The sequence below is a fragment of the Billgrantia lactosivorans genome (assembly GCF_003254665.1).
GTDB lineage: Bacteria > Pseudomonadota > Gammaproteobacteria > Pseudomonadales > Halomonadaceae > Halomonas > Halomonas lactosivorans.
Map to the genome: position 1 here is coordinate 1 of NZ_QHGY01000004.1, position 55,981 is coordinate 55,981.

At 67.4% G+C, this 55,981-nt stretch carries 52 protein-coding genes (1 of these 52 cut by a window edge); 17 read left to right on the top strand and 35 right to left on the bottom strand.

The features are described from left to right. Positions 1 to 446 precede the first annotated feature (446 nt). From prpD to DIS04_RS10540, 6 genes are all read right to left on the bottom strand, one after another. Entirely contained in the window at positions 447 to 1,931 is a 1,485-nt protein-coding gene (gene prpD, locus DIS04_RS10515) for a 2-methylcitrate dehydratase (RefSeq protein ID WP_111413733.1), read from the bottom strand. Between the two features lie 94 nt (positions 1,932 to 2,025). Further along, the gene (gene prpF, locus DIS04_RS10520) at positions 2,026 to 3,204 is read right to left on the bottom strand and encodes a 2-methylaconitate cis-trans isomerase PrpF (RefSeq protein ID WP_111413734.1); all 1,179 of its coding nucleotides are present in this window, start codon (positions 3,202 to 3,204) and stop codon (positions 2,026 to 2,028) included. Positions 3,205 to 3,271: 67 nt separating this feature from the next. After that, entirely contained in the window at positions 3,272 to 5,881 is a 2,610-nt protein-coding gene (gene acnD / locus DIS04_RS10525; protein WP_111413735.1) for a Fe/S-dependent 2-methylisocitrate dehydratase AcnD, read from the bottom strand. A gap of 77 nt (positions 5,882 to 5,958) precedes the next feature. Further along, a complete protein-coding gene (gene prpC / locus DIS04_RS10530; RefSeq protein WP_111413736.1) occupies positions 5,959 to 7,086 on the bottom strand; it encodes a bifunctional 2-methylcitrate synthase/citrate synthase in 1,128 nt (375 codons plus the stop codon). A gap of 47 nt (positions 7,087 to 7,133) precedes the next feature. Then, positions 7,134 to 8,039: a methylisocitrate lyase gene (gene prpB, locus DIS04_RS10535; RefSeq protein ID WP_111413737.1), complete on the bottom strand. Its 906-nt coding sequence runs from the start codon at positions 8,037 to 8,039 to the stop codon at positions 7,134 to 7,136. A gap of 33 nt (positions 8,040 to 8,072) precedes the next feature. Further along, positions 8,073 to 8,783, bottom strand: a complete 711-nt coding sequence (locus DIS04_RS10540; protein ID WP_111413738.1) for a GntR family transcriptional regulator — start codon at positions 8,781 to 8,783, stop codon at positions 8,073 to 8,075. Positions 8,784 to 9,018: 235 nt separating this feature from the next. On the opposite strand from DIS04_RS10540, the gene pabB reads away from it, so the two are divergent. Together pabB and DIS04_RS10550 are read left to right on the top strand one after the other, a co-directional pair. Continuing rightward, a complete protein-coding gene (pabB, locus tag DIS04_RS10545; protein ID WP_111413739.1) occupies positions 9,019 to 10,398 on the top strand; it encodes an aminodeoxychorismate synthase component I in 1,380 nt (459 codons plus the stop codon). Between the two features lie 115 nt (positions 10,399 to 10,513). Then, the gene (locus DIS04_RS10550; RefSeq protein WP_111413740.1) at positions 10,514 to 11,131 is read left to right on the top strand and encodes a phosphoadenosine phosphosulfate reductase domain-containing protein; all 618 of its coding nucleotides are present in this window, start codon (positions 10,514 to 10,516) and stop codon (positions 11,129 to 11,131) included. Positions 11,132 to 11,177: 46 nt separating this feature from the next. Here DIS04_RS10550 and cysB read toward each other — a convergent pair whose 3' ends face one another. Then, complete coding sequence (cysB, locus tag DIS04_RS10555; RefSeq protein ID WP_111413741.1) at positions 11,178 to 12,149, bottom strand: HTH-type transcriptional regulator CysB; 972 nt, start codon at positions 12,147 to 12,149, stop codon at positions 11,178 to 11,180. Positions 12,150 to 12,412: 263 nt separating this feature from the next. Between cysB and trxA the strand changes: the two genes are divergently transcribed. Beyond that, complete coding sequence (gene trxA / locus DIS04_RS10560; protein WP_111413742.1) at positions 12,413 to 12,736, top strand: thioredoxin; 324 nt, start codon at positions 12,413 to 12,415, stop codon at positions 12,734 to 12,736. A gap of 14 nt (positions 12,737 to 12,750) precedes the next feature. On the opposite strand, the gene DIS04_RS10565 is transcribed toward trxA, so the two are convergent. Further along, the gene (locus tag DIS04_RS10565; RefSeq protein ID WP_111413743.1) at positions 12,751 to 13,911 is read right to left on the bottom strand and encodes an AI-2E family transporter; all 1,161 of its coding nucleotides are present in this window, start codon (positions 13,909 to 13,911) and stop codon (positions 12,751 to 12,753) included. A gap of 179 nt (positions 13,912 to 14,090) precedes the next feature. Here DIS04_RS10565 and DIS04_RS10570 point away from each other — a divergent pair, with 179 nt between their 5' ends. Further along, on the top strand, positions 14,091 to 14,858 hold the full coding sequence (locus DIS04_RS10570; RefSeq protein ID WP_111413744.1) for an SIMPL domain-containing protein: 768 nt from the start codon (positions 14,091 to 14,093) through the stop codon (positions 14,856 to 14,858). Here DIS04_RS10570 and serS read toward each other — a convergent pair. Further along, complete coding sequence (gene serS, locus DIS04_RS10575) at positions 14,836 to 16,125, bottom strand: serine--tRNA ligase (protein WP_111413745.1); 1,290 nt, start codon at positions 16,123 to 16,125, stop codon at positions 14,836 to 14,838. The two genes, DIS04_RS10570 and serS, sit on opposite strands and share 23 nt — an antisense overlap. Before the next feature lie 190 nt (positions 16,126 to 16,315). On the opposite strand from serS, the gene ydiJ reads away from it, so the two are divergent. The 4 genes from ydiJ to DIS04_RS10595 all read left to right on the top strand — a co-directional run bounded on the left by ydiJ (position 16,316) and on the right by DIS04_RS10595 (position 21,969). Next, positions 16,316 to 19,552, top strand: a complete 3,237-nt coding sequence (ydiJ, locus tag DIS04_RS10580) for a D-2-hydroxyglutarate dehydrogenase YdiJ (RefSeq protein WP_111413746.1) — start codon at positions 16,316 to 16,318, stop codon at positions 19,550 to 19,552. A gap of 66 nt (positions 19,553 to 19,618) precedes the next feature. Further along, the gene (locus DIS04_RS10585) at positions 19,619 to 19,819 is read left to right on the top strand and encodes a DUF2905 domain-containing protein (protein WP_111413747.1); all 201 of its coding nucleotides are present in this window, start codon (positions 19,619 to 19,621) and stop codon (positions 19,817 to 19,819) included. A 274-nt stretch (positions 19,820 to 20,093) separates the two neighbouring features. Next, positions 20,094 to 21,341 (top strand): PQQ-dependent sugar dehydrogenase, encoded by a 1,248-nt coding sequence (locus DIS04_RS10590; RefSeq protein ID WP_179951254.1) that lies wholly within the window; start codon positions 20,094 to 20,096, stop codon positions 21,339 to 21,341. Between the two features lie 4 nt (positions 21,342 to 21,345). Next, positions 21,346 to 21,969 (top strand): c-type cytochrome, encoded by a 624-nt coding sequence (locus DIS04_RS10595; RefSeq protein ID WP_111413748.1) that lies wholly within the window; start codon positions 21,346 to 21,348, stop codon positions 21,967 to 21,969. Positions 21,970 to 22,047: 78 nt separating this feature from the next. Here the strand turns inward: DIS04_RS10595 and trpC are convergent, their stop codons facing one another. From trpC to DIS04_RS10610, 3 genes are read right to left on the bottom strand one after another with little or no spacing between them, the layout of a single operon-like run. Beyond that, complete coding sequence (gene trpC / locus DIS04_RS10600; protein ID WP_111413749.1) at positions 22,048 to 22,854, bottom strand: indole-3-glycerol phosphate synthase TrpC; 807 nt, start codon at positions 22,852 to 22,854, stop codon at positions 22,048 to 22,050. A 42-nt stretch (positions 22,855 to 22,896) separates the two neighbouring features. Then, positions 22,897 to 23,916, bottom strand: coding sequence for an anthranilate phosphoribosyltransferase (gene trpD, locus DIS04_RS10605; protein ID WP_111413750.1), 1,020 nt, complete (start codon positions 23,914 to 23,916; stop codon positions 22,897 to 22,899). A 26-nt stretch (positions 23,917 to 23,942) separates the two neighbouring features. Next, positions 23,943 to 24,527: an anthranilate synthase component II gene (locus DIS04_RS10610; protein WP_111413751.1), complete on the bottom strand. Its 585-nt coding sequence runs from the start codon at positions 24,525 to 24,527 to the stop codon at positions 23,943 to 23,945. Between the two features lie 344 nt (positions 24,528 to 24,871). Between DIS04_RS10610 and DIS04_RS10615 the strand changes: the two genes are divergently transcribed. After that, positions 24,872 to 25,831, top strand: a complete 960-nt coding sequence (locus DIS04_RS10615; RefSeq protein ID WP_111413752.1) for a metal ABC transporter solute-binding protein, Zn/Mn family — start codon at positions 24,872 to 24,874, stop codon at positions 25,829 to 25,831. 72 nt (positions 25,832 to 25,903) lie between these two features. Here the strand turns inward: DIS04_RS10615 and trpE are convergent, their stop codons facing one another. The 6 genes from trpE to DIS04_RS10645 all read right to left on the bottom strand — a co-directional run bounded on the left by trpE (position 25,904) and on the right by DIS04_RS10645 (position 31,393). After that, on the bottom strand, positions 25,904 to 27,388 hold the full coding sequence (trpE, locus tag DIS04_RS10620) for an anthranilate synthase component I (protein WP_111414038.1): 1,485 nt from the start codon (positions 27,386 to 27,388) through the stop codon (positions 25,904 to 25,906). A gap of 240 nt (positions 27,389 to 27,628) precedes the next feature. After that, positions 27,629 to 28,294, bottom strand: coding sequence for a phosphoglycolate phosphatase (locus DIS04_RS10625; RefSeq protein ID WP_111413753.1), 666 nt, complete (start codon positions 28,292 to 28,294; stop codon positions 27,629 to 27,631). A gap of 180 nt (positions 28,295 to 28,474) precedes the next feature. Then, on the bottom strand, positions 28,475 to 29,758 hold the full coding sequence (locus DIS04_RS10630; protein WP_111413754.1) for a PQQ-dependent sugar dehydrogenase: 1,284 nt from the start codon (positions 29,756 to 29,758) through the stop codon (positions 28,475 to 28,477). A 171-nt stretch (positions 29,759 to 29,929) separates the two neighbouring features. After that, on the bottom strand, positions 29,930 to 30,202 hold the full coding sequence (locus tag DIS04_RS10635; protein ID WP_111413755.1) for a GIY-YIG nuclease family protein: 273 nt from the start codon (positions 30,200 to 30,202) through the stop codon (positions 29,930 to 29,932). Next, positions 30,199 to 30,900 (bottom strand): ribulose-phosphate 3-epimerase, encoded by a 702-nt coding sequence (gene rpe, locus DIS04_RS10640; RefSeq protein ID WP_111413756.1) that lies wholly within the window; start codon positions 30,898 to 30,900, stop codon positions 30,199 to 30,201. Before rpe ends, DIS04_RS10635 begins: the two co-directional genes overlap by 4 nt. A 34-nt stretch (positions 30,901 to 30,934) precedes the next feature. Beyond that, a complete protein-coding gene (locus DIS04_RS10645; protein WP_111413757.1) occupies positions 30,935 to 31,393 on the bottom strand; it encodes a GNAT family N-acetyltransferase in 459 nt (152 codons plus the stop codon). A 167-nt stretch (positions 31,394 to 31,560) separates the two neighbouring features. Between DIS04_RS10645 and DIS04_RS10650 the strand changes: the two genes are divergently transcribed. Continuing rightward, positions 31,561 to 32,151 (top strand): YajG family lipoprotein, encoded by a 591-nt coding sequence (locus tag DIS04_RS10650; RefSeq protein WP_111413758.1) that lies wholly within the window; start codon positions 31,561 to 31,563, stop codon positions 32,149 to 32,151. Between the two features lie 55 nt (positions 32,152 to 32,206). Here DIS04_RS10650 and DIS04_RS10655 read toward each other — a convergent pair whose 3' ends face one another. The 3 genes from DIS04_RS10655 to DIS04_RS10665 all read right to left on the bottom strand — a co-directional run bounded on the left by DIS04_RS10655 (position 32,207) and on the right by DIS04_RS10665 (position 33,974). After that, positions 32,207 to 32,848, bottom strand: a complete 642-nt coding sequence (locus DIS04_RS10655) for a class I SAM-dependent methyltransferase (protein ID WP_111413759.1) — start codon at positions 32,846 to 32,848, stop codon at positions 32,207 to 32,209. A gap of 12 nt (positions 32,849 to 32,860) precedes the next feature. Continuing rightward, positions 32,861 to 33,487, bottom strand: a complete 627-nt coding sequence (locus DIS04_RS10660) for a TIGR04211 family SH3 domain-containing protein (RefSeq protein ID WP_111413760.1) — start codon at positions 33,485 to 33,487, stop codon at positions 32,861 to 32,863. A gap of 157 nt (positions 33,488 to 33,644) precedes the next feature. Beyond that, a complete protein-coding gene (locus DIS04_RS10665; protein ID WP_111413761.1) occupies positions 33,645 to 33,974 on the bottom strand; it encodes a DUF1820 family protein in 330 nt (109 codons plus the stop codon). Positions 33,975 to 34,198: 224 nt separating this feature from the next. On the opposite strand from DIS04_RS10665, the gene miaB reads away from it, so the two are divergent. The 5 genes from miaB to lnt all read left to right on the top strand — a co-directional run bounded on the left by miaB (position 34,199) and on the right by lnt (position 39,634). Next, positions 34,199 to 35,542 (top strand): tRNA (N6-isopentenyl adenosine(37)-C2)-methylthiotransferase MiaB, encoded by a 1,344-nt coding sequence (gene miaB / locus DIS04_RS10670; RefSeq protein ID WP_111413762.1) that lies wholly within the window; start codon positions 34,199 to 34,201, stop codon positions 35,540 to 35,542. A gap of 126 nt (positions 35,543 to 35,668) precedes the next feature. After that, complete coding sequence (locus DIS04_RS10675) at positions 35,669 to 36,745, top strand: PhoH family protein (protein WP_111413763.1); 1,077 nt, start codon at positions 35,669 to 35,671, stop codon at positions 36,743 to 36,745. Continuing rightward, on the top strand, positions 36,742 to 37,260 hold the full coding sequence (gene ybeY / locus DIS04_RS10680) for an rRNA maturation RNase YbeY (RefSeq protein ID WP_111413764.1): 519 nt from the start codon (positions 36,742 to 36,744) through the stop codon (positions 37,258 to 37,260). Before DIS04_RS10675 ends, ybeY begins: the two co-directional genes overlap by 4 nt. Then, positions 37,257 to 38,132: an HlyC/CorC family transporter gene (locus tag DIS04_RS10685; RefSeq protein WP_111413765.1), complete on the top strand. Its 876-nt coding sequence runs from the start codon at positions 37,257 to 37,259 to the stop codon at positions 38,130 to 38,132. The genes ybeY and DIS04_RS10685 overlap by 4 nt, the downstream gene beginning before the upstream one ends. 26 nt (positions 38,133 to 38,158) lie before the next feature. Then, positions 38,159 to 39,634: an apolipoprotein N-acyltransferase gene (lnt, locus tag DIS04_RS10690; protein WP_111413766.1), complete on the top strand. Its 1,476-nt coding sequence runs from the start codon at positions 38,159 to 38,161 to the stop codon at positions 39,632 to 39,634. 90 nt (positions 39,635 to 39,724) lie between these two features. Here the strand turns inward: lnt and phaC are convergent, their stop codons facing one another. The 5 genes from phaC to prmB form a co-directional block, all read right to left on the bottom strand. Continuing rightward, on the bottom strand, positions 39,725 to 41,563 hold the full coding sequence (gene phaC / locus DIS04_RS10695) for a class I poly(R)-hydroxyalkanoic acid synthase (protein ID WP_111413767.1): 1,839 nt from the start codon (positions 41,561 to 41,563) through the stop codon (positions 39,725 to 39,727). 123 nt (positions 41,564 to 41,686) lie between these two features. Next, entirely contained in the window at positions 41,687 to 42,142 is a 456-nt protein-coding gene (locus DIS04_RS10700) for a phasin family protein (RefSeq protein ID WP_111413768.1), read from the bottom strand. A 217-nt stretch (positions 42,143 to 42,359) separates the two neighbouring features. After that, entirely contained in the window at positions 42,360 to 42,746 is a 387-nt protein-coding gene (locus DIS04_RS10705; protein WP_111413769.1) for a DUF6489 family protein, read from the bottom strand. 70 nt (positions 42,747 to 42,816) lie between these two features. Then, positions 42,817 to 43,902 (bottom strand): chorismate synthase, encoded by a 1,086-nt coding sequence (gene aroC / locus DIS04_RS10710; RefSeq protein WP_111413770.1) that lies wholly within the window; start codon positions 43,900 to 43,902, stop codon positions 42,817 to 42,819. Positions 43,903 to 43,932: 30 nt separating this feature from the next. Next, positions 43,933 to 44,886 carry a 50S ribosomal protein L3 N(5)-glutamine methyltransferase gene (prmB, locus tag DIS04_RS10715; RefSeq protein ID WP_111413771.1) on the bottom strand — a complete coding sequence of 318 codons (954 nt, stop codon included), beginning with the start codon at positions 44,884 to 44,886 and terminating at the stop codon, positions 43,933 to 43,935. A 116-nt stretch (positions 44,887 to 45,002) separates the two neighbouring features. On the opposite strand from prmB, the gene DIS04_RS10720 reads away from it, so the two are divergent. Continuing rightward, on the top strand, positions 45,003 to 45,581 hold the full coding sequence (locus DIS04_RS10720; protein WP_111413772.1) for a Smr/MutS family protein: 579 nt from the start codon (positions 45,003 to 45,005) through the stop codon (positions 45,579 to 45,581). Here DIS04_RS10720 and DIS04_RS10725 read toward each other — a convergent pair. From DIS04_RS10725 to DIS04_RS10735, 3 genes are read right to left on the bottom strand one after another with little or no spacing between them, the layout of a single operon-like run. Then, positions 45,578 to 46,636 carry a patatin-like phospholipase family protein gene (locus tag DIS04_RS10725; protein ID WP_111413773.1) on the bottom strand — a complete coding sequence of 353 codons (1,059 nt, stop codon included), beginning with the start codon at positions 46,634 to 46,636 and terminating at the stop codon, positions 45,578 to 45,580. The genes DIS04_RS10720 and DIS04_RS10725 overlap by 4 nt on opposite strands. A 16-nt stretch (positions 46,637 to 46,652) precedes the next feature. Beyond that, positions 46,653 to 47,522 (bottom strand): alpha/beta hydrolase, encoded by an 870-nt coding sequence (locus tag DIS04_RS10730; protein ID WP_111413774.1) that lies wholly within the window; start codon positions 47,520 to 47,522, stop codon positions 46,653 to 46,655. Then, the gene (locus DIS04_RS10735; protein ID WP_111413775.1) at positions 47,519 to 48,334 is read right to left on the bottom strand and encodes an alpha/beta fold hydrolase; all 816 of its coding nucleotides are present in this window, start codon (positions 48,332 to 48,334) and stop codon (positions 47,519 to 47,521) included. Before DIS04_RS10735 ends, DIS04_RS10730 begins: the two co-directional genes overlap by 4 nt. Positions 48,335 to 48,555: 221 nt before the next feature. On the opposite strand from DIS04_RS10735, the gene DIS04_RS10740 reads away from it, so the two are divergent. Then, entirely contained in the window at positions 48,556 to 49,503 is a 948-nt protein-coding gene (locus DIS04_RS10740; protein WP_111413776.1) for an AEC family transporter, read from the top strand. Here the strand turns inward: DIS04_RS10740 and DIS04_RS10745 are convergent. From DIS04_RS10745 to htpG, 6 genes are all read right to left on the bottom strand, one after another. Next, on the bottom strand, positions 49,500 to 49,805 hold the full coding sequence (locus tag DIS04_RS10745; protein ID WP_111413777.1) for an antibiotic biosynthesis monooxygenase family protein: 306 nt from the start codon (positions 49,803 to 49,805) through the stop codon (positions 49,500 to 49,502). The genes DIS04_RS10740 and DIS04_RS10745 overlap by 4 nt on opposite strands. Positions 49,806 to 49,818: 13 nt before the next feature. Further along, complete coding sequence (gene sixA, locus DIS04_RS10750; RefSeq protein WP_111413778.1) at positions 49,819 to 50,295, bottom strand: phosphohistidine phosphatase SixA; 477 nt, start codon at positions 50,293 to 50,295, stop codon at positions 49,819 to 49,821. Further along, entirely contained in the window at positions 50,292 to 51,365 is a 1,074-nt protein-coding gene (locus DIS04_RS10755) for an NAD(P)H-dependent glycerol-3-phosphate dehydrogenase (protein ID WP_111413779.1), read from the bottom strand. The genes sixA and DIS04_RS10755 overlap by 4 nt, the downstream gene beginning before the upstream one ends. Positions 51,366 to 51,481: 116 nt before the next feature. Further along, entirely contained in the window at positions 51,482 to 52,924 is a 1,443-nt protein-coding gene (locus DIS04_RS10760; protein WP_111413780.1) for an NAD(P)(+) transhydrogenase (Re/Si-specific) subunit beta, read from the bottom strand. 16 nt (positions 52,925 to 52,940) lie between these two features. Next, complete coding sequence (locus DIS04_RS10765) at positions 52,941 to 54,512, bottom strand: Re/Si-specific NAD(P)(+) transhydrogenase subunit alpha (RefSeq protein WP_111413781.1); 1,572 nt, start codon at positions 54,510 to 54,512, stop codon at positions 52,941 to 52,943. A gap of 247 nt (positions 54,513 to 54,759) precedes the next feature. After that, positions 54,760 to 55,981: the 3' portion of a molecular chaperone HtpG gene (gene htpG, locus DIS04_RS10770; protein WP_111413782.1), read on the bottom strand. Its footprint extends 683 nt past the window's final position; 1,222 of the gene's 1,905 nt are visible here — the last part of the coding sequence; its start codon lies off the right edge, out of view; the stop codon is at positions 54,760 to 54,762.

Here is a 55,981-nt window from a genome sequence, read left to right on the forward strand (position 1 = left end):
CTCGCTTGCTGTCGTGGCCGTCGATCCCGTGACCGAGCGGCCTCGCCAGCGCCCTGCGAGGAAGGAGTATTCTACCGATTCGACCGAGCCTGTCAACCCGCTTCGCGTCCGTCACCGGCAGGTGACCCTGGCCGCGAAGCCCCGCGTCGCGGGTGGCCGTGAGAGCCCTCAGCGGGACCCTCGCAAGTGGGGCGCATTCTAGCGAATCCGCCGCGGACGTCAAGTGAGAATCTTGCGAAGCGAATCGAAAAATTCAAACCGAGACAGCCACTTACCACTCTTCTCACCGCTGGCCACGTTGCCCGTCGCCGGCAGCGGATGCGTACTTTAAGGGGTACCGACAAATGACGCAACCCACCGCGTCAAAAAAATATAGTCCAAGTTTCAGGCAACGGCCATGACGGTCGTCAATTTTCTCCCAGGCACAACGCAGGCGTCAGGAGAGATCAAATGACGAACTGATCAACGAATCGATGTACCGGCATGGCTTCCAGCTGCGCCTGGTCCTTGCACAGGGAGAAGATTCGCTCGCAGCGTCCGCTCGGGAACCGTGTCGCCAGATTCCGGCGAAATTTCTCCTCGAGAATGGGGATGCCCTCGTCGCGACGTCGGCGGTGGCCAAGCGGATACTCCACTTCGATGCACTCCGTGGCGCTGCCGTCGCTGAAGAACACCTGGATCGCGTTGGCGATCGAGCGCTTGTCGGCGGCAAGATACTCCTGGGTGTAGCGGGGCTCCTCTCTCACCTCCATCTTCCCGCGCAGCCTATCGATAAGCGGGTGCTGGCGATGGAAGTCATCCTCGTAGTGCTCGGCGGTCAGGTCACCGAAGATCAGCGGCACGGCCACCATGTACTGCAGGCAGTGGTCGCGGTCGGCCGGATTGGCCAGCTCGCCCTCCTTGGAGATGATGCGGATCGCCGATTCATGGGTGCTGATGACGATGCGTTCGACCTCCTCGAGGCGGTCCTTGACCTGGGGATGCAGGCGCACCGCTGCCTCGCAGGCAGTCTGCGCATGGAACTCTGCCGGGAAGGCGATCTTGAACAGGATGTTTTCCATCACGTAGGTGCCGAACTCGCGCTGGAAGCGAAGCTTCCTCTCCTCTTCCGGCTTGATCGCCTGATCCTTGTTGGTCTTCGAGAAGAGCACGTCGTAGAAGCCCCACTGCGGCGCACTGAGCACGCCGGGGATGCCCATCTCGCCACGCAGGGCGATATCGGCCAGACGCACGCCACGAGACGTGGCATCTCCCGCGGCCCAGCTCTTGCGCGAGCCGGCATTGGGCGCATGGCGGTAGGTACGCAGACTCTGACCGTCGGCCCAGGCGTGCGAGAGCGCCGACAGCAATTGCTCCCGACTCGCCCCCATCAGGTGGGCGGCTACCGCCGTGGATGCCACCTTGACCAGTACCACATGATCCAGGCCAACCCGGTTGAAGGAGTTTTCCAGCGCCAGCACGCCCTGAATCTCGTGCGCCTTGATCATGGCCTCGAGCACGTCGCGCAGGGTCAGCGGTGCCTCGCCCTGGGCGACTCGCTTTTGCGAGAGGTAATCCGCCACGGCGAGAATGGCACCCAGGTTGTCGGAGGGATGCCCCCACTCGGCGGCAAGCCAGGTGTCGTTGTAGTCGAGCCAGCGCACGATGCAACCGATGTCCCAGGCGGCCTTGACCGGGTCGAGGCGAAAAGAGGTGCCGGGCACACGCGCGCCATGGGGCACCACCGTACCCTCGACGAGCGGGCCCAGGTGCTTGGTGCATTCGGGGAAGCGCAGCGCCAACAGGCCGCAGCCCAGGGTATCGATGAGGCAGTGGCGTGCGGTATCCAGCGCCTCGTCGCTCTCGATCCGATAGCCGAGAACGTAGTCGGCGATCATCTGCAGTTCAGGGTCGTAATCGGGACGGACGTTGCGTTCGACGGTGGTGCTCATGCTCCCTCCTGTCGCAGGCTCGATGTCGTCTCCTCTTACTATAGAAAACGCCCCAAGCCTGGCGACCCGGGGCGAAACCTGGCACGGCGAATGCCTAAAACGAATCGCCGGGCACACGCACCCACCCTTCCATCAACACCCGGGCGCTGCGGCTCATGACCGCCTTGGTTGCCGTCCACTGCCCTGCCGTCTGCGAGGCTTCCGCGCCGACTCGCAGCGTGCCCGAGGGGTGCCCGAAGTGCACCGAGTTACGCTCGCCACCGCCCGCCGCCAGGTTGACCAGGGTGCCGGGTACCGCCGCCGCCGTGGCAATGGCCACTGCCGCCGTGCCCATCATGGCATGGTGCAGCTTGCCCATGGAGAGCGCGCGCACGACAAGGTCGATATCGCCTGCCTTGATCGCCTTGCCACTGGAGGCAACATAGTCGGCTGGCGGCGCGACAAAGGCGACCTTGGGCGTGTGCTGGCGTTCGGCCGCCTCGCTGACCTCCTTGATCAGCCCCATGCGCACCGCGGCGTGGGCGCGAATCGACTCGAACATCGCCAGCGCCCGGGTATCGCCGTTGATCGCCTCCTGCAGCTCGGTGCCGCTATAGCCGATCGCCCCGGCGTTGACGAAGACGGTCGGGATGCCGGCATTGATCATGGTGGCTTCGAGGGTTCCCACTCCCGGGACCTCGAGTTCGTCGACCAGGTTGCCGGTGGGGAACATGGCGCCTTCGCCGTCGGCCGGGTCCATGAACTCGACCGCCACCTCGGCGGCCGGGAAGGTCACGCCATCGAGTTCAAAGTCGCCGGTCTCCTGCACCTCGCCGCCCGCGATCGGAACACGCGAGACGATGGTCTTGCCGATGTTGGCCTGCCAGATCCGCACCGTGGCGATGCCGTTCTCGGGGATGCGCGAGGGATCCACCAGACCGTTGCCGATGGCGTAGGGCCCGACGGCGGCGGAGAGATTGCCGCAGTTGCCGCTCCAGTCGACGAAGGGCTTGTCGATGGAGACCTGGCCGAACAGGTAGTCGACGTCGTGATCCGGGCTTTCGCTTTTCGACAGGATCACCGTCTTGCTGGTGCTGGAGGTGGCCCCGCCCATGCCGTCGATCTGCTTCTGGTAGGGATCGGGGCTGCCGATCACCCGCAGCAGCAGCGCATCGCGGGCGGGCCCGGGGGTCCGGGCCACCTCGGGCAGGTCGTCCAGGCGGAAGAAGACGCCCTTGCTGGTGCCGCCACGCATGTAGGTGGCGGGAATCTTGATTTGAGGAACGTTAGCCATGGCACTCGCTTCCTGAAATGACGGAATGCCCCGGCGATGACGCCGGGGCATTCACGCAACGTGTGGATCAGGCCACCGCCTCGGACTCGAGGAAGTCCTGGGCGAAGCGCTGCAACACCCCGCCGGCGGAGTAGACGGAAACCTCCTCGGCGGTATCGAGGCGACACAGCACCGGCACACGCTCGCTGTCGCCGCCGGCACGATGGATCACCAGGGTCAGGGTCGCTCCCGGCGCCGGCTTGCCTTCGACGTCGTAGGTCTCGGTGCCGTCGAGCTTGAGCGTGTGGCGCGTGGTGCCCGCCTGGAACTGAAGCGGCATCACGCCCATGCCCACCAGGTTGGTGCGGTGAATGCGCTCGAAGCCCTCGGCGACGATCGCCTCCACCCCAGCCAGCGCCACGCCCTTGGCCGCCCAGTCACGCGAGCTGCCCTGGCCGTAGTCGGCCCCGGCGATGACGATCAGCGGCTGGCCGCGCTCCATGTAGGTCTCGATGGCTTCCCACATGCGGGTGACCTTGCCTTCCGGCTCGATGCGCGCCAGCGACCCCTGGATCACCTCGCCCTTGTCGTCGCGCACCATCTCGTTGAACAGCTTGGGATTGGCCAGGGTCGCCCGCTGCGCGGTCAGGTGGTCGCCGCGGTGGGTGGCATAGGAGTTGAAGTCCTCCTCCGGCAGGCCCATCTTGGCCAGGTACTCGCCCGCCGCGCTGTCCAGCAGGATGGCATTGGAGGGCGAGAGGTGGTCGGTGGTGATGTTGTCAGGAAGAATCGCCAGCGGCCGCATGCCCTTCAGGCCGCGCTCGCGCGCCATGTTGCCCTCCCAGTAGGGCGGACGGCGGATGTAGGTACTTTGCGGACGCCAGTCGTAGAGCGGGCTCTTGGCCTGCTCCACCTCGTCGAGGTTGAACATCGGGATGTAGACCTGCTTGAACTGCTCGGGCCTGACGAACTCGCCGACGATGGCATCGATCTCCTCGTCGCTGGGCCACAGCTCCTTGAGGGTGACGGGGTTGCCGGCCTTGTCGTAGCCCAGCGCGTCCTTCTCGATGTCGAAGCGCACGGTGCCGGCGATGGCGTAGGCCACCACCAGCGGCGGCGAGGCCAGGAAGGCCTGCTTGGCGTAGGGGTGGATGCGCCCGTCGAAATTGCGGTTGCCGGAGAGCACTGCGGTGGCATAGAGGTCGCGGTCGATGATCTCCTGCTGGATCTCCGGGCGCAGCGCGCCGGACATGCCGTTGCAGGTGGTGCAGGCGTAGGCGACGATGCCGAAGCCGAGCTTCTCGAGTTCGGGCAGCAGCCCGGCCTCTTCCAGGTAGAGCCGCGCGACCTTGGACCCCGGGGCGAAGGAGGACTTCACCCAGGGCTTGCGCACGAGACCCAGTTCGTTGGCCTTCTTGGCCAGCAGCCCCGCCGCCACCACGTTGCGCGGGTTGGAGGTATTGGTACAGCTGGTGATGGCGGCGATGATCACCGCGCCGTCGGGCATCCTGCCGGCCCTCTCCTCGGCCAGGGCCTGCTCCAGGTTCACGGCGATGCCGCGCTCGGCCAGCGCCGAGGTCGGCAGGCGACGATGCGGGTTGGAGGGCCCGGCCAGGTTGCGCTCGACGCTGGAGAGGTCGAAGGTGAGCACGCGCTCGTACTCGGCATTCTTCAGGCTGTCGGCCCACAGCCCCACCGTCTTGGCGTAGTTCTCGACCAACGCCACCTGCTCCGGCTCACGGCCGGTGATGGTCAGGTAGTCGAGGGTCTGCTGGTCGATGTAGAACATCGCCGCGGTGGCGCCGTACTCCGGGGTCATGTTGGAGATGGTGGCGCGGTCGCCGATGGTGAGGCTCTCGGCGCCTTCGCCGAAGAACTCCAGGTAGGCGCCCACCACCCGCTCCTGGCGCAGGAACTCGGTAATGGCCAGCACGATGTCGGTGGCGGTGATGCCGGGACGGCGCTTGCCGGTCAGCTCGACGCCGACGATGTCGGGCAGGCGCATCATCGATGGGCGCCCAAGCATCACGGTCTCGGCCTCGAGCCCGCCCACGCCGATGGCGATCACGCCCAGGCAGTCGATGTGCGGGGTGTGGCTGTCGGTACCGACGCAGGTGTCGGGATAGGCCACACCGTCGCGGGCCTGGATCACCGGCGACATCTTCTCCAGGTTGATCTGGTGCATGATGCCGTTGCCGGCAGGGATCACGTCGACGTTCTCGAACGCAGTGCGGGTCCAGTCGATGAAATGGAAACGATCCTCGTTGCGGCGATCCTCGATGGCCCGATTCTTGGCGAAGGCATCGGGGTCGTCGCCGCCGCACTCCACGGCCAGGGAGTGATCGACGATCAACTGGGTCGGCACCACCGGGTTGACCTTCGACGGGTCGCCGCCCTTCTCGGCGATGGCGTCACGCAGGCCGGCCAGGTCGACCAGTGCCGTCTGCCCGAGGATGTCGTGACACACCACCCGCGCCGGGTACCACGGGAAATCCAGGTCGCGCCTGCGCTCGATCAGCTGTGTGAGTGCAGCGGTGAGCCCCTCGGGCTCGCAGCGGCGCACCAGCTGCTCGGCCAGGACGCGGGACGTATAAGGAAGGGTGTCGTAGGCACCGGGCTGGATCGCCTCGACGGCCTCACGCACGTCGAAGTAGTCCAGCTCGGTGCCGGGAAGCGGTTTGCGGTATGGAGTATTCATCAGTCGACGGTCTTCGCGTGGTGTTGGGTCAGGCGAGAGAGAAAGGCGGCCCGCGGGCCGCCTGCTACGGACAAGGGTCAGTCTCGCTCCTCGATCGGCACCCACTCGCTCTTCTCCGGGCCGATGTAGTCGGCGCTGGGGCGAATGATGCGGTTGTTGGCGCGCTGCTCGAAGACATGGGCACACCAGCCGGTGACGCGCGAACAGACGAAGATCGGCGTGAACAGCTTGGTGGGGATGTCCATGAAGTGATAGGCGCTGGCGTGGAAGAAGTCGGCATTGCAGAACAGCTTCTTCTCGCGCCACATCACCGCCTCGACACGCTCCGAGACCGGATAGAGCACGGTGTCGCCGACGTCCTCGGCGAGCTTCTTCGACCACTGCTTGATGATGGCGTTGCGCGGGTCGGACTCGCGATAGATCGCGTGGCCGAAGCCCATGATCTTCTCCTTGCGCTCGAGCATGCCGAGAATCTCGCGCTCGGCCTCTTCCGGCGACGTCCAGTTCTCGATCATGGCCATGGCCGCTTCGTTGGCGCCGCCATGCAGCGGGCCGCGCAGCGAACCGATGGCACCGGTGACGCAGGAGTGCATGTCGGAAAGCGTCGATGCACACACCCGGGCGGTAAAGGTCGAGGCGTTGAACTCGTGCTCGGCGTAGAGAATCAGCGAGACGTTCATCACCCTGGCGTGCAGCTCGGAGGGCGCCTCGCCGCGCAGCAGGTGGAGGAAGTGAGCGCCCACCGACTCGTCGTCGGTCTCGGTCTCGATGCGCACGCCGTCGTGGCTGTAGCGATACCAGTAGCAGATGATCGACGGCAGCGCCGCCAGCAGGCGGTCGGAGACGTCTTGCTGCTGCTCGAAGTTCTCCTCGGTCTCGAGGTTGCCGAGCATCGAGGCACCGGTACGCATCACGTCCATCGGGTGCGCGTCCTTGGGGATCTGTTCGAGCACGGCCTTGAGCGCCGCCGGCAGGCCACGCAGTCCCTTGAGCTTGGTGATGTAGGCATCAAGCTCGGCCTGGTTGGGCAGCTTGCCCTTGAGCAACAGGTAGGCGACCTCCTCGAACTTGGCCTTCTCGGCCAGCTCTGCGATGTCGAAGCCGCGATAGGTCAGGCCGGCGCCGCTCTTGCCCACGGTGCAAAGGGCCGTGGTTCCTGCACTCTGGCCTCGCAGGCCTGTGCTGCTGACGGTTTTCTCAGCCATGTCGAGTCTCCTTGATCTGTGTTTTCTTGTCGTCGTAACGGGCCAGCTCAGGCGTCTGATCCCTTCTCGGCAAACTGGTTTTCCGCAAACAGGGCATCGAGCTTCTGCTCGAACGCGTGGTAGTTGAGGAAGTCATAAAGCTCATCGCGGGTCTGCATCAGCTCGACCACGTCGCGCTGATGGCCCTGCTCGTGGATGCTCCGGTAGACCTTCAGTGCCGCCGCGTTCATGGCGCGGAAGGCCGACAGCGGATAGAGCACCAGGCGGCACCCCACCTCGGAGAGCTCCTGCTGGCTGAACAGCGGCGTGGCGCCGAACTCGGTGATGTTGGCGAGGATCGGCGCGTCAACACGCTCGCAGAAGGCGCGGTAGTCATCGAGGGTATGCACCGCCTCGGCGAAGATGGCGTCGGCGCCCGCCTCGATGCAGGCGCTGGCGCGCTCGATGGCCGCGTCGAGTCCCTCCTTCTGGAAGGCATCGGTGCGTGCGATCAGATAGAAGTCCGGGTCGATGCGTGCGTCGGCAGCGGCCTTGATACGGTCGACCATCTCCTGCCTGGAAACGATCTCCTTGTTGGGGCGGTGACCGCAGCGCTTCTGTGCCACCTGATCCTCCAGGTGCACGGCGGCCACGCCGGCGCGCTGCATCTCCTTGACGGTGCGCGCGATATTGAACGCACCGCCCCAGCCGGTATCGATGTCCACCAGCAACGGCAGGTCGGTAGCGCCGCAGATGCGATGGGCATCCTGGACCACGTCGTTCATGGTGGTCATGCCCAGGTCGGGCAGGCCGAACGAGGCGTTGGCCACGCCGCCGCCGGAGAGATAGATGGCCTGGTGACCGACCCGCTCGGCCATCATCGCGGTGTAGGCATTGATGGTGCCGACGATGGGCAACGGCCGATTGGCCTCGAGGGCGGCACGAAAGCGAGCGCCGGGCGTCAGTTGTGTCATGTGTAGGCTCCTGTGTGATCGTTCCAGCCGGCCTCAGGCAGTGGCCTCGGCCTGCTCCTTGAGGATTTCGGCATAGCGGTCGGCCACGTTGGCCCGTGAGGCGCTGACGTGACGACGCATCAGCAGTTCGGCCAGCTCGGCGTCGCCCGCCTCGATGGCGTCGACGATACGGTGGTGCTCGACGAAGGCGCGCTGGGGCCGGGCACCACTGGCACTGAACTGGGTGCGGTAGAGGCGCACCAGGTAGTAGAGGTCGTCGCACAGCATGGTCATCAGCATGCGGTTGTGGCTGCCCTGGACGATGCGATAGTGGAAGTCCAGGTCGCCCTCGCGCTGGTAGTAGGCCTCGCCGCTCTTGAGGTCGGCCTGGCGCTCGTGTACCGCCAGCACCTCGCGCAGCCCGGCGATCTCCTCACGCGACATGTGCTCGGCGGCCAAGCGGGCGGCCATGCTCTCCAGCGCCTCGCGCACGTCGAACAGCTCCAGCAGCTCCTTCATCGACAGCTTGACCACCCGTGCGCCTACGTGGGGCACGCGTTCGATCAGTCGATGAGCCTCGAGACGACGCATCGCCTCGCGCAGCGGGCCGCGTGAGATGCCGTAGGTCTTCGACAGGCCCGGCTCGGTGATCTTGCTTCCCGGCGCCAGCTCGCCGCGTACGATGGCATCCTGCAGCTGGTGGAAGACTCGTTCTGCCAGGGTGCGGACTTCCGGAGAGGTGTGTTCTGCAGCGACTGAGTTCATGGCAATTGTCGACAATTAGAGGATGAAGTGACTTTAGACATTGCCTCACCTCCGGTCAACCTCCCTGTAGACACGACATGCTACGCCTTTGGTTGTAACCCCAAGGGCAAGCACCGTTGACGATGTCGACAATCTAGCCAGCGTTGACGGTGGAATCGTTAACCGGGCAACGATCCTCACGACAAGAGACGCCCCAGCCCCCTAGAATGATGGCCTGTTTCGGAAGGCCCCCCTGATGACTGAAAGACTGTTGATCAGCTCGCTCCCCTATCGGGACGACCCGCTCGCCTATTTCACCCCCCTGCGCCACCGCCCAGGGGCCGTCCTGCTCGACAGCGGCAAGCCTGCCGCGCCGGGCGGGCGCTACGACATCATCAGTTGCGACCCCGTCTCGGTGCTGACGGTCGATGGGCAGGGCATCATTCGGGTGGACGATGTGGTGAGCGAGGAGCGCAACCCCTTCAGGGCGCAGCAGGCCCTGCTCGATAGCCTGTCGCTCGAGTTACCGGACAGTCACCTGCCCTTCCTCGGCGGCCTGATCGGCTACTGGGGCTATGACCTCGGCCGCTCCCTCGAACCGGTGGGGGAGTCCTCGAGCCAGGTCGTCTCCCTGCCCGCCAGTCGCATCGGCCTTTACGACTGGGCGCTGATCCAGGACCATCGGCAGCAGGAGTGCTGGCTGGTGGCGACCCGCGGCAGGCACGAGCAGGTGATGGCATGGCTGGGTCAAACCGCCGCTCCCGGCGGCGACTTTCAGCTGCTGTCCTCCTTCGAAGGCGAGCTGGATCGCGAGGGCTATGCGCGACGCTTCGCCGCCGTTCAGGCCTATATTCGCGCCGGCGACTGCTACCAGATCAACCTGGCGCAACGCTTCAGCGCCCCTTTCGACGGTGATCTGTGGCGCGCCTACCTGCGCCTGCGCCGGGCAACGCCAACGCCCTTCGCCGGCTACATGGCCTGGCATGGCGCTCGCGGCGAACAGGCCATCCTTTCGCTCTCCCCGGAGCGCTTCCTCCGCTGCCGTGCCGACGGGCAGGTCGAGACGCGGCCGATCAAGGGCACCCGCCCGCGCGGCACCTCGCCCGAGGAGGACCGCAAGCTGGCCGCGGAGCTGACCTCCAGCCTGAAGGACCGCGCCGAGAACGTGATGATCGTCGATCTGTTGCGCAACGACCTGGGGCGAGTGTGTCGTCCGGGAAGCGTGCGGGTACCCCAACTGTGCGGCCTGGAGAGCTACGCCAACGTGCACCATCTGGTCAGCGTGATATGCGGCGAACTGGCGGAGGGCAAGCGCCCGCTGGACCTCCTCGCCGCCGCCTTTCCCGGGGGATCGATCACCGGCGCCCCCAAGGTACGGGCGATGCAGATCATCGACGAGCTGGAGCCCAGCCGGCGCAGTGTCTATTGCGGCAGCCTGGGTTTCGTCGACGTGCGCGGCAACATGGATACCTCGATCGCCATTCGCACCGCGGTCGCCGACGGGGGGCGCATCCACCTGTGGGGCGGCGGCGGGCTGGTGGCCGACTCCGAGGTCGAGGCGGAGTACACGGAGACCCTGGACAAGATCCGGCATCTGATGCAAGCGCTGACCGGCTTAAATCACCGCATGGAATAAGAAGCCGAATTTACCCAACCTATAGCTATATACATCCAATGAAACGATATTGGGGCCCGATCCGCCGCCTTTGTTAGGGTAGGGCCAAATGGCCATCATTGACTTGGGAGCCCCCATGGCAGATCTCGACGCTATCCATCAGGAACTCGGCAACGACCCGGACGCACTCATTCGCTGGGCCCTGGAACAGGGCCAGCGCCCCATCATCACCACCAACTTCCGCCCCTTCGAGGCCGTGATCCTGCACATGGTGACGCGACACCTTCCCACCATACCCGTGGTGTGGATGGATCACGGTTACAATACCGATGCGACGTATCGGCTGGCCGATGCGCTGGTCGAGCGCCTCGACCTCAACCTGATCACCTACCTGCCGAAGCGGACCCGGGCCCATCGCGAGGCAGTGGAGGGCGCCATGCCGAGCATCGACGACCCGCGTCACGCAGCCTTCACTCGCGAAGTGAAGCTGGAACCGTTCGAGCGGGCGCTGCGCGAAATGGCGCCAGACGTCTGGTTCACGGCACTGCGCGCCGAAGACACGCCCGAGCGTGCCCGCATGTCGCCTCTCAGCCGCAATGCCGATGGCCTGCTCAAGGTCGCGCCGCTGCTGAGCTGGAACGCCAAGGACATGTACCAGTACCTGCAACGCCACGACCTGCCCAACGAATTCGATTACTTCGATCCCACCAAGGTGGAAGAGAAGCGCGAATGCGGGCTGCATCTGCAGCACTGAGCCCCTTCGCTGGCGGGCCGCACCTCGGCCCGCCAGCGTATCCGCCCTAGCGCACCGGCAACTGGATATCCTGAAACAGCCCGGCCTCGTGACGCGGCCCGGCGGCCAGCGCCGCATCGACGAGGTCCCGCTCGAGATGGCCGGCGAAGCCCTTGACGAAGTCGTACATGTAGCCGCGCATGAAGGTGCCGCGGCGGATACCGATCTTGGTCACCGAACTCTCGAAGAGATGGCCCGCCTCGAGGGCCACCAGGTCGTCGTCGAGCTCGGGGTCGTAGGCCATGTGTGCCACGATGCCGACCCCCAGGCCCAGCCTGACATAGGTCTTGATCACGTCGGCATCGGCGGCGGTGAGCACCACGTTGGGCGTCAGCCCCTTGGCGCGAAAGGCGTCGTCGAGCTGCGAGCGACCGGTGAAGCCGAAGACGTAGGTCACGATCGGCTGCTCGGCGAGTCGCTGGAGCGTCAGTTCGCCCCCATCGGCCAGGGGGTGGTCACGCGGGACCAGCACGCAGCGGTTCCAGCGATAGCAGGGCAGCAGCACCAGGTCGGTGAAGAGTTCCAGCGATTCGGTGCAGATGGCGAAATCGGCCATGCCGTCGCTGACCATCTGGGCGATCTGCTTGGGCGTGCCCTGCTGCATGTGCAGGGCGACATCGGGATACTTGCGGGTGAATTCGCCGATCACCGGCGGCAAGGCATAGCGAGCCTGGGTATGGGTCGTGGCGATGGAGAGGCTTCCCCGGCGCTCGTCGCTGTGCTCCTGGGCCACCTGCTTGATGTTGTCGGTGAGCCGCAGCACCTGTCCGGCCAGCTCGACGATCGCCTCCCCCGCCGGTGTGACCCGGGTCAGATGCTTGCCGCTGCGGGCGAAGATCTCCACTCCCAGCTCGTCTTCCAGAAGACGGATCTGCTTGGAGATACCGGGCTGCGAAGTGAACAGGCTCTGTGCCGTTGCCGACACGTTGAGGTTATGCCGGGTCACCTCCCAGACGTAGCGCAGCTGCTGTAGTTTCATGTTCGTCTCGCTCCCTTACGCCCGGCATGACCGATATATTGGTGATTAGACGTCTCTGCCTAATCACCAAATAGCATAACGTCAAACAGGGTTTCCGACCATGGAAGCAATGCGATCCACATCCACCCTCTGGGTCCACGGGTCGGCTTGGGCACTGTCTGCCATTTGCCAGACACCCGGCCGGCGGCTAACATCTGCCGACCGGACATGCCTATGCATGTCACCGATCCGCTCGATGCAGCGCAACGTAACTGGAGATTCACATGGCCAATAACGTCGATGTCACCAATGCCAACTTCGAGCAGGAAGTCCTCAAGGCAGAGCAACCCGTGCTGCTGAAGTTCTGGGCCCCCTGGTGCGGCCCTTGCAAGGTCATGGCCCCGGTGATCGACGAGGTTGCCGAAGAGCGTGCCGACAGCCTCAAGGTGGTCAGCATCAATGTCGACGATGCTCCCGAGATCGCTGCCGAGCAGGGCGTGCGGGGCGTGCCCACCGTCATGCTGTTCAAGTCGGGTTCCAAGGTCGCTTCGCTGGTGGGCGCACAGTCCAAGTCACAACTGGTGCAGTTCATCGATCAGAACGCCTGAACGCGGCCAAGTCGTCAACGTTCGTCCCGCCCCGGCTTCGGCCGGGGCGTTTGCGTTTCCGGCGACGACAGGCCCGGCTCGACTTCGATCCGAAACGACGTTCTCTCGTCGATCACGTCACTGACGAACGGGCGCTTTCCCGGCCCCAGCAGGTAGGCGATCCAGCGCGTCTGGGGATGGCTGTCCAGGGCGATCTTCAGGGTCATGGTCAGCACCACCGAGAGCAACATGCCGACCACGCCCAGCAGCCAGCCCCAGACCACCAGCGAGAGAAAGGCGACGAAGGCGGATAGCCCCAGCGCTCGGCCCATCAGGCGTGGCTCGACCAGGTTGCCGAGCACGAAGTTGATGGCCAGGTAGGCCATGGCCAGGCCGAAGGCCGGCAACAGCCCGCCGTCCTGGGCCACCAGCAGCAGCAGTACCGGCGGCACGGCCGCGATGGCCGAGCCGATGTTGGGGATGTAATTGAGCGCGAAGGCCAGCACGCCCCACAGCAGGGGGAAGCCTACCCCGGCAAGGAGGCAGGCCAGCCACGCCATGACACCGGTGAGCAGGCTGACGAACGTCTTGACCGCGAGATAGCGCTTGAGCGTCTGGCTGAATTCCTGGAAGCGCTGCAGGCTGGCTTCCGGATTGTCGAGCGCGCGGGCCACCTTGCGCCGGAAGCTGAGCGTCTCGAACAGCATGAAGATCACCAGCAGCGCCACGACCACGCTCTGCATCAGCAGGTTGCCAAGCCCCCCCAGCAGGGCCGTGAGCCAGCCGCTCTCGTCTTCGGGCTCGACCAGGCCGGCCAGCGTATCGGGGTCGATGGCCAGGCCCATGGCGGCCAGGCTGTCGAGCAGGTTGAGGTAGTGTTCGTAGAGCCGACCCTCGATGCCGGGCAGCGCTTCGATGAAGGTGCCGAAGGCATTGACCGCGAGCAGCCCCACCAGGGAAAGAAAGCCACCGATCACCAGCAGGGTCACCACTACCGCCAGGCGCAGGCCCAGGCCCAGGCGGTGGAGCCAGTTCACCGGCGACGTGCAGATCACGGCGATGAACAACCCCAGCAGGATCGGGATGATCAGGTCGGCGCCGGCACGTATGCCCGCAATGATCACCACCAGCGCCGCCAGGGCCAGCGTCAAGGTGAGCGGGCGTCCGTATCGCACGTTGTCGTCGCGGTGAAGCATGCCATCTATCCCTGGCCGGCGTGTCCTGCTTATCATGACCCTTACCGGGCGTGGGCACAAACCTGCCCGTCTCGGTGATGGCGGGACCAGCCGCGCCCGGCCTTACCGGACCGGCCCCGCTGCCCAGCCCTGCGCGATCCCGCGCGACTTCACCCGTTTGCCGCAAGGAGGCTGACTCGATGCCCTCGATCCGTTTGCGTTGCCTGATGCTGGGCGGTCTGCTGACCGCTCTCCCCCTGCTGGGGGCCGCGGCACAGGCCGAGGAGACCCGCGCCCGCCTGGAGGTTCAGGCCGAATCCCAGCTCGACGTGGTGCCGGACCGCGCCACGCTCAATGCACGGCTGTGGGAGCGCACGCCCGCCGTGGCACGCCACGACGGCGAAACCGATGCCGACGCCTTGCGCCAGGCCCGCGATCGCCTGGAGGAACGCGCCGCCGACCTGATCCGTGCCCTCGAGGCGGCGGGCGTGGAGCGCGACGACATCAGCGCCGGCTCGCTGAGCGTTCAGCCGGAATACGTGCCGGCCCCGCGACGCAGCGATGGTGACGACGACGACATGCTGATGCGCACACGCCTGGATCGCCCCTTCGAGGTCAGGGTCGACGACCTGGAGCGACTGCCGCGCCTGCTCGACGCCCTGACCGCGGCGGGCGTCAACGCCATGGATGGCATCAGCTACGACCTGGCCGACCGCGACGCCGCCACCGACGAGGCGCTGGTACAAGCGCTGGAGAAGGCTCGCCACAAGGCCGACCTGATGGCACGCACCATGGGCGTTTCACTCGGCGCCGTGGCCAGCATCAGCGAGACGCGCGCGCCGATCTACGCACCGCGAATGATGGCGATGAGCGCCGACGCCCGCGAGAGCGCCGGCCAGGCCGAGTACCGCCCCGGCACCATCGTCATCGAGGCGGGCGTCAGCGTCAGCTGGGAGATCGAGAATTGAGGGTGTCGACCCCGCCCAGGTAGGGGCGCAGCGCCTCGGGCACGGTGATGGAGCCATCGGCGTTCTGGTGGTTCTCCATCACCGCGATGAGGCAACGCCCCACCGCCAGGCCCGAGCCGTTGAGGGTGTGCAGCAGCTGCGGCTTCTTCTGCTCGGGATGACGGAAGCGTGCCTGCATGCGCCGCGCCTGGAAGTCCTCGCAGTTCGAGACCGAGGAGATCTCGCGATAGGTCTGCTGGCTCGGCAGCCACACTTCAAGGTCGTAGGTCTTGGCCGCGCCGAAGCCCATGTCGCCGGTACACAGCGTCACCACCCGATAGGGCAGCTCGAGCGCCTGCAGGATCGCCTCGGCGTGGCCGCGCATCTCCTCCAGTGCCGCATAGCTCGTCTCCGGCTCGACCAGTTGCACCATCTCGACCTTGTCGAACTGGTGCTGGCGAATCATGCCGCGGGTGTCGCGGCCGTGGGAGCCCGCCTCGCTGCGGAAGCACGGCGTATGGGCCGTGAGCTTGAGCGGCAGATCCTTGTGATCGAGGATCTCGTCGCGGGCGAAGTTGGTCAGCGGCACTTCGGCGGTGGGGATGAGGTGGAAGTTGCGCTCGTCGTCCAGGCGAAACAGATCCTCGCCGAACTTGGGCAGTTGCCCGGTACCGTACAGCGTGGCCTCGTTGACCAGATAAGGGACGTAGCACTCCTCGTAGCCATGCTCGAGGGTCTGCTTGTCGAGCATGAACTGCGCCAGCGCACGGTGCAGGCGAGCGATCTGGCCGCGCATCACGGCGAAGCGCGAACCGGTCAGCTTGGCGGCGAGCTCGAAGTCCAGCTCGCCCTTGAGCCCGCCGAGATCGACGTGATCGCGTACCTCGAAGTCGAATTCCCGCGGCGTGCCCCAGCGGTGCAGCTCGACGTTGTCCTCCTCGCTCTCGCCCACCGGTACGCTGTCGTGGGGCAGGTTGGGAATGCCGCTGGCCAGCGACTCCCACTCCTCCTGAACTTCGGCCAGCTGGCGCTTGGCGGCATCGAGGCGCTCGCCCAGGTCGCTCACCTCGTCGAGCAGCGGCTGGATGTCCTCGCCGCCGGCCTTGGCCTTGCCGATCGCCTTGGAGCGGGTGTTGCGCTCGTTCTGCAGCGCCTCGGTCTCGGTCTGCAGGTCGCGACGTCGGGACTCCAGCACCTCGAGGCGCTCGCTGTCGAGGGCGAAACCCCGCTTGGCCAATCGTTGGGCGACCGCATCGAGGTCGCTGCGCAGCAGTTTGGGATCGAGCATGGCGTCAAGCCCCTGAGTGAAAGCGAAACGGATAAGACGGAAAACGGCCGAACATTGTAGGCAAAAGGCCGCCAGGGTGCCACGCCGGCGGGAGCCATGGATGCGCGCCACCGCCCTCTCGCGGTAAAGTAGCGGCATTCCCAGCCGACTCGCCCGACGGGCGGCATCCAACGACCGAATACGACTAGCCATGATCGCAAGACTGGACACCGCCGACGCTCCCGTCATCGAGGGCCTGGGCGCGCATTACCTGCGTTTTCTCGAGGCGCTCAGGGCCGCCGGGTTCGAGGGCGAGATCGCCCCGGACTACGCCGACCGCACGGTGCTGGCCACCGACAACTCGATCTATCAGCGCCTGCCCCAGGCCGCGCTGTTCCCGCGCCATGTCGAGGATCTCGAACGTATCGCCCGCCTCGCCGGCGAGTCGTCGCATCGCCGGGTGGTGCTCACGCCCCGCGGTGGCGGCACCGGCACCAACGGCCAGTCACTTACCGACGGCCTGGTGGTGGACGTGTCGCGGCACATGAACCGGATACTGGAGATCGACGTCGAGCGGCGCCGGGTAAGGGTCCAGGCCGGCGTGGTCAAGGATCAGCTCAACGCGGCATTGAAGCCCCATGGGCTGTTCTTCGCCCCGGATCTCTCCACCTCCAATCGCGCCACCCTCGGCGGCATGATCTCCACCGACGCCAGCGGCCAGGGCAGTTGCGAGTATGGCAAGACCCGCGACCACGTGCTCGAGCTCGATACCGTGCTGCTCGGCGGCGAGCGGCTGGTCAGCCGCCCGGTGGACGACGCCGAGCTGGAGACGCTGTGCCACCACCGCGGCGTGATCGGCGCCGCCTACCGCACCGCCCGCGAGATCGTCGACACCCAGCGTGAGCAGATCGCGGCCAAGTTCCCGCCACTCAACCGCTGCCTGACCGGCTACGACCTGGCCCACCTTCGCGATGAGCAGGGCCACCTCGATCTCAACAGCCTGCTGTGCGGCGCCGAGGGCTCGCTGGGCTTCCTCAACGAGGCCGTGCTCAACGTGCTGCCGATCCCCCGGCACTCGACCCTGGTCAACGTGCGCTACGCCGGCTTCATGGACGCCCTGCGCGACGCCAAGGCACTGATGGCGTCCGCCGCCAGCCCCACCTCCATCGAGACGGTGGACGACAAGGTGCTGCTGCTGGCCATGGAGGACTTCGTCTGGGACAGCGTGGCGGCCTTCTTCCCCAGCGACGCGACCTTGGGCACGACCGAGGGTGAAACCGGCACTGCCGGGAACGATACCGCCACCGCCGAGCGGCCGGCGCTGGCCATACGCGGTATCAACCTGATCGAGTTCAACGACGACGACCCCGAGCGGCTCGCCGAGCGCGTCGCCGCCTTCTGCCGCCATCTGCAAGCGGATGAGAGCGTGCCGCGCCTCGGCTACACCCTGGCCGAGGGACGCGCCCAGATCCAGCAGGTCTACGGCATGCGCAAGCGCGCCGTGGGGCTGCTGGGCAATGCCAGGGTCGACGCCAAGGGCGAGAAGCGCCCGATCCCCTTCGTCGAGGACACCGCGGTACCGCCGGAGCACCTCGCCGACTTCATTGCCGAATTCCGCGCCGCGCTGGATGCGCGCGGGCTCAGCTACGGCATGTTCGGCCATGTCGATGCCGGCGTGCTGCACGTGCGCCCCGCCATCGACATGAAGGATCCGCAGCAGGAGCGGCTGATCCGCGAGGTTTCCGACGAAGTGGCCGAGTTGACCCACCAGTACGGCGGCCTGCTGTGGGGCGAGCACGGCAAGGGCGTGCGCTCGGAGTATGCACCCAGGTTCTTCGGCGAACTCTACCCCAGCCTGCAGCGGGTCAAGGCCGCCTTCGATCCGCACAACCAGTTGAACCCCGGCAAGATCGCCACGCCGCTTTGCCCTTCCACGCCACCCGAACCCGTGGAGACCGGCTCACAGGAAGAAACCGTCAAGTGGGTCGACCCGGGCCTGCTGACCATCGACGGCGTGCCCACCCGCGGCCAGTTCGACCGCCAGATCGACCAGCGCGTGTGGCAGGCCCACGCCGCCACGGTCTACTGCAACGGCAACGGCGCCTGCTACAACTACGACCCCGACGACGCCATGTGTCCCTCGTGGAAGGCGACCCGCGATCGCATCCACTCGCCCAAGGGCCGCGCCAGCCTCACCCGCGAGTGGCTGCGCCTGCAGGGCAACGCCGGGGTCGACCTGGTGGAAGAGGCGCGCCGGCAGCGCCAGGAAGGAGCCTGGGGCTTTGTCAAGCGGTTGCCGGCTCGGGTGCGCAACACCTGGCGCCGCCGCGACGAGGCCGACTTCTCCCACGAGGTCTACGACGCCATGGCCGGCTGTCTGGCCTGCAAGTCCTGCGCCGGCCAATGCCCGATAAAGGTCAACGTGCCGGACTCGCGCTCGCAGTTCCTCGAGGCCTACCACGGCCGCTACCTGCGCCCGCTGCGGGACTACCTGATCGGCGGCATGGAATTCTTCGTGCCCTATCTTGCCCACGTTTCGTCGCTCTACAATGCCGCGCTGGGCCAGCGCCTGGTGGACAAGCTGCTGGCCGAGCGGGTAGGTCTGGTCGACAGCCCACGCCTCTCGAGCGCAAGGCTGGCCAGGCAGCTGCGCGCCTGGGGCATCGCCGAGGCGACGCCGACCTCGCTGGGGCTGCTCAGCGAGGCGCAGAAGGCCAGGAGCGTGGTGATCGTGCAGGACGCCTTCACCAGCCACTTCGAAGCCGAACGGGTGATGGACATCGTCGAGCTGCTCTCGCGGCTGGACATCAAGGTGTTCGTCGCACCCTACTCGGCCAATGGCAAGCCGTTGCACGTGCAGGGCTTCCTCGGCGCCTTCGAGCGCACCGCAGCGAAGCAGGCGCGGCGCCTGCGCGCCCTGGCCGAGTTCGGCGTGCCGCTGGTGGGCATCGACCCGGCCATGACGCTGACCTACCGCCAGGAGTACGTGAAGACGCTGGGCCCCGACGCCGTCCCCGACGTGCTGATGCTGCAGGAGTGGCTGGTAACACAGGGTCAGCGCCTGGTGCCGCCTGCGCTCACCCAGGCGCTGGAAAGGCTCGACGACCCGCACTTCCGGCTGCTCTCCCACTGCACCGAGAAGACCAACGCCGCGGGCAGCCCCAAGGCGTGGCAGCAGGTATTCGCCGCCTTCGGCCTCGAGCTGGAGCTCGTCGCCACCGGCTGCTGCGGCATGTCCGGTACCTACGGCCACGAGGCGCGCAACCTCGAGACCTCGAAGACGATCTACGCCCAGTCGTGGCAGCCGGTAATCGAGGACAGGGCGAACCAGGGCCGGCTGCTGGCCACCGGCTACTCTTGCCGCAGTCAGGTCAACCGCCTTTCCGACCAGGACCTGCCGCACCCGCTGCAGGGGCTGCTCAGCCACCTGCGCCGGCTGAGCTGGTAGGCAACCGGGCCGGCGGCCGAGCCGCCGGCTGCCGAGATCGACCGCGCAGGAAGTACAGGAGGCAGGATGTCCCGCACCCTGATCGTCATCGGCCTGTGTATCGTCGCCATCGGCCTCGCCTGGCCATGGCTCTCCAGGCTGCCCCTCGGCCAGTTGCCGGGGGATATCATCATCCGCCGCGAGAACGTCTCGTTCTACTTCCCGATCACCACCATGATCCTGGCGAGTCTGCTGATCTCGGCCTTGCTGTGGCTGCTCAACCGCTAGGCATGGGCTGACCGGTTGACGCGACGGCGGGCCAAGTCGTCAGAACGACTCCCACGCCTTTTCACGGACCGCCGAAGGCCGGGGCGGTGCAAGACTCGGCCGGCTGCGACTCCGGTCAAGCCTTATCAAACTTGAGCAGGTCCCGTCCGAAGCACCTATCCACCTGATAGAAAAAAGTAATCGACCAACCCTTAGGCGGCTCCTAGGCTTACTGAGGCTGGCAGCGATCCCGGATTCGCGAAACGACATGCACCCAACAACAACAGGAGCCGCCATGTTCTCCCCACGCCTGCTTCCCCTTGCCTTGAGCGCAACGGGCGCCATGACGCTGGGCCTCGTCGCTCCCGTGCTTGCCGACGAGCACGAGCCCGCCTGGGCCCAGGGCCGCGCCGCCGAGCTCGAGAACTCCCCCCTCTCTCCCCATGCCACCCCGCTGACGGTGACGCCGGAGGAGGATATCCCCCTCGACCACCTGCGCTTGCCGGACGGCTTCAGCGCCGAGCTGTGGGCGCACGGCATGCCCGGCGCACGCATGATGGCGCTGGGCGACGACGGCACGCTGTTCGTCGGCACACGCAGCATTGGCCGGGTCTATGCCGTGAGGGATGATGGCGACGAGCGGGAGCCCGTGGTCATCGCCGAGGGCCTGACCCAGCCCAACGGGGTCGCCTTTCACGATGGCAGCCTCTACGTGGCGGCGATCAACCGCATCTTCCGCTACGACGACATCGAGTCGCACCTGGCCAGCGGCGACGAGGCGCCCGAGCCCGAGGAGCTGACCGAGGCCTTCGGCCTGCCCGACGACGAGCACCACGGCTGGAAATTCCTCGCCTTTGGCCCGGACGACCGGCTCTACGTGCCGGTCGGCGCGCCGTGCAACGGCTGCGAGGTCGACGAGGACACACACGCCACCATCCACAGCTTCGAGGCGGACGGCAGCGACATGCGCGTCGAGGCACGCGGCGTACGCAACACCGTGGGTTTCGATTTCCACCCCGAAACCGGCGAGCTGTGGTTCACCGACAACAATCAGGACTGGATGGGCGAGCACGGCCCCGGCGACGAGCTCAATCGGCTGAGCGAGCGCGGCGAACACTTCGGTTTCCCGGTATGCCACAGCGTCGGCATCGTCGACCCCGAACGCGGCGACAGCGACGCCTGCGACGGCAAGACGCTGCCTGCGGCAGTGACCGCCCCCCACAGTGCCCCGCTGGGCATGCGCTTCTATACCGGGGAGATGTTCCCCGAGGAGTATCGCGAGGCCATCTTCATCGCCCGCCGCGGCTCTTGGAATCGCACCCTGAGCGTGGGCTACGACGTGCTGGTGGCGAAGCTCTCCGAGGATGGGCAGCGTGCCGACCTGTCGCCCTTCATGGTGGGTCTGCTCGATCCGCGGGAGAACGACTTCTCCGGCCGGCCGGTGGACGTGCTGCAGATGCCCGACGGCGCCCTGCTGGTGTCCGATGAACAGAACGGGGCGATCTATCGGATCAGCTACGACAGCCCCGACTATGTGGAGTGAGGCCATGCGCCGCCATGCGCTCGCGTCGCCCGGGCGGCGCGCCTTGGTCCTGTCGTTGGCCTGGTTCGGCCTGCTGGCCGCGGAAGCCTGGTCGCAGGAGGGGCCGGCGGTCGGCCTGCCGCTGGAGGAGCAGCTCCAGGTATGCGGGGAGTGCCACGGCGAGGACGGCAACTCCGTCGAGGCGGGCATTCCCTCGCTGGCCGGACAGCCCGCCCTCGCCCTGACCAACCAGCTGATCTACTTTCGTGAGCGCCTGCGGCGCAACGAGGTGATGACGCCCCAGGCCGAGGGGCTCACCGACGAGGAGATCCAGACGCTTGCCGAACACTACGCCGAACAGCCCCTGGCAGCCCCCGACGAAGCGCCGGACGAGGAACTGATGGAGCGGGGCCGCGAGCTGGCGCGTGAGCATCGCTGCGCCAGCTGCCACCGCTCCGACTTCTCGGGCAAGGAGCAGATGCCACGCCTCGCCCACCAGCGCGAGGATTATCTGGCCCAGGCCATGCGCGCCTACCGCGAGCGCACACGCGGCGGGCCGGACACCACCATGGTCGAGGTGCTGCTCGAAGTCGATGAGGATGAGATCGACGCGCTGGCCCACTTCCTCGCCCACTTCGAACGTGACTAGCAGACAACCCCGCGGCAAGGTAATGCGCCGCGGGCAGCCGTGGACTGCCGGCGGGGCCGACGCCCCGCCAGGGCTCCATCAGTAGAACAGTCGACGCAGCGCCTCGCCCGGCTCGCCCTCGCGCATGAAGGCTTCACCGACCAGGAAGCCATGGACGTCGTGCTCACGCATGCGCAGCACGTCGCTGCGGGTATGGATACCGGACTCCGTCACCACGGTGACACCCGCCGGGATGCGCGGCAACAGCTCCAGCGTGGTCTCCAGGCGGGTCTCGAAGGTATGCAGGTTGCGGTTGTTGATGCCCACCAGGCCGATACCCAGCTTGAGCGCACGCTCGAGCTCCAGGGCATCGTGCACCTCGACCAGCACGTCCATGCCCAGTGCCGCAGCCTGCTGGTGCAGGTCGGCCATCTGGGCATCCTCCAGCGCGGCGACGATCAGCAGGATGCAGTCGGCGCCGATGGCGCGCGCCTCGCTGACCTGATAGCCATGCACGATGAAGTCCTTGCGAATGACGGGGAGTTCGCAGGCTTCACGCGCCTCGACCAGGAAGTCCTCATGGCCCTGGAAGAAATCGGCATCGGTCAGCACGGAGAGGCAGGTGGCACCGCCGGCGGCATAGCTGGCGGCGATCGCCGCGGGCTGAAAGTTCTCGCGGATCACGCCCCGCGAGGGAGAGGCCTTCTTGATCTCGGCGATCACCGCCGGATCGCCCTCCTCGATGCGCTGGTCGAGCGCCGCGATGAAGCCCCGCGGCGCGCGCTGCCGTTCGGCACGGCGCAAGAGTTCGCTCTCGGGCAGGGCGCGGCGGCGCTCGGCCACCTCCTCGTCCTTGCGTGCCAGGATACGGGTGAGAATGGTCGGGGCGTCCTGCGTCGGGCTCATAGTCTTGTCTCGTTGTGGCGGCAATCGGTTGCCGCGAGGCTTTCAGGAAATCAACACGCGGGTGAAGTCCGCCAGCTCCTTCATCTTCTCCAGCGGCAGCTTGGAGGCCTGGGCATCCTGGGCCATCAACACACCCTCCTTCAGCGTATCGGCAATGCCGGCGCAGTAGAGCGCCGCCCCGGCATTGAGGGAGACGATATCGGCGGCGGGTCCTTCGCCCACCAGTGCCTCGCGCACCAGCCGCAGGCTGTCCTCGGCGCTGACCACCTTGAGTGGCGCCAGCTCCTGGCGCTCGATACCGAACGCCTCGGGCGCGATGGTATAGCGATGGATCTCGCCGTCCTTGAGCTCGGCGACTTGGGTCGGGGCAGCCAGGGAGATCTCGTCCAGCCCGTCATCGGCATGCACCACCATGACGTGACGGCTGCCGAGGTTCTTCAATACCTCGGCCATGAGCGGCACCAGCTCGGCGGAGTAGACGCCCAGCACCTGGTTTGGCGCACCGGCGGGGTTGGTCAGCGGCCCGAGGATGTTGAACAGGGTACGCACGCCCATCTCGCGGCGCGGGCCGATGGCGAAACGCATGGCGGGATGGTGGTTGGGGGCGAACATGAAACCGACCCCCACCTGCTCGATGCAGCGCGCGACCTGCTCCGGCCTGAGGTCCAGGTGGATGCCCGCCATGTCGAACAGGTCGGCGCTGCCGGAGGAGGACGATACGCTGCGGTTGCCGTGCTTGGCCACGTGGGCCCCGGCGGCGGCGGCGACGAAGCTGGAAGCGGTCGAGACATTGAACAGGTTGGCGCCGTCGCCCCCGGTGCCGACGATATCCACCACGTTCTCGGCCACCACATGCACCCGTTTCATCAGCTCGCGCATCACCTGAGCCGCGGCGCCGATCTCCGCGGCGCTCTCGCCCTTCATGGCCAGGCCGACCAGCAGCCCGCCGATCTGGGCATCGGTGGCCTCGCCGGTCATGATCTGCTGCATCACCGAGTGAGTGGCATCGAAACTCAGGTTTTCATGGCGCATCACCGCGGCGATGGCGTCTCGCATCTGCATGGGCAGGAACTCCTCTTTCGTGCGGGTCAGCGACGCTTCAGGAAATTGGCCAGCAGCTCGTGTCCCTGACGGGTCAGGATCGACTCCGGATGGAACTGCACGCCCTCGATATCCAGTTCACGATGGCGCAGCCCCATGATCAGGCCGGGCGTAACGTCGTCCTGGTCGGTCCAGGCCGTCACCTCGAGGCAGTCGGGCAGGCTCTCGGCTGCGACCACCAGGGAATGATAGCGCGTCACCTCGAGCGGGTCCTCGAGGCCGGCGAACACGCCCTGGCCGCGATGGCGAATGCGCGAGGTCTTGCCATGCATTACCTGGGGCGCACGCCCCACCTTGCCGCCGAAGACCTGACCGATCGCCTGGTGGCCCAGGCAGATGCCGAGGATCGGCAGGCGCCCGGCGAAGTGCTCGATGGCCGAGAGCGAGATGCCGGCCTCGTTGGGCGTGCAGGGTCCCGGCGAGATCACCAGGTGGCTCGGCGCCAGCGCCTCGATCTCTTCCAGCGTGATGGCATCGTTGCGATAGGTGGCCACGTCGGCCCCCAGTTCGCCCAGATACTGCACGACATTGAAGGTGAAGCTGTCGTAATTGTCGATCATCAGCACGGACATGGCGTAGGGTCCTGTTCAAGCGATTCTTTCACGGTATCTCGGGTTGCTCGGCCAGCCGTGCAGGGTCTGCTTCGGATACAAAAAAGCCGCCCCGACGGCGGCATTTTCTTCAGTCGTCAGCGTGCCGCCCCTCGCTCAGGAGCGCCACCACTGGATCGAATTCGGCATGTGGACGTTTGCGTTCATGTCGCAATAGTGCCGCCGTGGCGGCGGGGCTGTCAACGCAAGATGGCGGCGCGGCGCGTTGTCGGCCGCAGTGGAGCCGGTCGCCGCCGCGGCTGGCAAGCCACCCCCCCAATCTCTATCATCGGAGCACGTGCGCAACCGCTATAAGGAGATTGACGATGCGCTTTCCCCGCCGTGCCTGTGCCTGGCTGGCTCTACCTGTCGCCGCCATGCTCGGTGGCGTCTCATCAGCCGCAGCCAATCCCAAGGTGGTCGCGAGTTTTTCGGTCCTTGGCGATCTGGTCAATCAGGTCGGGGGTAACGATATCGAACTGGTGGTACTGGCACCCCACGGTGCCGAAGTGCACGACTGGGAACTGACACCGGACAGCTTCATCGCCCTGGAGGACGCCGACCTCATCTTCTACAACGGCTACCAGCTCGAGCAGTGGATGCGTCAGGTACACGCCACGGTGGGCAACCGGGCACCGCTGGTGGCGCTTGCCGAGGCGACGGAATTCCCGACCCAGCCGATCATCACCGGCGAATTAACCGGCGAACCGGACCCGCACCTGTGGATGGACCCTCGCGCGGTCGCGGCCTACATGCAGGAGATTGCCGATCAACTGGCCGAGCTGCATCCCCAGGCGGCCGACAACTTCCAGGCCAGGGCCAGTGCCGCCCAGGAGAAGCTCGCCGCGCTGCACGACGAGGTGAGCGAATTGCTGGCGGCGATTCCCGAGGAGCAGCGGATCCTGATCACGACCGAGGCGGCATTCGTCTATTTCGCCGACGCCTACGGCTTTCGCCATGACGGGGTCTGGGGCAGCAACCTCGAGGTCGAAGGCTCGCCCCCCCAGGCCCAGCGTATCGTCGAGCGGGTCGAGGAGGCCCGTCCGGTCGCGCTGTTCTGGGAGAGCACTCGGTCGGACCGCGACATCCGCGTGATTGCCTCCGAGACGGATAGTGCGACTGCCGGCCCGCTCTACGTCGATTCCCTCGGCGAGCCCGATGGTGACGCCTCGAATTACGTCGCCATGATGCGCCACAACGCCAGGCTGATTCGCCGCGCCCTGCTCGAAGAGGCACCGGATGAAAAGGATCCCGAACGGGACCAGGACACCAGCGAGGACGGGTGAACGCCAGCCCGACTGCAAGCGGCCCTGGCCTCCGATCACCCGCAGAACAGGGCCGCTGTCGCGCAAGGACACCTAGAGGTTGTCCAGCCCTCTCTCGGCCATGGCCACCGCACGGAAGATGGCGCGCCCCTTGTTGAGGGTCTCCTGCCACTCGAGTTCGGGCACGGAGTCGGCAACCACGCCGGCCCCGGCCTGCACATGAAGCTCGCCGTCCTTGATCACCGCCGTGCGGATGGCGATCGCGGTGTCCATGTTGCCGTGCCACGACAGGTAGCCGACCGCGCCGGAGTAGATGCCGCGCTTGACCGGCTCGAGCTCATCGATGATCTCCATGGCGCGGATCTTGGGTGCCCCCGACAGGGTGCCGGCGGGAAAGGTGGCGCGTAGCACGTCCATGGCGGAAAAGCCCGGCTTGAGCCGCCCGGTGACGTTGGAGACGATGTGCATCACATGGGAATAGCGCTCCACGGCCATCTGGTCGGTGACCTGTACCGAGCCCGTCTCGCAGATCCGCCCCACGTCGTTGCGCCCCAGGTCGATCAGCATGAGGTGCTCGGCGATCTCCTTGGGATCGGCCAGCAGCTCGGCCTCGAGCGCACGATCCTCCTCCTCGGTCTTGCCGCGCACGCGGGTGCCGGCGATCGGGCGCACCGTGACCTCGCCGTCCTCGAGCCGAGTGAGGATCTCGGGGGAGGAGCCCACCACATGGTGATCGCCCAGGTTGAAGAAGAACATGTAGGGCGAGGGGTTGAGGCTGCGCAGCGCGCGGTAGAGGTCGAGCGGCGGCGCCTGGTAGGGGATCGACATGCGCTGCGAGGGCACGCACTGCATCACGTCGCCGGCCAGCACGTACTCCTTGATTCTCTCCACCGCCGCCTTGAAGCCGGTCTCGGTGAAGCCCGAGGTGAAGTGGCCCTCCTCCACCGCACTGCGCCCGCTGCCGGGGCTCGCGGCATTGACGACCGCCGTGCGCAGACGCCGCTCGAGGCTCTCGAGCCGCGCCAAGGCTGCGGCATGGGCATCCACGCTGGTCGGGTCGGCATGGGTCCATAGCGTCAACCGGCCCGAAAGGTTGTCGAATACCACCAGTTCGTCGCACACCATCAGCAGGATGTCCGGCACGCCCAGCGGATCGGGCTTCTCGACGCCACGCAGACGCGGTTCGATGTAGCGGATGGTGTCGTAGCCGAAATAGCCCACCAGGCCGCCGTCGAAGCGCGGCTGGTCGTCGAGGTCGGGCACGCGGAAACGCGCCTGGAACTGCTCGATCCAGGCCAGCGGGTCCTCCACCTCCACGCGCTCGAGGCATTCGCCTTGGCGAAAGTGGCTGACGCGGAAGCCGCGCACTTCGATCCGCTCCTGGCACGGCAGCCCGATGATCGAGTAGCGCCCCCATTTCTCGCCGCCCTGCACCGATTCGAGCAGGAAGGTCCAGGGCTCGTCGGCCAGCTTCAGGTAGGTGGAGAGCGGCGTGTCGAGGTCGGCGAGCACCTCGCGGGTGACGGGAATGCGGTTGTAGCCGGCCTCGGCCAGCGCGCGGAAACGTTCGGGAGTCATCATGACCGGTTCCTCGGATACGACGGTGACGGGAGGGAAAGCGTCAGGGGGTGTCGGCGAGCCTCACCATCGCCAGCTGGCAGGCTGGCCAGCCAACGGCACCGTCGAGGTGGCGGCCCACAACAGGCTGTTTCGTTCAGAGGAGGGGTCATGCAGCATCGTGCTGTCCATCGAAGCGTGTCCCGCAGGATAGGCAAACGGTATGAAACCGAGGTCATTGACAGGGCTAGAGAATCGACCCTAAACGAGTTCCGCCAGTGAATCAACCAGCGCATCCGGCCGGCTGTCGCGGATCGGCTCGCCGTGGTTGTACCCATAGGGCACCGCCAGGGTGCGGAAACCGGCGGCCCGGCCGGCGGCCACGTCATGGCGCGAGTCGCCCACCATCAGGCAGGCCCGAGGAGGCTGTCGGAAATGCGCGGCCACGTGCAGCAACGGTGCCGGGTCGGGCTTCTTCTGCGGCAGGCTGTCGCCGCCCAGCCAGAGCGCGAAATGTCGCTCGAGGCCGAACTGAGACAGGATCGGCCGAATGAAGGCGAACGGCTTGTTGGTCACCAGCACCAGCGGCAGCTCCCGCCCACGCAGCGCGTCCAGGCACTCGCGCACCCCCGGGTAGAGCTGGGTGCGAGAGCCGGGGTCGCGCCCGTAGTGCTCGAGAAAGGCCTCATGGCCGCGGGCCAGGAGCGCCTCACCGGGTGGGCCGCCCGCTGCATGGGCCAGCGCCCTTTCCATCAACTTGAGCGAGCCGTTGCCCACCCAGTCGCGCACCCGCGCCTCGCCGGCCGGTGGCAGACCGAGCGCGTCGAGGGCGGCATCCACGGCCACGGCGAGGTCGGGTACCGAATCGACCAGGGTGCCGTCGAGGTCGAAGGTGACCAGACGAATATCGGTGAGGATCGGGTGCATGGGAATGCCGGACGGGCCCTCGCGGTTGGTAGCGGAAAGATGCCGGCATGGTACCCGGCCGCGAGGGCGATGCCTACTTCGCCGCCGGGGGGCCGCGACGAGAAGGCGCCCCCTCGCCCGGCCCCCGCCTGACAATCCCGTGCTGGCAAGCGCCCTTCCTGCCCGGGCCATGCGTCGATCTCACTCCTCGTCGGGCTGGGCGGGCTCCCGGTAGGAGATGCGGTAGAGCGCACCGGCCAGGTCGTCGGAGACCAGCAGCGAGCCGTCGCGCAGTTGGGCAACATCCACCGGTCGTCCCAGATACTCGCCGTTCTCGTCGAGCCAGCCCTCGGCGAAGGGCACGGTGTCGCCGGTCACGTTGCCCTCGGCATCGACCGGGGTAAACATGACGCGGGCACCGATGGGCTCGGTGCGGTTCCAGGAGCCGTGCTGGGCGGAGAAGATGCCGCCCCGATACTCCTCGGGGAACATCCTGCCGGTGTAGAACATCATCCCCAGGTCGGCCGCATGGGCGTCGGTCTCCACCACCGGGAAGACGACGTCTTCCGGCACCTCATCGTTCTTGTACTCGTTGGTGCGCACGTCGCCGCCGCCATACCAGGGGAAGCCGAAGTTCTGGCCGGCGGCGGTCTGGCGATTGATCTCTCCCGGCGGAATGTCGTCGCCCATGCCGTCCACCTGGTTGTCGGTGAACCACAGCTCGCCGGTCTCGGGGTGGAAGTCCTGGCCCACCGAGTTGCGGATGCCGTAGCTGTAGACCTCGCGACCGCTGCCGTCCTGCCCGACACGGATGATGCCGCCGATGCCGACCTCGTTGAACGTTTCCATGTGCTCTTCGGGCGGCACGTTGTAAGGCTGGCCCAGGGAGATATAGAGCTTGCCGTCCGGACCGACGTCGCAGACGCGCGCCGTGTGGTTGTAGCTGACGAACTCCTCGGGGATGAGTTCGCCACCGGCGATAACCGGCACGGCCACCACGTCGGGGCTCTCGTAGAAGAATTCCGCCGCCGGGTAGGCCAGCACGCGATTCTGCTCGGCGATGTAGAGCACGCCGTCCTGCGAGAAGCAGGGCCCGTTGGGGATCGCCTTGGCCAGCGACGGGGCGAAGTTCTTCACCTCGTCGGCGACCCGGTTCTTGCTGCGATCCGTCACCGCCCACACCTCCTTCTTGCGGGTGCCGACGAAGGTGACCACTCCCTGGGGGCCGACCGCCATGTGGCGGGCATCGGGCACCAGGGCGTAGAGCTCGATGGAGAAGCCTTCCGGCAGGCGAATGCGCTGCAACGTCTGGCGGATCGCCTCGGCGGCCGGGCCATTCTGCTCGACGGTGATGAAGTCGGTGGTACCGGTCGTCTGGAAGGCGCCGAGACGCTCGAGGGTATCGTCGTCGGCGGCCTGGGCAGGGGCGAGGGAGAGTGCCACCGCCGCGGCGGCGACACCCGCAGAGAGGGCGTTCTTGTCCATTGTTGTGGCCTCCGGTCACGGGTCGGGATCGACCTGTAACAGTGAGTAAAGCAGGTCCCGAAGAAGCGTCAAGTCGTCACTCTGCCCCTTCGCGGGAGCCGCTCGCTCGGCGCAGGCCGCACTGATCGAGCGCTTACCTCCGGCCGCCCCTCAAGCGGCATGGCCCCGCCGTTACGGGCTGCCGCGGCGGGACAGCCAGGCCCGCTTGTCCGTGGCGGAGAGCCGCTTCACCACTGCCTCGAGGCGCAGCGCCTCGCTGCGGCTGCCCACCGCCTCCTGATGGCGCAGCAGCAGCGGCCCGCGGCCGCGCAGCGCCTTGGCGCCACGCCCGGCCGCGTGCTCCGCGAGGCGCCGCGCGACGTCGGTGGTAATGCCGGTATAGAGCGCCCCGCCGGCGGTCTCGACGACGTAGAGATACCAGCAGGGGGACGAGGGCGAGCTCACCGCACCATGGCGAGCTGCTCGCGGAAGGCGCGCATGACGCTGTCGTAGCGATGCGGGTCACCATCGCGGCCGGCCTGGAACACCGCCGAGCCGGCGACGAAGGTATCGGCCCCGGCTCGAGCGATCTCGGCGATGTTGTCGACCTTGACGCCGCCGTCGATCTCGAGGCGAATGTCGCGCCCCGAGGCCTCGATGCGGCGGCGCGCCTCGCGCAGCTTGTCGAGCGTGCCCGGGATGAAGGCCTGGCCGCCGAAGCCGGGGTTGACGCTCATCAGCAGGATCATGTCGACCTTGTCCATCACGTAGTCGAGGTAGGACAGGGGGGTTGCCGGGTTGAACACCAGACCGGCCAGACAGCCGCCGCTGCGGATCAGCTGCAGCGAGCGATCGATATGCTCCGAGGCCTCGGGGTGGAAGGTGATGTAGGTCGCCCCGGCCTCGATGAAGTCGCCGATCAGCCGATCCACCGGCTTGACCATCAGGTGGGCGTCGATGGGGGCGGTGACGCCGTGCCTGCGCAGCGCCTGGCACACCATGGGACCGATGGTCAGGTTGGGCACGTAGTGGTTGTCCATCACGTCGAAGTGGACGATGTCCGCCCCGGCGGCCAGCACGTTGTCCACCTCCTCGCCCAGGCGGGCGAAGTCGGCGGAGAGGATGGAGGGGGCGATCAGGAAGTCGCGGTTCGGGTCGCTCATCGAAAAATCAGCCATCGCACGGTAAAGAGAGGCGTCATGTTACCAGACTGTCCCGATGACGGGGCGCACGGCGCTCCCAGGCCATCAGGATCTCGTTCTCGCCGCTGAGCGGCTCGCGGCGCTCCTCGACGACCTGGAACCCCAGCCGGCGGTAAAAGGAGACCGCGCGCACGTTGCGCGAGTAGACGCACAGGGTGATGCGCTCGCGCTGCCCCATGGCATGCGCCATCAGGTGGGTGCCATGGCCGAAGCTCTGCACCTCGGGGTCGATGAACAGCGCCTCCAGGTGATCGCCGTTTAGCGCAGCGAAGCCGATGGGGCGATCGGCCGCCTCGAGCACGAAGGTTTCCGCCCCGGGCAGGTAAAGGCGCGCCATGTCGTCGGCACGCTCGTGCCAGAAGCTCGCGGGGATGAAGTCGTGAGCGAGCAACGAGGCACGCAGCCAGATGTCGACGAGCTGCGGTATGTCCTCGATGTTGGCGGGGCGTATCATCGGCGTCTCCCTAAGGCGAGAGGCGTAAAGCGGGAAACCCCCAGTGTAACCGCTTCATCGCGCCAAGGCGCAACGCTGTTGCCCTCCGGCACCTGACGATATACTGCGCCAGTGCCGTTAACTCGGGCCATGCCCATGGTCTCGAACGATGACTTCCGGGAGGGAGAATGAACCGACGTCATGCCCTGCGTGCCGCAGCCGCGCTGCTGGCGACCGCCCTGCTGGCCGGCTGTGCCAGCCCCCACTACCTGCAGTTGAATCCACAGCGCAGCGTTTCGGTGCCACAGGCCGGCAACGGCCAGGCCGTGACGGTGGCCGCCGCGGACGAGCGCGACGACGACGTGGTCGGCACCCGCACCGGCAGCGCCATGTCCACCGCGGTGATCACGGTCAGCGCCCACGAACTGGTGCCGCACCTGCAGCGCGAAGCCGAGCGTGCCGTGCGCGACATGGGCTTCTCGCCGACGACCCAGCCCGAGGGCGAGCGCCCCAGCCTGACGCTGACGCTCAAGCGCCTCGGCTACGAGCGCGGCGACAGCCGGCCGGTCATCGACGAGGCCCGCCTTGAAGCCGTGCTCGAGGTCAAGGTGACCAACCAGGGCAGCACCTATACCGGCACCTACACCTCGCGCCGCTCGCAGAGCTATGCCCTGCGCCCGGGCCGCGACGCCAACCGGCGCATGCTCAACGACCTGATCGGCGACGCCCTCGATCGCGCCTTCAGCGACCCCGAGCTGGCCAGCCTGCTGGCCCGCTGAGCAATGGCGCTGCCCCCTCCTCGGAAAGCGCTGAACGACGAATCGCCAGCGCTTGCTAGGTCAAGGGCCCACGCCGAACCAATGCCCAGACGCTCTCGCGAAAGCCGCTCTGCGCTTCGGGCTCGCCATCCTCCAGGTGCGTGACCTGGAAATTGGGCGCGAAGAGTTCGCGGACCTCCTCGGGCGGCACGTGGTAGGGAGGGCCCGACGCCTCGTCCCCCGGCGCCCGCGACAGCGAGATCAACAGGCCGTGCGAGCCGGGGAGCAGCAGCTGGGCCAGGTGGAAGGCATAGCGCTGGCGAGTGGCGGGGGGCAGCGCGATCAGCGCCGCACGGTCGTAGAAGGCGCCGATCTCCGCGGCCTGGTCGACATGAAAATGAAAGAAGTCGCCGGCCCACAGCTCCACGCTGCCCTGACGGCAGATGGCGAAGGCGCCCTGCTGGTAGCGCGAGACGTCACCCGTCCCCTCGGCAACGAACTGCTCGATGGCCTCCGCGGCGAGTTCGATGCCGAGCACCGGGTGGTCATGCCGGGCCAACCAGCGCATGTCGAGGCTCTTGCCGCAGAGCGGGACCAGCACCTTGGTGCCGGGGCGCACGCCGAGCCCCGGCCAGTGGCGCATCAGCGCCGGATGAGTCTCGGGGCGATGGAAGCCGATACGCCCCTCGCGCCAGCGGTCGAGCCATTCTCGCGCCATGTCGTCCCCTCGCTAGAACCAGCGATCCCGCTTGCGCCGCCGGCGCGGCAGGTGCGGCACGATCAACCCGACCAGCAGGCCGGCCCCGGCCACGCCGCCGCCGTACATGAAGTAGCGCATCAGCAGGTCTTCTTCCTGGGTGTCCAGGCGCGCCTGGAGCTGGCGCACGGTGCGGCGCGACTGTTCGGCTTCGCCGTCGAGCTGGTGGTTGCGCTCCTCGAGCTCGGCGATGCGCTGCTCGCGCGCCTCGAGCGTCTCGGTCATGGTCGCGACCCGCCCCTCCCAGGTCTCGTTGATACCGTCGAGTTCGGTCTCGAGCTGCTCGACCTGCCGCTCGAGCTGCGGCAGCCGATCCCGCGCGCTCGGCGATTCCTGCAGCTCGTCGCTCAATATCCAGACCCGCTCGCCGTCGTCGCTCTCGACCCGGCTGTAGTCGCCGCTGGTCTCGATCACGCTCACCGGCTCGCCAGCCGCCAGCGTGCCGACGATGCGGTAGCCGTCGGTGGGACCGCTGCGCACGTAGGTCGTCAACTCGTCGGAAACCCAGTGTGTGGCGTCGTCTGACTGCTGGGCCTGCAGCGGCGAGGCCACGAGGCCCAGCGCCACGCCCACAAGCAAGAAATCGAATCGATGCTTCATGCCGTCGTCCTGGCTTATGTCGTTCAGCGGCTTGTCCACAGAAGCTGTGGACAAGCCCCGGGAAAACCGCTGGAAAGGCAGCGTCGCGGCGCTCCGGCGTGGGCTCGGCCCTGGCTGGTCATTTGTTGAGCAGCGAGGAATAACCGCCTGCGGCCGGTCAGGGTTCGCGCCTCGGGGGCGGCATCGGGCCGCGCGGAAACTCGGCGACACGCCTCTCGCTCTTGACCGCCCTCGCCGGTCCCTCGCGTTCCACCTCGTCGATGCGCACGATGGCGTTCAACGGCAGATAGCTGCGCTTGACCCCGTCGAAGGTGTGTCGCAGTCGATCGGCCGAGGGATCCACCACCAGCTTCGAGCCATCCTCGAAGACGAACTCCTCGACCTCGATGAAGCCCCAAAGTTCGCTCTGGTAGATCTCCCTGGCGTAGAGCTCCCAGATTTCACCCTGCTGGTGAAATACCACCCGGTAGATCGGTTTGGCCGCCATATGGCCGTCAGTCCTCAACGTTGGGTTACGCCACGAGCCCCGCCGTGGGGCCTGCCAAGGCGCAAGGGTACCACAGTCGCGCGCCGCCGCGGTGCCCCCTACTGGCTCCCGTGGACGTGCTTACGTATAATGCGGCCACCTTCGAGAACGGCTTTGCGAAGCCCATTCCCGCGACACTCCACTCACCGGTGACGCACGCGTCGGATAACCGACCCTCAATTCTTATGGCGAAGAAACTCTTCATCAAGACCCACGGCTGCCAGATGAACGAGTACGACTCCGCCCGCATGGCGGACCTGCTCGGCGAATCGCACCAGCTCGAGTTGACCGACGACGAAGGCGACGCCGACGTCATCCTGCTCAATACCTGCTCGATTCGCGAGAAGGCCCAGGAGAAGGTCTTCCATCAGCTCGGCCGCTGGAAGAAGCTCAAGGAGGCCAACCCCGACCTGGTGATCGGCGTCGGCGGCTGCGTCGCCAGCCAGGAGGGCGAGGCGCTGCGCAAGCGTGCGCCACACGTCGACATGGTCTTCGGCCCGCAGACCCTGCACCGGGTGCCGGCGATGCTCGATGCCCGGCGCAACGACCAGATCTCGGTGGTCGACGTCACCTTCCCCGAGATCGAGAAGTTCGACCACCTGCCCAGGCCGAGCTCCGACGGGGCGACGGCCTTCGTCTCGGTGATGGAGGGCTGCTCCAAGTACTGCACCTTCTGCGTGGTGCCCTATACCCGCGGCGAGGAGGTCTCGCGCCCGTTCGAGGCGGTGATGGACGAGGTGATCCACCTGGCCGACCAGGGCGTGCGCGAGATCAACCTGCTGGGGCAGAACGTCAATGCCTACCGCGGCGAGAATCGGCTCGGCGACGAGATCGACCTGGCCGAGCTGATCGCCTGCGTGGCCGCGGTGGAGGGCATCGACCGCATCCGTTTCACCACCTCGCATCCGGTGGAGTTCAGCGACAGCCTGATCGAGGCCTACGGCGAGATCCCGGAGCTGGTCAGCCACCTGCACCTGCCGGTGCAGGCAGGCTCCGACCGCATCCTCGCCGCCATGAAGCGCGGTCACGGTGTCGAGGAGTACGTGGCCAAGATGGAGCGGATCCGCGCGCTGCGGCCCGACATCAGCTTCTCCTCCGACTTCATCGTCGGCTTCCCCGGCGAGAGCGCGGAGGACTTCGAGGCGACCATGGACCTGATCCACCGCATCGGCTTCGATCACTCGTTCAGCTTCGTCTACTCGGCACGCCCCGGCACGCCCGCCGCGGCGCTGCCCGACGACACCCCCGAGAGCGTCAAGAAGCAGCGCCTGGCGATCCTGCAGGAGCGCATCAACCAGCAGGCGATGCAGATCAGCCGGCGCATGGTGGGCACCACCCAGCGCATTTTGGTCAGCGGCTTCTCGCCCAAGGATCCGGGCCAGCTGTCGGGCCGCACCGAGAACAACCGGGTGGTCAACTTCCGCGCCGCCAACCCCACCGAGCTGATCGGCTACTTCGTCGATGTGACCATCACCGAGGCACTGCCCAATTCCCTACGCGGCGAGCTGGCCTCCCCGGCGCTACACTGACCTCATGAAACCGCCATGTCGCCCGCGGCGGCGCGGCCGGGGAACATCGTGTCCACAAGGATTGCCCTGCCGAGAGGCGGGGCAGTAAGCTGACCCCAATACACGCAACGCAGGAACTTCGCCACCTTGAGTCAACACGCCGCACAGGCCAACCGCATCATCACATTGAGCCTCGAGCCCAATGACCCCCAGCGTCTCGCCAATCTCTGCGGTCAGCGGGACGAGCATCTGAAGCTGGTCGAATCGCGCCTCGGCGTCACCCTGCGCAACCGCGGCAACGTCTTTCAGCTGGCCGGCCCCGGCCACCGGGTCAAGGCCGCCGCCAACGTGCTCGAGCACCTCTATCGCGAGGCCGAGGCGAGCGACCTGTCGCCGGACACCGTGCACCTGTTCCTGCAGGAGTCGGGGCGCGAGGCGCTCGACGAGGAGGAGGGCACGGCCGACGACGAGGTACTGCTGCGTACCCCCAAGGTGCTGATCAAGCCGCGCGGCCTGAACCAGCAGAATTACGTCGCCAGCATTCGCCAGCACGACATCAACTTCGGCATCGGCCCGGCCGGCACCGGCAAGACCTACCTGGCCGTGGCCGCGGCGGTGGAGGCGCTCAACCAGCAGGAAGTGCGTCGCATCCTGCTGGTGCGCCCGGCCGTCGAGGCGGGCGAGAAGCTCGGCTTTTTGCCCGGCGACCTGGCCCAGAAGATCGACCCCTACCTGCGGCCGCTCTACGATGCCCTCTACGAGATGCTCGGCTTCGAGCAGGTGGGCAAGCTGATCGAGCGCCAGGTGATCGAGATCGCGCCGCTGGCCTACATGCGGGGGCGCACGCTCAACAACGCCTTCATCATCCTCGACGAGAGCCAGAACACCACTCGCGAGCAGATGAAGATGTTCCTGACCCGCATCGGCTTCGGCTCCACCGCGGTGATCACCGGCGACGTGACCCAGGTCGACCTGCCGCGCGGCCAGAGTTCGGGGCTGATCCAGGTACTCGAGGTACTCAGGGAGACCGCCGGCATCGGCGTCACCCACTTCGCCGCCAAGGACGTGGTGCGCCACCCGCTGGTGCAGCGCATCATCGAAGCCTACGAGAGCTTCGAGGCCGAGCAGGAGGTCCAGGAGCGTGCCCGCCGCGAAGCCCGCGAGCGTGAGCGCGAGGCGCTGCGCCAGGATCGCGAGCGCAGCCGGGAAGACGACCGGAAATGAGCCCGGCCCCGATCGTCGACCTGCAGCTCGCCGCCGCGGGTGATGGGCTGCCGGCGCAGGCCGAGCTGGAGGCCTGGGTCGCTGCCGTGCTGGCGCGCTTTCCGCAGGAGTCGCGCCACGAGGTCACCGTGCGCATCGTCGACAGCGAGGAGGGACGTACGCTGAACCGCGACTATCGCGGCCGCGACAAGCCCACCAACGTGCTCTCCTTCCCCTTCGACGCCCCCCCCGGGGTCAGCCTGCCGCTGCTCGGCGACCTGGTGCTGTGCCACCCGGTGGTGGCGCGGGAAGCCCGCGAGCAGGCCAAGCGCCTCGTGGATCACTACGCCCATCTGGTGATACACGGTATGCTGCACCTGCTCGGGCACGATCACCTCGAGGAGGCGGAGGCGGAGGCGATGGAGAGGCTGGAGCGCGAGATCCTGGCGGACTTCACCATTGCCGATCCCTACGCCCCGCCCGCGAGCAGCGACGAACAACAAGACGACAGCATGGATGAGAGACGCAATCGATGAGTGACGACCGAACGACCGGCCAGGGCGGAAGGTCCTGGCTCGACAAGCTGCTCGGTGCCCTCTCGGGTGACAGCGACGGCCCCAGCTCGCGAGAGGAGCTCATGGAATTCCTGCGCGAGGCGGCCACCCGCCTCAAGCTGGATCAGGACGCCATGATGATCATCGAGGGCGCCCTGCAGATCAGCGACCAGCAGGTGCGGGAAGTGCTGATACCGCGTTCCCAGGTGGCCGCCATCGCCGTCGACCAGCCCCCCGAGGAGTACCTCTCCCTGATCCACGAGACCGGCCATTCGCGTTACCCGGTGATCGGCGAGAACCTCGACGAGGTCAAGGGGCTGCTGCTGGTCAAGGATCTGCTCCAGTTGCTCAACCGCCCGGTGGAGGAACGCGAGCGCTTCCGCCTCGAGGACATCTTGCGCCCCGCCATGTTCGTGCCCGAGTCCAAGCGCCTCAACAGCCTGCTCAAGGAGTTCCGCGACACCCACAACCACATGGCGGTGGTGGTCGACGAGTACGGCGGCACCGCCGGCATCGTCACCATCGAGGACATCCTCGAGCAGATCGTCGGCGACATTGAGGACGAGCACGATACCGACGAGGACGACGACATTCGCGAACTGGGCGACGGCCGCTACGCCATTCGCGCGCTGACGCCGATCGAGGACTTCAACGAGCGCTTCGGCACGCGCTTCTCCGACGACGAATTCGATACCGTGGGCGGGCTGGTGATGCAGCGCTTCGGTCACCTCCCCGGCCGCGGCGAGCATGCCGAGCTGGGCGGCTGGCGCTTTACCGTGCTCAATGCCGACAATCGACGCATCCGCCTGCTCGAGGCGGTCATGCAGGACGAATCCGCGCTGTCCCAGGATTGAAAGACGTCGCCTCAGGAAACCATACGATGACCCATTCTCGGCTGCCGCCGGCACTCGGCTACCTGGCTGCGCTCGTCGCCGGGGTTCTGACCACCCTCACCGCCTCGCCCTATGAACTCTGGTGGCTGGGTCCGCTCGCGGCCGGCCTCGTCTACTGGGCGATTCAGCCGCTGCGACCGCGCCATGCGGCGTTGCTGGGATGGTGCTACGGTCTCGGCCTGTTCGGCTCCGGCGCCTCCTGGGTCTACGTCTCGATTCACGACTACGGCTACACCGGCGTTCCACTGGCGCTGTTCCTCACCGGCCTGTTCGTCGCCGCCATGGCGCTGTTCTCCGCCGCGACGCTATGGCTCTACCGCCTGCTGTGCGGCCCGCGCCTGGCCGTTCTCACCTTCGCCGGCGCCTGGGTGCTGGGCGAGTGGCTGCGCACCTGGCTGTTCACCGGCTTCCCCTGGCTGCTGCTGGGCAGCGCCCACGTCGACTCTCCCCTGGCCCCCTGGGCCCCGATCGGCGGGGTCTATTTGCTGTCGCTGATCACCGCGCTCTGCGGCACCCTGGGCGTGGAGTTCCTGCGCCGCCGCTGGTGGGCGGCCGTGCCCGTCGCGGCGCTGTGGCTGATGCCCCTCGCCCTGCCCGTGCAGTGGACCGAGCCCGCCGGCGAGCCGCTGCGGGTCGCGCTGCTGCAGGGCAACCTCGATCAGCTGATCAAGTGGACCCCGGAGGGCCAGCGTCGCGCCGCCAATACCTACCTGGAGATGACCCGCGAGCACGCCGACGAGGCCGACCTCATCGTCTGGCCCGAGGCGGCGCTGCCGATGTTCGAGGACGAGGCCGAGCCGATCCTGGCTCGCGCCCAGGCCCATATGGCCCCGGGCAGCGCACTGCTCACCGGCATCCTCCAGCGCGACGGGCGTGGGCTCTACTACAACAGCGTGATCGGCCTGGGCAATGCGGAAGGCGAGTACCGCAAGGCGCACCTGGTGCCCTTCGGTGAGTACCTGCCGCTGGAGCGCTGGCTACGCGGTACCCTCGCCTTCTTCGACCTGCCGATGCCGGCGATGACTCCGGGGCCGGCGGGGCAGGCGCCGATCCGCGCCGCCGGCAGCGTGATCGGCAATGCGATCTGCTACGAGATCATCTATGCCGACCTGGTGGCCGAGCAGGCCCGGGAGGCCGAGTTGCTGCTGACGGTGTCCAACGACACCTGGTTCGGCGAGTCGATCGGCCCGCTGCAGCACCTGCAGATGGCGCGCCTGCGGGCGCTGGAGAACGGCCGCTACGTGGTTCGCGCCACCAGCAACGGCGTCACCGCGGTGATCGACCCTCGCGGCCGCACGCTGGCCCGGGCTCCCCAGTTCGAGACCGTGGCGCTGCTCGCCGAAGCCGTGCCGATGCAGGGTTTGACCCCCTTCACCCGCACCGGCAGCTGGCCGGCGTGGCTGCTCAGCGCGCTGCTGGTACTGCCCGGGCTGAGGCTGGCGCGGCGCCAGCGGCGACTCTAGCGACTAGCGCGGCGATCCACGCAGGCATCGCCTCCGCCCCAACGCAACGAGGCCCGCATGAGCGGGCCTCGTTGCGTCCAGCGGGCAGGCTCAATCGGAGTTGGCCGGCACCTCGCCCAGCACTTCGGGAATGGTCATGCGCACGTAGCGCCCCGGCGCCTCCTCGAGCAGCTGGAGCTCGCCCTCGCCCGGCTGCCGGGCGGGCACCCGCTTGTCGGGGTCGGCGTAGCCGTTGTCGGTCATCCACTGCTGCCAGTGCGGCCACCAGGAGCCCTCGTGGAACTCGGCTCCCTCGAGCCACGCTTCGTGATCGTCCGGCAGCGTGTCGTTGGTCCAGTAACCGTACTTGTTGCGCGCAGGAGGGTTGACGATCCCGGCAATGTGCCCGGACACGCCCAGCACGAAGGTCACCGGCCCCTTGGGCAGCAGCGCCCCGTAGTAGGTGCTGTTCCACTTGGCGATGTGGTCCTCGCGGGTGGAGACGAAGTAGCTCGGCGTGGAGATCTTGCGCAGGTCGATGCGGACCCCGTCGAGCTCGATGCCGCCGGGCTCCACCAGGCGGTTCTCCAGGTACATGTGGCGCAGGTACCAGCCGTGGGTGCCGGCCGGCAGGTTGGTGCCGTCGGTGTTCCAGTAGAGCAGGTCGAACGGCGCCGGGTTCTCGCCCTTCAGGTAGTTGCTGACGTAGAACGACCAGAACAGGTCGTTCTCGCGCAGCAGGTTGAAGGTGTAGGCCATGGAGCGGCCGTCGAGGTAGCCGTCCTGCTCCATCCTGGCCTCGAGGCCCTGCAGGATCGGCTCGCTGAGCAGCACGCCGAGCTCACCGGGATCGCGGAAATCCTGCAGCGTGGCCATGTAGGTCACCGATTTGACCTTGCGTCCACGCCGGGTGCTGGTGAGGTAGGCGACGGTAGAGGCCGCCAGCGTGCCGCCGATGCAGTAGCTGAGCAGGTTGACCGACTTCTCGCCGCAGGCCTGCTCGATGGCCTCCATGGCGGCGATGGGGCCCAGCTGCATGTAGTCGGCCCAGGTCAGGTCGCGCTGCTCGGGCCCGGGGTTGCGCCAGGAGATCAGGAACACGGTATGGCCCTGGTCCACCAGCCACTTGACGAAGGAGTTGTCCTGGCGCAGGTCGAGGATGTAGTACTTGTTGATCCATGGCGGCACCACCAGCAGCGGGGTCTTGAACACCGTGTCGGTGGTGGGGGTGTACTGGATCAGTTGGATCAGCTCGTTCTCGTAGACCACGTAACCGGGCGTGACGGCGATGTTGCGCCCGATCTCGAAGGCGCTGCGATCGGTCATGGCCACGTTGAGGCCATCGGAGGAGTTGGCCAGGTCGCGGCGCAGCTGGGCGAGACCCTCGACCAGGTTCTGGCCCTTGGTCTCCAGCGTCACGCGCATCACCTCGGGATTGGTGGTGACGAAGTTGGTCGGCGCCATGGCATTGACCAGCTGGCGAGCATAGAACGCCAGGTTGCGCTTCTGCCGCTCGGGCAGGCCGTCGAGCTGACCGATCAGCTCCTCGACCGCGCCGGAGAACAGCAGGTACTGCTGCATGATGGCGCGGTAGTAGGGCTCCTGCTGCCAGGCTTCGTCCTTGAAGCGCCGGTCGCCCTTGGGCGGGGACACCAGCGGCTCGGTCGGATTGCCGGCCAGGGCCTGCAGCCCCTGCTGCCACAGCTGGTACTGGTCCTGAATGAGGCGTGCCTGGGTCTGCCACAACAGCTGGGGGTTGCGCATCAGCGACTCGGCCCCGGCCTGGAAGGCCTCACGCATGTCGGCCTGGATCGAGTCGGCGGCCGCATCGGGCGCCATGCGCTCGAGCAGGTCCTGCAACAGGGCCTGGTAGTGCTGGCCCATCTCCTCAAGCTGTTCCTTCCACTCTTCCAGTTCAACCTGGGAGAACACCGCATCCCCTGACTGCATCGCCCTCTCCTGTTCTCTGACCCTGTCTTGTCACGACTCGAACGCCCCAACCCGACAGCGTGCCGGTCGGTCGGCGTCATCTCGGCCAAGGCCGCCCGCAGCGAGGCGGGCGGCCATCTGGCGTCAGCTCTTGCGCGAGGCCTGGCTGCTGGCCTTGGCCGGGGCATCGGACTTGGCCGATGCGGCCGGCTTGGCGCTCGCCTCGCTCGCCTCGCTCTGCTGGCCCTGCTTGACCTGGTCGCTCAACTCCTGGCCGACCTGGCCGAACAGCTGCTCCAGCTCGGCACGGAACTGCTGGCTCATCTCGCCGAGGGCCTGGGCATCCTCCATCATCTGGCGCGAGAGCTCGTGCATCATTTCAGCCTGCTGGGCACCGAAGGCCTGCAGGTCCTGGGCGTCGCGAATCTCGGAAGCGCTGCGCATGCGCTCGGTGCCCATCTGGCTGTAGCGCTTCATCGCCTCGAGCTGATATTCGGTCATCTTCTCCATGTTGCCGAGCATCAGCGAGTTCAGCTTGCGCATGGGTTCGAAGAAACGCCGCGTCTGCTGGTTGAGTTCATCGAGCATCTTGTCCTGCATGGGGTTGACCTCCTGTGACCGGAAACATGCGGGGCAGCGCCAGCGCCACTGTCGACGACTTTCCTGGCGGCTTTCCCTGCGCCTTGCGGTGCAGGCCGTACGCATGCGCACGACCCGGCGGCACGCAACTCATGCTGCACCGCACAAAGCGTAGCCTGACAGGGCCCTCGCTGCAATACCCCCTTCACCTCGGCAGAGGTCGCCCGCCCTCCTGGCGTCACTGCTCCGAACGTCGTGAACGCGAGCTCGCCCTGGCGGACCCGGCCTTGCCCGAAGCCTTCGGCGCGGCCTTGGTCTCGCCGCCCTCGGCGGGTTCCTTTGCCTTGCCCATGGAGCTGCCGGCCTGGCGCAGCATGTCGAGCATCATCTGCTGGTAGGTGCCGAAGCTTGCCAGCCCCTGGGACAGCCCATGGCTCATCTCCTGCGGAAGGCCCTGCTGCAGGAAGGGTTTCATCAGACTCATGGGATCGTAGCCTTCGACCCCGGACTCCATCTGCTTCTGGATCCGGTTGAGCAGCTCCTGCTGGAAGGCCTCGACATCGGGCAGCCCCAGGGCGCGGCGGAACTCCTCGGGCGTCAGGTCGAACTCGACGTTTATCTTCATGGCGTTTCCCTGCTTCAGTGTGCCTACAGTGTAGCAACTCGCCACCGATCCCGACGCCACGGCACCGCGATCAGCGCAGCACCGGCGTCGACACCCGCACCCCGGCGTTCTGTGCTCGGTGGCGCAGCAGGTGGTCCATCAGCGTGAGCGCCATCATCGCCTCGGCGATCGGCGTGGCACGAATGCCCACGCAGGGGTCGTGGCGGCCCTTGGTCACCACCTCGACCGGGTTGCCGTGGGCGTCGATGCTGCGCCCGGGCAGGGTGATGCTGGAAGTGGGCTTGAGCGCCAGGTGGGCGATCAACGGCTGCCCGGAGGAGATGCCGCCGAGCACGCCACCGGCGTGATTGGAGAGGAAGCCTTCGGGGGTCATCTCGTCGCGGTGCTCGCTGCCGCGGCTTGCCACCGCGGCGAAGCCGTCGCCGATCTCCACGCCCTTCACCGCATTGATGCTCATCAGGCCATGGGCGAGCTCGGCGTCCAGGCGGTCGAACACCGGTTCGCCCAGCCCGGGCGGCAGCCCCTCCGCCACCACGGTGATCTTCGCCCCCACCGAGTCCTGGTCGCGGCGCAGCTGGTCCATGAACGCCTCGAGCTCGGGGACGCGCTCCGGGTCGGGACAGAAGAAGGGGTTGGCATCGACCGCCTCCCACTGCTTGAAGGCGATCTCGATGGGGCCGAGCTGGCTCATGTAGCCGCGCACGATGATGCCCTGGCTGGCCAGGTAGTGCTTGGCGATGGCGCCGGCGGCCACCCGCATGGCGGTCTCCCGGGCGCTGGAGCGGCCGCCGCCGCGGTAGTCGCGAACACCGTACTTGTGATGGTAGGTGTAGTCGGCATGGGCGGGGCGGAACTGGTCCTTGATGTTGGCGTAGTCCTTGGAGCGCTGGTCGGTGTTCTCGATCAGCAGGCCGATCGACGTGCCGGTGGTGACGCCCTCGAACACGCCGGAGAGGATCCTCACCCGGTCAGGCTCACGGCGCTGGGTGGTGTGTCGCGAGGTGCCGGGGCGCCGCCGGTCGAGGTCGCGCTGCAGGTCCGCCTCGCTGAGCGGCAGCCCCGGCGGGCAGCCGTCGACGACGGCACCGAGTGCCGGGCCGTGGCTCTCGCCGAAGGTGGTGACGGTGAACAGCTTGCCGAAGGTGTTGCCGGACATGGGCGTGCCTCCCGATATCGATATGTTGGATCAGGCGAAGGACGCCGCATGGGCGTCGAGTTCCTCGGCGGTGAGGGCGAACACGCCCTGGCCGCCGCGCTCGAAGTCGAGCCACAGGAAGGGGACCTCGGGGAAGGCCGCCTCCAGATGACGATCGGAGTTGCCGACCTCGACGATCAGCACGCCGCGCTCGGTCAGGTAGTGCCGCGCCTCGCGCAGGATGCGCCTCACGACGTCGAGCCCATCGGCGCCGGCGCCCAGCGCCAGCGTCGGTTCGTGGCGGTACTCGGCGGGCATGGTGGCGAGATCGCGGGCGTCGACGTAGGGCGGGTTGGAGACGATCAGGTCGTAGCGCTGCCCGGCCAGCCCCGCGAACAGGTCGGAGAGGACGGCGCGCACCCGCGCGCCCACGTCGTGGCGCTGGATGTTCTGCTTCGCCACCGCCAGGGCCTCGGCGCTGATGTCGGAAAGGTCCACCTCGCAGGTGGGCAGGTGGAGCGCGGTGGCGATGCCGATGCAGCCCGAGCCCGTGCACAGGTCGAGTACCCGCGCCGGTGGTTCTTCGGGGAACCAGGCGGCGAAGCCGGCCTCGATCAGCTCGGCGGTGGGCGAGCGCGGGATCAGCACGCGCTCGTCGACGTCGAACGCAAAGCCGGCAAAGAATGCCTCGCCCAGCAGGTAGGGCAACGGTCGGCGCGAGGCCACGCGCTCCCGCACCAGACCGACGATGCGCGCCCGCTCCATCGGCAGCAGCCTGGCCTCGAGTACCGCCGGGTCGACGTTCCAGGGCAGGTGCAGGGCGCCCAGGGTCAGCGCCACGGCCTCGTCCCAGGGGGAGTCGGTGCCGTGGCCGTGGAACAGGCCGGCCAGGTGGAATTCGCTGGCCGCCCAGCGCAGGTAGTCGCGCAGGGTGACGAGGTCGCGACACAGCGCCTCGTCGTCCAGAGACAGGGTCGAGCGGGAATCGGAGGAGGAGTTGGCCACGAATGGTCCTGCAGGTCGTTGGGAGTCGATGTCACGATTGTACCTGCGGCGGCAGGCGGTTCACAGCCACGCTCAGGCCGCTATACTGGCCGCTCGACGACACCACGCGAGCCCCCATGAGCCAACGCCGCCCTCCCGACGACGATGACGACGACAGCAATGCCTTCCGCCGGGCACTGCGCGAGGCCGGCGTACGCCGCATCGCCGTCAATCGCGCCGACCCGGGGCGTGCCAGGCGCCGCGACCCGGCGGCGGCGGAGCGGCGCGCCGCCGCCGTGGCCGCGGAGACCCGGGAGACGGCCAGCCGCACCAGCGACGGCCGCGTCGAGCCGGTGCGGCCTTCGGAGTTCCTCGACTTCGCCCTGCCCGACCTGCCCTATCGCACCCGCAGCCAGCTCAAGCGTGGCCAGATCGCCTGGCAGGCGGGCCTCGACCTGCATGGCTACAGCCTCGACGAGGCGCGCCAGGAGCTCGAGAGCTTTCTCCGGGAGGCCGCCGGCAGCCGCCTGCGCTGCGTGCTGGTGGTGCATGGCAAGGCCTGGGGCAGCAGCGCGGACTATCCCGTGATCAAGAGCCACGTCAACGCCTGGCTGCGGGAGTGGCCGGCCGTGCTGGCCTTCTGCTCGGCCAGGGAGAGCGACGGCGGCACCGGTGCCGTCTACGTCCTGCTGCGGCGCCGAGGCCAGGCCTTCTAGCCGCCGCCCGACTCGCGGTCCGCCGGCATCTGCGGCGGCTCGACGATGGTGCCGCCACCGCCGCCATGGCCGCTGTGGCTGCGCCCCTCGTAGCGGTCCAGCGCCTCCATCGCCAGGTGCCGCCCCAGGCGGACCAGCGCCTCGGCACGATGGAACTCGAAGGCGCCGCATACCGTCTTGGGCACTTCGATCAGCACGTCGGGCGGGTACCCCGCCACCTTGTACTTGGCCAGCGAGGCCTGGGTGATATCGAAGGAGGCCAGGATCATGTCCAGCCGGCCCCAGGCCCGCCTGCCGCTGGCCGCGCGTCCCGCCTTGCCGTTCGCCTCGCCGGCGTCGCCCTCGGGCCCGCCCAGCCCCTCGAACAGCCAACGGGTCGCGCCGCGCACGTCCATCCACTTGCGCGCGGCGGCCTCGGCTTCGTCATCGGTTGCCTGCTGCTCCTCGGCGGGCAGCAGGTCGGCGAGGGAGACCGGCCGCGCACTGTGGGCGGTGGCGTTGACGGCCAACATCATGTCGGCATGGGCGGAGACGGTGGGCGTGATCGGCAGCGGGTTGAGCAGACCGCCGTCGACCAGTGTGTTCTCGCCGATGTGCACCGGCGTGATCACCCCCGGGATGGCGATGGAGGCACGAATGGCACGCAGCAGCGGGCCCGACTGGAACCACACCTCGCGCTGGCGGATCAGGTCGGTGGCCACCGTGGTCAGGGGAATCGGCAGGTCCTCGATCAGGATGTCGCCGATCAGTTCCTCGAGCTTGCTCATGACCTTGCTGGCGCGCATGGCGCCCATCGGGTTCCAGGTGACGTCGACCAGCTTGAGCACGTCGAAGTAGTCGAGTTGGCAGACCCAGTCGCGGTAGGCCTCGAGCTGCCCCGCGGCATAGACGCCGGCGATGACCGCGCCCATTGAGCAACCGGAGATCGCCACGATCTCGTAGCCGCGCGCCTTCAGCACCTCGATCACGCCGATATGCGCATAGCCCCGCGCCCCGCCGCTGCCCAGGGTCAGCGCCACGCACTTGCCCATTTCCACCGCCGGCCTGCTGCTCATCGCACCTCCCTCAACGTCATGCCTGCTGCCCGTCCGTGAGCCAGGTCGCCATGCTCTCGGCCACCGCGGCCACGCTGCCAGGCTCCAGGTGGAGATGGTGGCCCCCCTGCAGCACCCGGCGCGTCAGCCGCGGCACGGCCGCGCGCGCCGCCCTGGCCATGTCGTGCTCGCCCAGAATGCCCGCCGCGCCTTCGATCAGCAGCGCCGGCGCCCGGATCGCCCCCAGCAGCGCCAGCGCCTGCTCGGGGCACAGCCGCACCGGCGAGGGCCTCAGCAGGCGACCATCGGTGCGCAGCCGCACGTGGCCATCCGCCTCCCACGCCAGGTTGCGCTCCACCAGCGGCGTCGCCGTCGCCGCGTCGATCGGCGTCACGCCCCCCGCCACCCGGGCCGCGATGGCGGTCCTGCTATCAGGATAGCGCGGCGCCGCCGAGCGCGGGCGGCGACTCGCGAGCAGCCCCTTGCGCAGTTGGGTAGCACTCTCGGCGGCCGGGGTGGTCACGGCTCCCAGGCCGTCGATCAGCAGCAGCCGCTCGACACGCTCCGGCAGCGCCGCGGCGGTCAGGCAGGCCACTCCCGCGCCCATGGAGTGCGCCAGCAGCGTCACCCGCGCCAGGCCCAGCGCGTCGGACGCGTCGAGCAGGTCGTGGCAGTAGTCCCACAGGGCATAGCCGCCCTCGCGGTGCGCCGAGTGGCCGTGCCCGGCGAAGTCGAGCGCCACGACACGAATGCCGAGACGCGCCACCAGCAGGGGCGCCAGCCGGCTGAAGCTGGCGGCGTTGTCCAGCCAGCCGTGCAACGCCAGCCAGGTGGGAGCGCCTTGCTCACCCCAGGCGAGGGCGGCCAGCCGGCCGCCGGCCACCCTCAGCGCCTGCGCTTCACTCATCTCTCGCCCTCCAGCAGGTCATCGAGCATGCTCAACAGGGCCCGGCGGGTCTCCTCGGGGTGTTCCATGGGGAACATGTGGGTCCCCGGCACCAGGGCCAGCGGAATGCCGTGGGCGGCCAGGCGTCGCCGCCGCTTCGCCGTGATCAGATCGGAGTCGCTGCCGGCCAGCACGCCGAAGGGAATGCGCAACCGGCGCGGCAATCGTGCCAGGTGGTCGGGCAGGTTGCGGAAGATCTCGGTCTCGATCGCCGGGTCGTAGATCAGCTCGGCGACCCCGTCGTCGCGCAGCCGCGTGCCGCCTTCGACATAGTCGTGCAGGGCCTCCGGGGTGAAGCGCCGGAACAGTCCGCGACGGCGCAGGTGGTTGGCCATCGCCTCGCGGTCGGGCCAGGAGGTGCGGCGCCCCTTGCTCTTGCCCGCCGGCGTGACCCGGTCGACGACACCGAAGCGCTTGGCGACCTTCATGCTCCAGGCATCGAGCCCCAGCATCAGCGGCGGATCGAGCATCACCACGCAGCGAAAGCGCTGCGGCGCGTGCTCCGCGGCCATGGCCATCAGCACCCCGCCCATGGAGTGCCCGACGCCGATGACGGGTCCGTCGTCAGCGGGCAGGTGCTCGAGGAGCTCATCGCGAAGCGCCAGCCAGTTGGCCCCCACGGGATAGTCGGGGTGGTGGCCGAGACGATCGACGGGATGGATGTCGAAGCGCTCCTGGAGCGGCGCCAGCAGGCTGCGATAGCTCATGCCGGGGAAGCCATTGGCATGGGCGAAGACCAGCCGCGGTCGTGTAGGGGTGGCACGTTCGTTCATCAAGGTGTCCAGTAGCAGTCAAGCGGGGTCGCCAGTGGCGATAGCAGGCTAACGGGTTTACTCTATCTCGCCAAGTCGACCTCCGGCCCATGTCGTTCGCCTCTTCTGGAGTCTGCCATGCCTCGCCCCTCCCGGCCCCGGCGCGATACCCGCCTTCGCAACCGCCTGTTCTGGATAACCGTGTCCGCCGCCCTCGTCGTCGGCCTGTGGCTGGTGCGTCGATGAGCCTGTTCGAGCTCTTCTTCGCCACCCTGGAGATCACCCTGCCGGTATTCGCCATGGTCTTCCTCGGCCTGGGCCTCAAGCGCCTGGGCTGGATCGACCAGGCCTTCATCGCCACCGCCTCGAGCCTGGTGTTCCGCGGCACCATGCCGACCCTGATCTTCCTCAGCATCATCCAGGCCGATCTGGACGCCACGCTGAATCCGCGGCTGCTCGGATTCTTCGCCCTGGCCACCCTGGCCAGCTTCCTGCTCAGCTGGGGCTGGGCCATTCTGCGCGTGCCGCATGCCGAGCGCGGCGTCTACGTGCAAGGCGCCTTTCGCGGCAACTGCGGGATCGTCGGCCTGGCCCTGGCCGCCGGCATGTACGGCGACTACGGTCTCTCGGCGGGCGGGTTGCTGCTCGGCGTGGTGATCCTCACCTACAACGCCTTCTCGGTCATCGTGCTGGCCACCTACCAGCAGGGCCGGCGCCCCGAATGGCGCAGTGTCGCCAGCCACATCCTGCGCAACCCGCTGATCCTCTCCGTGGTGGCGGCCGTGCCGGTGGCGGCCCTGGAGCTGCGACTGCCCGGCTGGCTGATGACCTCGGGACAGTACTTCGCCTCGCTGACCCTGCCGCTGGCGCTGATCTGCATCGGTGCCACCCTGTCGCTGGGCTCGATCCGCTCATCGGGCAGATTGGCGCTGGGCGCCAGCCTGATCAAGATGGTCAGCCTGCCGCTGGGCGCCACCCTGGCCGCCTGGCTGTTCGGCTTCGCGGGGCGCGAGCTGGGCGTGCTGTTCCTGTTCTTCGCCAGCCCCACGGCGGCGGCCAGTTTCGTGATGGTCAAGGCGATGGGCGGCAACGCTGCGCTGACGGCCAACATCATCGCCCTGACCACGCTGATGGCCAGCCTGACCATCACCGTCGGCGTGTTTGCGCTGAAAGTGATGGGCTGGATCTAGCCGCTGTGGACGATCACCTCGAACTGCTCCAGCCCGCCGCCCTCGCCGACGGCCTCCCTGGGCATCGGGTTGGCGTGGGCACGCTCGAAGTCCTCGCTGCCGACCCAGGCGCGAAAGGCCGCCTGGCTCTCCCATTCGGTCTGCACCACGTAGGGGGTCGGATGACCGACCGGGCGCAGCAGGCGCATGGCGACGAACCCGGGCTGCTTGTCGATCTCGCCGGCGCGGGCCCGGAAGCGGGCCTCGAAGGCCTCCTCGTAGCCCGGCTTGACGACGACGCGGTTGTTGACGATGAAGCTCATGGGTGCCTCCCTGTCAGCGGATGTCGTGGAGTGCGGTGAAGCGCAGCAGCCGGGCACAGCCCGCGGCCCACACCTCGCCCTCGAGCTCGGCCACGCCGGCGGTGGGAAAGGCGAGCCCGCGTTCGGCCCGCCCCTCCGTCAACAGCTCGGTGAGCAGCCCCACCAGCGGCATATGGCTCACCAGCACGACGGGGGCGGCCGGAGCGTGGTCGATCAGCCAGTCGCAGACCGCCATCGGCGGGTCGTCGGGCGTGACGATGGGCAGCACTTCGGGCTCGACGCCGAGCGCCAGGCCGACGTGCTCCGCCGTCTGCCGCGCCCGCGCGTAGGGGCTCGCCAACAGCCGCGCCCCGGCCAGCGACTGCCGGGCCAGCCAGCCGGCCATGCGCTCGGCTTCGGCGTGGCCGCGTGCGGTCAGCTCCCGCTCGCTGTCGCGACGCCCGGGCCCGGCCTCGCCATGGCGCATGATGCACAGCCGCGCGGCCGTCATGTTCCGCCCTCGTCCGACTCCACCCGGCGATGGGCCTGCTGCACGGCTTCGCGCGGCAGCACGAACTCGACGTCGCTGCTCTGTTCGCCGCGCATCAGCATGCGCGCCATCTCGCGGGCCGGCACGCCCTCGAACAGCACCTGGTAGAGCCCCTCCGCCAGCGGCATGTAGACGCCATCCCTCCGCGCCTTGTCGCGCACCAGGCGCACCGTGTTGACCCCCTCGGCGACCTGGCCCAGCGCCTCGACCGCCTCGTCGAGCCGCTTGCCCTGGCCCAGGGCGTAACCGACCCGGTAGTTGCGCGACAGCTGCGACGAGCAGGTCACGATCAGGTCGCCCACCCCGGCCAGCCCGAGGAAGGTCATCGGGTTGGCGCCCAGGCTGACGGCGAAGCGGCCCATCTCCGCCAGCGCTCGTGTCATCAGCATGCTGCGGGTGTTCTCGCCCATGCCCAGCGCCGCGGCCATGCCGGCGGCGATGGCGTAGATGTTCTTCAGCGCCCCGCCCAGCTCGACCCCGTAGCGGTCGTTGCTGGCGTAGACACGGAAGTAGTCGCATCCCAGCGCCTGCTGCACGCGGGTGCGCGTCAGCGCATCGTCACTGGCCACCACGGTGGCGGTGAGCTGCTTCTGGGCGATCTCGGTGGCCAGGTTGGGTCCCGAGATCACGCCGATGTGGCGAAACCCCGTCTCCTCTTCGAGGATCTGGCTCATCAGCTTGAAGCCCTCCTCCTGGATCCCCTTGGTGGTGCTGACCAGGATCTGGTCCGGTTGCAGCCACGGGAGCGCCTGGCGCACCACGTCACGGAAGGCCTTGGAGGGGATCGCCACCAGCACCAGCTCGGCGCCATCGAGCGCTTGCTGCATGTCGCTGCAAGCGCGCACCGCCGGATTGATGGCGTAGTCCGGCAGGTAGCGCGGGTTGCGGTGCTCGCGGTCGATCTGCGCCGCGAGCTCGGGGTCGCGCAGCCACTGGCACACCCGGGCGCCGTTGTCGGCGGCGATGCTCGCCAGCGCGGTGCCGAAGCTGCCGCCGCCCAGGACTGTTACCCGCATGGGTTCGTCTGACATGTCTGCCCCGCGAATCGGTCGATGAAACAGGAGAATTCGTCAAGAGTGTAACGAAGAATGCCCCCTTGCGGGGGCATGTCTCATCAAAGGAAGGCGGACCGGAAGCCCGCGACGGCTCAATCGATCTGCGACAGCAGCGAGTCGATGCTCTGGCGGGCATCGCCATAGAACATGCGCGTGTTCTCCTTGAAGAACAGCGGGTTCTCGATTCCCGAGTAGCCAGTGCCCTGGCCGCGCTTGCAGACGAATACCTGCTTGGCCTCCCATACCTTGAGCACCGGCATGCCGGCGATGGGGCTGTTGGGATCCTCCTGGGCGGCGGGATTGACGATATCGTTGGAGCCGATGACGATCACCACGTCGGTGCTGGCGAAGTCGTCGTTGATCTCGTCCATCTCGAGCACGATGTCGTAGGGTACCCTCGCCTCGGCCAGCAGCACGTTCATGTGCCCCGGCAGGCGCCCGGCGACCGGGTGGATGCCGAAGCGAACCTCCTTGCCGGCGGCGCGCAGCTTGCGCACCAGTTCGCTCACCGCGTTCTGGGCCTGGGCCACGGCCATGCCGTAGCCCGGCACGATGATCACGCTGTCGGCGTCGTTGAGCGCGCTCGCCACCCCGCCGGCGTCGATGGCCACCTGCTCGCCCTCGATCTCGGCCGCCGGCCCCTGGCTGCCGCCGAAGCCGCCGAGGATGACGTTGACGAAGTTGCGGTTCATCGCCTTGCACATGATGTACGACAGGATGGCACCGGAGGAGCCCACCAGGGCGCCGGTGACGATCAGCAGGTCGTTGGAGAGCGTGAAGCCGATGGCCGCCGCGGCCCAGCCGGAGTAGCTGTTGAGCATCGACACCACCACCGGCATGTCGGCGCCGCCGATGCCCATGATCAGGTGATAGCCGATGAAGAAGGCCAGCGCGGCGATCAACAGCAGGGTCCAGAAGCCGGCGCCGTTGAGGTAGAGGATGGCCAGCAGCAGGGAGAGGGCCGCGGCACCGGCGTTGAGCAGATGCCCGCCAGGCAGCTGCCTAGGCTTGCCGTCGACCTTGCCGGCCAGCTTGCCGAAGGCGATCACCGAGCCGGTGAAGGTCACCGCGCCGATGAACACGCCGAGCACCACCTCGATCTGCAGGAACATCAGCTCGTCGGGCGCCTTGGTCGCCACCAGCGCGGCGAAGGCCGAGAACTGCTCGGTGCCGGCATCGACGGCCCGGGCCGCCAGCACCCGCCGCCGCTCGAGGTCGGCGCTCCAGGCCACGAACACCGCCGCCAGGCCGACGAAGCTGTGCAGCGCCGCCACCAGCTGCGGCATCTCGGTCATCTCGACCTTCTTGGCCACGTAGGCGCCGGCCACCGCACCGGCGATCATCATGGGAATCATCAGCCAGTAGGTGCCGATGCCCGGCCCGAAGGCGGTGAAGAAGACCGCCACGGCCATGCCGACGATGCCGTACCACACCGCCCGCTTGGCCTTCTCCTGGTTGCTCAACCCCCCCAGCGAGAGGACGAACAGTACGCTAGCCGCAATCGCCGCGGCAGACACGAATCCTTGACTCAGCATGTGTAGTCTCCGCCGCTTACGATTTCTGGAACATGGCGAGCATCCGGCGTGTCACCAGGAAGCCGCCCACGATGTTGATGGTCGCGATCAGAACCGAGATGGCCGCCATCAGCACGACGAGCCAGTTTCCCGAGCCGATCTGCAGGACCGCCCCGAGGATGATGATCCCCGAAATGGCGTTGGTCACCGCCATCAGCGGCGTGTGCAGCGAATGGCTGACGTTCCAGATCACCTGGAAGCCGACGAAGCAGGCCAGCACGAAGACGATGAAGTGCTGCATGAAGGATGCCGGCGCTACCTGGCCGAGCAGCAGCATCAGCAGGCCACCGGCTCCCAGCAGGGTGACCTGACGCTTGGTCTGGGCCTTGAACGCGGCGAGCTCGGCGGCACGCCGCTCTTCGGGCGTGGGCTCCTTCTCCCTCGGCTTGGGCTTCGCCGCGGCGATCGCCTTCACCTTGGGCGGCGGCGGCGGGAAGGTGATCTCCCCCTGGTGAGTCACCGTGGCGCCGCGGATGACGTCGTCCTCCATGTCATGCACGATCCGGCCATCCTTCTCGGGCGTCAGATCGGTGAGCATGTGGCGCACGTTGGTGGCGTAGAGCAGCGAGGCCTGCGTCGCCATGCGCGAGGGAAAGTCGGTGTAGCCGACCACCACCACGCCGTTGTCGGTGACGATCCGCTCGTCCGGCACGGTCAGGTCGCAGTTGCCGCCCTTCTCGGCAGCCAGGTCGACGATCACCGAGCCGGGCTTCATCGCCTTGACCATGTCCTCGAGCCACAGCTTGGGCGCCGGTCGGCCCGGTATCAGGGCGGTGGAGATGACGATGTCGACCTCAGGGGCCTGCTCGCGGAACAGCGCCAGCTGTTTCTCGCGGAACTCCGGGCTGGAGGGGGCGGCGTAGCCGCCGGTGCCGGAGCCGTCCTGGTTGTCCTCGAAGTCGAGGAAGAGGAATTCGGCTCCCATGGACTCGATCTGCTCGGCGACTTCGGGGCGCACGTCGAAGGCGCGCACCACTGCGCCCAGGCTGGTGGCAGTGCCGATGGCGGCAAGACCCGCCACGCCGGCGCCGATGATCAGCACCTTGGCCGGCGGCACCTTGCCGGCGGCGGTGACCTGGCCGGTGAAGAAGCGGCCGAACTGGTTGCCCGCCTCGATCACCGCGCGGTAGCCGGCGATGTTGGCCATCGAGGAGAGCGCATCCATCTTCTGCGCCCGCGAGATGCGCGGCACCATGTCCATGGCGATGACGGTCGCGCCCTGGGCGCGGCACTTCTCCAGCAGCGCCTCGTTCTGCGCCGGCCAGAAGAAGGCGATCAGGGTCTGGCCTTCGCGCAGCCGCTCGGCCTCCGCCTCGCTGGGCTCGCGCACCTTGATCACCACCTCGGCTTGCTGCCAGAGCGCCTCGGCGCTCTCCACCACGGTGACGCCGGCGGCGCGATAGGCGTCGTCGTCAAAGCCGGCGGCAACGCCGGCACCGGATTCGATCAGGCATTCGTGTCCAAGCTTCTGGATGAACTGCGCACTGTCAGGGGTCAGCGCGACACGCGCCTCTCCTTTGGCGAGCTCCTTGGGTGCACCAATCTTCACGTTGGATCTCCCTTATGGTTATAGAAAGGTCGAATAGGGCAAACCGCTATTCATACCTGACCCTACCGCAATGCACAACAGCGGAGCGAACAAACACAGGCACCTGAATGTAGCACTATCCGCCTGAAATCTCAGAAAAAACCCGAGGATGACGTTGACGTCAAGGGAGGGGCGTGAGGCGTGGACGGATACGAAAAGGCCGCCCGAGGGCGGCCTGAACGGGGGCTGGGCACCGCCGGTGCGGGGCTCAGGCGGTCAACAAGGCATTGAGCCGCTTGACGTAAGCCGCCGGGTCGTCGAGGTGGCCGCCCTCGGCGATGATCGCCTGGTCGAGCAGCACCTGGGCGAGGTCGTCGAAGCGCTCACCGTCGGCTCCCTCGAGCCGCTCGACCAGTGCATGGGTCGGGTTGAGCTCGAGGATCGGCTTGACCTCCGGCATCTTCTGACCGGCGGCTTCCATGATGCGGCGCATCTGGAAGCCCATCTCGTGCTCGGGCAATACCACGCAGGCCGGCGAGTCGGTGAGGCGGTGGGTCACCTTGACCTCCTGCACCGCATCGCCCAGCGCTTCCTTGACCCGCTTGACCAGGTCCTCCTTGGCCTTGGCGGTCTCCTCCTGGGCCTTCTTCTCCTCTTCGCCCTCGATCTCGCCGAGGTCGAGCTCGCCCTTGGCCACGTCGACGAAGCGCTTGCCCTCGAATTCGTGCAGGTGGCTCATCAGCCACTCGTCGATGCGATCATGCAGCAGCAGCACCTCGATGCCCTTCTTGCGGAAGATCTCCAGGTGCGGGCTGTTCTTGGCCGCGTTGAAGCCATCGGCGACGATGTAGTAGATCTTCTCCTGCCCTTCCTTCATTCGCGAGACGTAGTCGGCCAGCGACTGGTCCTGGGTGGCGCTGTCGGTATGGGTGGTGGAGAAGCGCAGCAGCGCGGCGATCTTCTCGCGGTTGGCGTAGTCTTCGGCGGGGCCCTCCTTGAGCACGCTGCCGAAGGTGTTCCAGAAGCTCTGGTAGGCCTCCTTGTCCTTGGCCAGCTTCTTGAGCATGTCCAGCGCCCGCTTGGTCAGCGCGCCCTTGATCTTCTCGACCTTGGGGTCCTGCTGCAGCAGTTCGCGGGAGACGTTGAGCGACAGCTCGCGGGTATCGAGCACCCCCTTGATGAAGCGCAGGTAGAGCGGCAGGAACTGCTCGGCGTCGTCCATGATGAAGACGCGCTGCACGTAGAGCTTGACGCCGCGGGCTCCGTCGCGCTCATAGAGATCGAAGGGCGCCCGACCCGGCACATAGAGCAGGCTGGTATACTCGAGCTTGCCTTCGACCTTGTTGTGGCTCCAGGTCAGCGGATCGCTGAAGTCGTGGGCCACGTGCTTGTAGAAGGCCTTGTACTCGTCGTCGGAAATCTCGCTCTTGGGCCGCACCCACAGCGCGGTGGCCTCGTTGACGGTCTCCCAGGTGGTGACCTCGCTGCCC

Bases quoted from the DNA above. Each gene is read 5' to 3' on its own strand.
- DIS04_RS10685 (WP_111413765.1), top strand. From the start codon at position 37,257: ATGAGTGACGACCGAACGACCGGCCAGGGCGGAAGGTCCTGGCTCGAC.
- DIS04_RS10665 (WP_111413761.1), bottom strand. From the start codon at position 33,974: ATGGCGGCCAAACCGATCTACCGGGTGGTATTTCACCAGCAGGGTGAA.
- lnt (WP_111413766.1), top strand. From the start codon at position 38,159: ATGACCCATTCTCGGCTGCCGCCGGCACTCGGCTACCTGGCTGCGCTC.
- prpB (WP_111413737.1), bottom strand. From the start codon at position 8,039: ATGACACAACTGACGCCCGGCGCTCGCTTTCGTGCCGCCCTCGAGGCC.
- sixA (WP_111413778.1), bottom strand. From the start codon at position 50,295: ATGACGGCCGCGCGGCTGTGCATCATGCGCCATGGCGAGGCCGGGCCC.
- ybeY (WP_111413764.1), top strand. From the start codon at position 36,742: ATGAGCCCGGCCCCGATCGTCGACCTGCAGCTCGCCGCCGCGGGTGAT.
- DIS04_RS10615 (WP_111413752.1), top strand. From the start codon at position 24,872: ATGCGCTTTCCCCGCCGTGCCTGTGCCTGGCTGGCTCTACCTGTCGCC.
- serS (WP_111413745.1), bottom strand. From the start codon at position 16,125: ATGCTCGATCCCAAACTGCTGCGCAGCGACCTCGATGCGGTCGCCCAA.
- miaB (WP_111413762.1), top strand. From the start codon at position 34,199: ATGGCGAAGAAACTCTTCATCAAGACCCACGGCTGCCAGATGAACGAG.
- prpF (WP_111413734.1), bottom strand. From the start codon at position 3,204: ATGGCTAACGTTCCTCAAATCAAGATTCCCGCCACCTACATGCGTGGC.
- prpC (WP_111413736.1), bottom strand. From the start codon at position 7,086: ATGGCTGAGAAAACCGTCAGCAGCACAGGCCTGCGAGGCCAGAGTGCA.
- trpD (WP_111413750.1), bottom strand. From the start codon at position 23,916: ATGCAGATGCGAGACGCCATCGCCGCGGTGATGCGCCATGAAAACCTG.
- pabB (WP_111413739.1), top strand. From the start codon at position 9,019: ATGACTGAAAGACTGTTGATCAGCTCGCTCCCCTATCGGGACGACCCG.
- DIS04_RS10760 (WP_111413780.1), bottom strand. From the start codon at position 52,924: ATGCTGAGTCAAGGATTCGTGTCTGCCGCGGCGATTGCGGCTAGCGTA.
- cysB (WP_111413741.1), bottom strand. From the start codon at position 12,149: ATGAAACTACAGCAGCTGCGCTACGTCTGGGAGGTGACCCGGCATAAC.
- DIS04_RS10660 (WP_111413760.1), bottom strand. From the start codon at position 33,487: ATGAAGCATCGATTCGATTTCTTGCTTGTGGGCGTGGCGCTGGGCCTC.
- DIS04_RS10565 (WP_111413743.1), bottom strand. From the start codon at position 13,911: ATGCTTCACCGCGACGACAACGTGCGATACGGACGCCCGCTCACCTTG.
- DIS04_RS10725 (WP_111413773.1), bottom strand. From the start codon at position 46,636: ATGAGCAGCAGGCCGGCGGTGGAAATGGGCAAGTGCGTGGCGCTGACC.
- DIS04_RS10745 (WP_111413777.1), bottom strand. From the start codon at position 49,805: ATGAGCTTCATCGTCAACAACCGCGTCGTCGTCAAGCCGGGCTACGAG.
- ydiJ (WP_111413746.1), top strand. From the start codon at position 16,316: ATGATCGCAAGACTGGACACCGCCGACGCTCCCGTCATCGAGGGCCTG.
- DIS04_RS10720 (WP_111413772.1), top strand. From the start codon at position 45,003: ATGAGCCAACGCCGCCCTCCCGACGACGATGACGACGACAGCAATGCC.
- DIS04_RS10550 (WP_111413740.1), top strand. From the start codon at position 10,514: ATGGCAGATCTCGACGCTATCCATCAGGAACTCGGCAACGACCCGGAC.
- DIS04_RS10610 (WP_111413751.1), bottom strand. From the start codon at position 24,527: ATGTCCGTGCTGATGATCGACAATTACGACAGCTTCACCTTCAATGTC.
- phaC (WP_111413767.1), bottom strand. From the start codon at position 41,563: ATGCAGTCAGGGGATGCGGTGTTCTCCCAGGTTGAACTGGAAGAGTGG.
- DIS04_RS10700 (WP_111413768.1), bottom strand. From the start codon at position 42,142: ATGCAGGACAAGATGCTCGATGAACTCAACCAGCAGACGCGGCGTTTC.
- DIS04_RS10570 (WP_111413744.1), top strand. From the start codon at position 14,091: ATGCCCTCGATCCGTTTGCGTTGCCTGATGCTGGGCGGTCTGCTGACC.
- DIS04_RS10705 (WP_111413769.1), bottom strand. From the start codon at position 42,746: ATGAAGATAAACGTCGAGTTCGACCTGACGCCCGAGGAGTTCCGCCGC.
- DIS04_RS10630 (WP_111413754.1), bottom strand. From the start codon at position 29,758: ATGGACAAGAACGCCCTCTCTGCGGGTGTCGCCGCCGCGGCGGTGGCA.
- DIS04_RS10590 (WP_179951254.1), top strand. From the start codon at position 20,094: ATGTTCTCCCCACGCCTGCTTCCCCTTGCCTTGAGCGCAACGGGCGCC.
- DIS04_RS10645 (WP_111413757.1), bottom strand. From the start codon at position 31,393: ATGATACGCCCCGCCAACATCGAGGACATACCGCAGCTCGTCGACATC.
- rpe (WP_111413756.1), bottom strand. From the start codon at position 30,900: ATGAGCGACCCGAACCGCGACTTCCTGATCGCCCCCTCCATCCTCTCC.
- DIS04_RS10625 (WP_111413753.1), bottom strand. From the start codon at position 28,294: ATGCACCCGATCCTCACCGATATTCGTCTGGTCACCTTCGACCTCGAC.
- prpD (WP_111413733.1), bottom strand. From the start codon at position 1,931: ATGAGCACCACCGTCGAACGCAACGTCCGTCCCGATTACGACCCTGAA.
- DIS04_RS10755 (WP_111413779.1), bottom strand. From the start codon at position 51,365: ATGTCAGACGAACCCATGCGGGTAACAGTCCTGGGCGGCGGCAGCTTC.
- trpC (WP_111413749.1), bottom strand. From the start codon at position 22,854: ATGAGCCCGACGCAGGACGCCCCGACCATTCTCACCCGTATCCTGGCA.
- DIS04_RS10595 (WP_111413748.1), top strand. From the start codon at position 21,346: ATGCGCCGCCATGCGCTCGCGTCGCCCGGGCGGCGCGCCTTGGTCCTG.
- trxA (WP_111413742.1), top strand. From the start codon at position 12,413: ATGGCCAATAACGTCGATGTCACCAATGCCAACTTCGAGCAGGAAGTC.
- aroC (WP_111413770.1), bottom strand. From the start codon at position 43,902: ATGTCCGGCAACACCTTCGGCAAGCTGTTCACCGTCACCACCTTCGGC.
- DIS04_RS10735 (WP_111413775.1), bottom strand. From the start codon at position 48,334: ATGAACGAACGTGCCACCCCTACACGACCGCGGCTGGTCTTCGCCCAT.
- trpE (WP_111414038.1), bottom strand. From the start codon at position 27,388: ATGACTCCCGAACGTTTCCGCGCGCTGGCCGAGGCCGGCTACAACCGC.
- DIS04_RS10655 (WP_111413759.1), bottom strand. From the start codon at position 32,848: ATGGCGCGAGAATGGCTCGACCGCTGGCGCGAGGGGCGTATCGGCTTC.
- acnD (WP_111413735.1), bottom strand. From the start codon at position 5,881: ATGAATACTCCATACCGCAAACCGCTTCCCGGCACCGAGCTGGACTAC.
- DIS04_RS10730 (WP_111413774.1), bottom strand. From the start codon at position 47,522: ATGAGTGAAGCGCAGGCGCTGAGGGTGGCCGGCGGCCGGCTGGCCGCC.
- DIS04_RS10740 (WP_111413776.1), top strand. From the start codon at position 48,556: ATGAGCCTGTTCGAGCTCTTCTTCGCCACCCTGGAGATCACCCTGCCG.
- DIS04_RS10540 (WP_111413738.1), bottom strand. From the start codon at position 8,783: ATGAACTCAGTCGCTGCAGAACACACCTCTCCGGAAGTCCGCACCCTG.
- DIS04_RS10650 (WP_111413758.1), top strand. From the start codon at position 31,561: ATGAACCGACGTCATGCCCTGCGTGCCGCAGCCGCGCTGCTGGCGACC.
- DIS04_RS10585 (WP_111413747.1), top strand. From the start codon at position 19,619: ATGTCCCGCACCCTGATCGTCATCGGCCTGTGTATCGTCGCCATCGGC.